Source organism: Streptomyces sparsogenes subsp. cuspidosporus (assembly GCF_039532705.1).
In the GTDB taxonomy this organism is placed as follows: Bacteria; Actinomycetota; Actinomycetes; order Streptomycetales; family Streptomycetaceae; genus Streptomyces; species Streptomyces sparsogenes.
The window spans coordinates 1-56,444 of the sequence record NZ_BAAASD010000022.1 but is presented as its reverse complement, the minus strand read 5'-3'; the positions used below and the strand labels follow the sequence as shown (position 1 = coordinate 56,444).

Genomic DNA, 56,444 nt, shown 5'->3' with positions numbered 1-56,444 from the left:
TGAGGGCGCGCGGCGCCCAGGCCGTGGTCTGGGCCTGCACCAGCGCCAGCTTCGTCTTCGGCTGGGAAGGCGCCGGCGAGCAGGTGCGCGAGCTGTCGGCGACGGCGGGGCTGCCCGCCTCCAGCACCTCCTTCGCCTTCGCCCACGCGGTGCGGGCGCTCGGCGCCGAGCGGGTCGCCATCGCCGCGACCTATCCGGAGGACGTCGCGGACCACTTCAGGGCCTTCCTCAAGGCGGCGGGCGCGGAGGTCGTCGCGATGCGCGGCAGCGGCATCATCACCGCCGCCGAGGTCGGCACCTGGGGCCGGGAAGAGGTGCTGCACCTGGCGCGCGCGGGCGACCATCCCGACGCCCAGGCAGTGCTGCTGCCGGACACCGCCCTGCACACCGCCGCCTGGATACCCGACCTGGAGGAGGCCCTGGGCAAGCCGGTGCTCACGGCCAACCAGGTCACCGTCTGGGAGGGGCTGCGGCTGCTCGGCCGGGAGGTGCCGTCCGACCGGCTCGGGGCGCTCTTCCGCCCGGCGGGAGCCCCACGGGAATAACGGGAGCCCCCGGGAACAAGCGGTCCCGGGAACAAGCGGTCCCGGGAACAAGCGGTCCCGGGAACAAGCGGTCCCGGGAACAAGCGGTCCCGGGAATAAAGCGGAGCCGTTCTCCGGTTGGCGTTCTGCGGTGCGGCGTGACATACGCGGCCGCGCAGACGGAGCGACCAGGGAGGCGGGCCACCGTGGCCGACCAGCAGGGCGAGCAGAACCGGCGGCAGGACGAGCAGGGCGAGCAAGCCGGGCGCCCCGACCGGGGCGGGCACCCCGGGCCGGACGGGGGCGGTGCCCGGCCCGGCGGGGGCGGGCCGGGGGACCACGGCCTGCATGCCGCGCCCAGGGGGAGCGCCCCCATCCCGCTGTCGGTGCTGGACCTGGCGACCGTCGGCAGCGGGCTGACCGCCGCGCAGGCCCTGCGGACCACGGTCGAGCTCGCCAGGCTCACCGAGCGGCGGGGCTTCCACCGGTTCTGGGTGGCCGAGCACCACTCCATGCCCGGCGTCGCCAGCTCCTCCCCGGCGGTGATCCTGGCCCACCTGGCCGCGCACACCGAGCGCATCCGGCTCGGCTCCGGCGGGGTCATGCTGCCCAACCACGCCCCGCTGGTGATCGCCGAGCAGTTCGGGACCCTGGAGGCGCTGGCCCCCGGGCGGGTGGACCTGGGGCTGGGGCGGGCGCCGGGGACCGACGGGGCCACGGCCGCCGCGCTGCGCCGCACCGACCGGCTGAACGAGGGGGCGGACGACTTCCCGCAGCAGCTCGCCGAGCTGCTCCGGTTCCTCGACGACGACTTCCCGGACAGCCACCGCTACGCGCGCATCCATGCCGTCCCCGGGCCGGTGCAGGGCACGGTGCCCGGCGGGGTGCAGTCCGCCGACCGGCCCTCGGTGTGGCTGCTGGGGTCCAGCGGCTTCAGCGCCAGGCTGGCCGGGGCGCTCGGCCTCCCGTTCTCCTTCGCCCACCACTTCTCGGCCGCCAACACCCTCCCCGCGCTCGACCTCTACCGCCAGTCCTTCCGCCCGTCCGCCGTCCTCGACCGGCCGTACGCCTCGATCGGCGTCTCGGCGTTCGCCGCCGAGGACGAGAAGGAGGCCCGGCGCCAGGTCCTCACCGGGGCGCTGGCCATGGTCCGGCTGCGCACCGGGCGGCCCGGCCTGGTGCCGACCCCCGAGGAGGCGGAGGCGCACCGGTTCAACGCGATCGAGGAGGACTTCGTGAGCGGCTGGCTGACGAACGTGGTGTACGGCACCCCGGACGAGGTGCGGGAGGGACTGGACGCGCTGATCAAGCGGACCGGCGTGGACGAGATCAAGATAACGTCGAACGCCCATGGCCCCGAGGCCAGGCTGCGTTCGTACGAGCTGATCGCCGACGCCTACGACCTGCCGACGGCGACAGCCTGACGCCGCCCCGTTGAGCCCCCGGGTGGGCCCCGGCGGGTCCCCCCTGCCTCCCTGGGGAGCGCCCGCCGGGGGCGCGCACTACGGGGCGCCGCTCGCCGCCGGGTGGCCGCCGATCATGGCGGAGACGCGGTCCGGCGGCACCGGGCGGGAGTAGAACCAGCCCTGCCCGGTGTCACAGCCGATCCGGGCCAGCCGCTCCGCCTGCTCGGCGCTCTCCACGCACTCGGCGGTCACCGTCAGGCCGAGCCGGTGCGCCAGCTCCACGAGGGCCTGGACGATCGTTTCATCGGCCGGGTTGGGGTGTTCCTCCGCGCGGAAGCCCTGGACGAACGACCCGTCCAGCTTCAGCGTGGAGACGGGGAGCCGGCTCAGATAGGCCAGGTTGGAGTAGCCGGTGCCGAAGTCGTCGATGGCGATGGCCACGCCCATCTCGCTGAGCCGCAGCAGCGCCTGCAGCGGCCGCCCCGCCGAGCCCATCACCGCGGACTCGGTCAGCTCCAACTGGAGCAGCTCCGGAGGCAGTCCGGTCTCGGCGAGGATCGCGGCCACGTCCGCGACCAGGTCGGAGTCCCAGACCTGGCGGACCGCCACATTGACGCTGACGATCAGCGGGGTGCGGGGGTGGGCGAGCTGCCAGGCGCGGGCCTGCCGGCAGGCCGTCCGCAGCACCCACCGCCCCAGCGGGACGATCGCGCCGTTCTCCTCCGCCAGTGAGATGAACCGATTCGGCGACAGTCTGCCGAATCTCGGGTGATCCCAGCGCACCAGCGCCTCGACGCCCTTCACCGCGCCGTCCACCAGCCCGACCAGCGGCTGGTAGTCGAGCACGAACTCCTCCCGCTCGACCGCCGGACGCAGCGTGCTGGACAGCGCCTGCCTGGTCATGCGGTGGGCGTTGCGCTCGGGGTCGAAGAGCGTCCAGCGCGCCTTGCCGTCCTCCTTGGCCCAGTACAGCGTGGTGTCGGCGGCCTGCATCAGCCAGGTGGTGTGGGTGCCCGCGGCGGGCCGCTCCACCACGCCGATGCTGGCCGACACCGACAGCCGCTGCCCGCCCACCTCGAACGGCCGCTGGAGCGCCGCGAGGACGGACCTGGCCAGCTCGCACAGCTGCTCGGTGCCGGTGGAGTCCCGCACCAGCAGGGCGAACTCGTCGCCGCCGAGCCGCGCCACCAGATGGCCCCCGGGCGCGGCGCACTCGGTGAGACGCTGGGCCACCGCCCCGAGGAGCCGGTCGCCGACGCGGTGGCCGAGCGTGTCGTTGATCGCCTTGAAGCCGTCGAGGTCCAGATAGCAGAGCCCGATCCGCCCGGTGCCGCCCTGGTCGTACGCGGCGGACTCCAGGGCGGCGGCCAGCCGCTCGAAGAAGAGGTTGCGGTTGGGCAGCCGGGTCACCGGGTCGTGCATCTGCAGATGGCGCAGCCGCACCTGCAGATCGCGCCGGTCGCTGATGTCGGCCATCGACAGCAGCATGCCGCAGCTGTCCGGCACCGGCTCGACGGTGACCTCGGCCCACAGGAAGTGGCCGTCACTGTGTCTCAGCCGCCGGGTGCAGCACAGCCGCTCGCGGTGGCCGTGCAGCACTTCGCGGTACTCGCTCCAGGCGCGCGGATCCTCCCTCAGGTCTGCGAGGTCCGCGGCGCTGCGCGCGATCAGCCCGGCCGGCTCGGCGCCCAGCAGCGAGCCGAGCGCCGGATTGGCGTCGAGCACCGTGCCCTCGCGGTCGATGACGGCCATGGCGAGCCGCGCCGCGTTGAACGCGGCCCGGTAGTCGCTCGGCACGGTGCCGGCCGGGCTGCCCGGCACCCCGGCCGACACTTCGCCCGCCACGTCGCCCGGCCCACCACTGGCCATCCCGTCACGTTCCGTGATCGTCGGCAGCGTCGCGCCGGGCGCGCGGCCCTGCCCGTCAGGGGATCCGCTCACCGCTCGCTCCCGCGTGGGGCTCGTCTCGTACAGGTCTGTCGTACACGTCTTGTGCATGTCTCACACCGGGTGCCGGACGGGCCGTGAATGCCCGCCTGAATAGGGAGTCCCCGCTGGAAATGTGCCGATCATAGAGGCTCGCGCTCCGACCGTTCCAACAATGCGACCGCGACCATCGGTGCCTTGAACATGTGTTTGGTCGTATCTGTTCGACTCTGCACGGACCCACTGCCCTCACGACCGACTGTGACCGTCTGTTACGTACCCGAATCCGGACCGGTTCACTCGACCGGCCCAATCCAACAGGGCGGAGGGCGCGCATCCGCCTCAGGGTGGGTGGGGTGGTCCGAGTATGTCCGGGAGGTCGACATGGCGCGTCCTCAGCTGTCCGAGGGGGTGGGCCGCCCGCCCCGGCTGCGCCGCGCCGGGGCGATGCTCACCTCCCTCAGCGCCATGATGGCGACCACCGTGGTGTCGGGCCCCGCGATCGCGGTCGGCGCGGGCGGCCCGTGCACCCTCGAACGCACCGGAGCCCACCACTCCGAGGGCCTGGACACCTGGAACACCGGCTACCCCCGCCCCGCCCGCACCGTCCACGCCGCGATGCTCTTCCTCTCCTTCCCCGACTCCACGCCCAAGGTCGCCCCCCGCCGGCTGGCCGCCGACCACGTCCCGGCCACCACGGCCTTCTTCCGGCGCGCCTCGTACGGGCAGTTCAGGCTGCGGGTGCACGCCGCGAAACGGTGGATCGCCATGCCCGAGGCCTCCACCTCGTACGCCATAGAGCGCGACTGGAACGCCGGGCGCCGCGCCGCGTATCTGCGCGACGCCATCGCCGCCGCCGACCCCTCGGTCGACTTCGGCCGCTATGACATCGTCTACCTGGTCGCCGACCCCGACGCCCCCGGCGTGGACGCCGATGCGACAAAGGTGGTCAACTTCGAGCAGCCGCTGCGCGCCGACGGCGTCGAGCTGCGCCGGCTCGTCACCGTGTTCGAGCACCACCCGCCGGACCGGAACGTGCTGGCCCATGAGACCGGCCATGTCTTCGACCTCCCCGACCTCTACCACCGGCCCAAGGGCGGCGACGGCGAGGGCGACTGGGACACCTACGTCGGCGACTGGGACCTGATGGGCAGCCAGTTCGGACTGTCCCCGGACCCCTTCGGGTGGCACAAGTGGAAGCTCGGCTGGCTGCGCCCCAGCCACATCCAGTGCGTGCGCGCCGCCGGCGCGACCCCGCACACCCTCGAACCCCTCGGCGCCCCCATGGAGGGCGGCAGCCCGGCCGCCGACCCCCGCACCCGCCTCCTCGTGGTCCGCACCGGCCCCACCACCGCGCTGGCCATCGAGGCGCGCGGCGCGTACGGCAACGACGCCGACACCTGCACCGAGGGAGTGCTGGTCTACCGCGTGCGCAACGACACCGCCTCGGGTGACGGCCCGGTCGAGGTGCTGGACGGCCACCCGGGCACCGGGGCGTGCTGGAACGAGTCGGTCTACCCCGAACTCGCCGACGCCCCGCTGGGCGTCGGCGAGACCCTCTCCGCGCGGGAGGACCGTGTGCGCGTGACCGTCACCGGCCGTACGGCGGACGGCGGCTGGGCTGTGGAGGTCGACCGCACACCGTCCCCGGCCTGAGGACGGGCCCCGACAGCTCACCGCGTGTGCGTGCTCTTCCGGTACGCCGCCGCCGCGTACCCGCCGAACACCGCGAACCAGCCCGCCAGCACCGCCACCGCCCCCACCGCGGGCAGCGCGCCCTCGGCCACGTCCCAGCCCAGCTGCGCGAAGCGGTTGGTGGGGGTCCACGAGGCGACCTCCCCGAACCAGTGCGGGAAGGCGCTCAGCGGAAACCACAGCCCGCCGATGATGGACAGGCCCATGCTGGCCGCCGTGTTGACCATCCCTGTGCTCTGCGCCGACAGGCGGTAGCCGTTGCCCAGGCCCAGCAGCGTGAACGGCAGGGTGCCCAGCCACAACACCGCCACCAGCGCGAGCGCCCGCAGCAGCGGCATCCGCACCCCGTTGACCAGGAACCCGGCGCCCAGCACCGCCACGATCGACGGCAGCACCACCAGCGAACCGGTCACCGCGCGCGCCCCCACCACCTGCAGCGGGGTGAGCGGGGTGATCCGCAGCTGGCGCAGCCAGCCGCGCCCCCGGTCCTCCGCCACGCCCGTGCCGTTCGCCAGGGCCGCGCCGAGGGCGCCGTACGCCGCCATGCCGATCATCGTCGAGGCGTCGTGGCCGGTCCCGTCGCCGTCCCCGCCGCCGATGTTGGTGAAGAGCAGATACATCACGACCGGCAGGGCGACCCCGAAGATCAGGAACGTGGTGTCCCGCGCCGTCCTGCGCAGCTCCAGCGCGATGGACGTCAGCATCAGACCACCGCCTCCTCTCGGTCCTCGCGCGCGGCCCTGGTGAGCGCCACGAAGGCGTCCTCCAGCCGGGACACGCGCACTTCCAGATTCCGTACGTCCCCGCGCCCGGCGAGCGCCAGCACCGTCGCGTCCGAGTCGGCGCTGCGCAGATACGCCCGGCCGCGCCGGATCTCCACACTCGTGACCCCCGGCAGCAGCTCCAGCCCCTCGGAGGAGCGGTCGCCCAGGTCGAAGGCGACCACATTGCCGCCCACCACCCGCTTGATCTCCTCGCCCGTGCCGTCCGCCACCTTGCGGCCCTTGTCGATGACCACGATCCGGTCGGCGTTCTCGTCCGCCTCCTCCAGATAGTGGGTGGAGAACAGGACGGTGTTGCCCCGCGCCGCGTACGACCGCATCGCCGACCAGAAGTCCCGGCGGGCCTCCACGTCCAGCGCCGCCGTCGGCTCGTCCAGCACCACCAGCTCCGGCCCGCCCGCCATGGCGAGCGCGAACCGCAGCCGCTGCGCCTGCCCGCCGGAGAGCCGGTCCGCCCGCCGCCCCGCCAGCCCGGTCAGCCCCGCCAGCTCCAGCGTCTCGGCGACCGGCAGCGGCCTGGGATAGGTGCCGGCCACGAAGGCCACCAGCTCACGGACCGTCACCCGGGTGATCAGCGCGCCCTCCTGGAGCATCGCGCCGAGCCGCCCCGAGCGGACCGCCGCCTCCGGCGAGCCGCCGAACAGCCGCACCCGGCCCTCGCTCGGCGGCAGCAGGCCGAGCAGCATGCCGATCGAGGTGGACTTGCCCGCGCCGTTGCGGCCGAGCAGGGCGATCGACTCGCCGCGCCGAATGGTCAGGTCGATGCCCCGCACCGCGCGGACCGCGCCGTAGTGCTTCGCGACACCGGCCAGCTCCACCACGGGCGGGTCCGCCGCCGATGTCGCTCTGCTTGTCGCGTCACCCGTCGCGTCACTCGTCGCTTCACTCGTCATGACAGCGACGCTACGGAAGGTGAGGGCGGCGGCGGCAGAGCCGACCGTCAGCGATCCGGCGGGACAAATGTCATGGCCCGAGGGATGAGCCGCACACGTTCTCGTCTTGTCCTATCAGCTGTTGTCCTATCACCTGCCCGAAATCGAGCCGCCTTCGAGCCGCCACCCCGAGACTCGGGCGCCGGTCCTGACCACTGGCCGGCGCTGGGGAGTTGTGGATGCATCGACATGCGAATCTGGCCGAGGCCCTGATGGACCGGGCCCTGCTGTGCGCCGCCGGCGAGGCGCTGGCGCACCCGGTCCCAGGCGGCGGCGAGCAGCGGATCAGCTACGCCGCGCTCGACGCCCGGGCCCGCGCCGTCGCCGCCTGGCTGCGGCTGCGCGACGCGCCCGGCCGCCGGGTGCTGCTCGCCCTCGACCCCGGCCCGCACGCGGCGGCCGCGCTGCTGGGCTGCCTGTACGCGGGGGCCGTCGCGGTCCCCGTCCCCGCGCCGACCGCCTCCCGCACGGAGGCCGAGCGCACCGCCGCCATCGCCAAGGACGCCGCCGTGGACCTCGTCCTGACCGAGACGGCGCACGCCACTGAGACCTCCCGCCGGCTCTCGCTCGTCGGCCGCACCGGCATCACCTGCCTGGCCGTGGACGGCCTCGCCCCGGACGCCACCTCACCCACCGCCACCGCCACCGCCCCGCCCACCGCCACCGCCCCGCCCGGCCTCCCCGACTCCGGGCCCGTCCGTACCACGGCCGACAGCCTCGCCCTCCTGGCGTACGAGGCGGGGCCGGCCACCGCGCCGCGCGCCGCGCCGATCACCCACGGCAACCTCCTCGCCGCCATGCCCGCCCTGCGCCAGGCCCTGGGCACCGGCCCCCGCTCCCGGATCGGCGGCTGGCTGCCCCGCCACCACACCCTCGGCCTCGTCGGCCAACTGCTGCACCCCCTGTGGCTGGGCGCCACCGCCGTCCCCCTGCCCGTACGGCCGTACCGCGCCGACCCCGTCGCCTGGCTGCGGGCCCTGGACCGCCACGGCGTCACCGAGACCGTCGCACCCGACACCTGCTACGCCCGCTGCGCCGCCGAGGTCACCGACGAGCAGCTCGCCGGGCTCGACCTCTCCCGCCTCCGTACGGCCCTCGACGCCGCCGAGCCGGTCTCGGCCGCCACCATGGCGGCCTTCCGCCGCCGCTGCGCGCCCGCCGGGCTGCGCCCCGGCGCCCTGCTCGCCGCATACGCCCCCGCGCAGGCCGCGCCGCTGCTCATCGCCGAGGGCCGGGGCCCGGTGCCCGGCCTCGACCTCCGCGTCCTCGACCCGGCCACCCGCCGCCGGGTGCCCGACGGCGTGGTCGGCGAGATCTGGGTGCGCGGCCCCGCCGTGTCCGCGCGTCACGGGGGCCGCCCGGCGGACACCGAGACGGCGGTGGGCGGCTTCCTGCGCACCGGCGACCTCGGCGTGGCCCGGGACGGCGAGATCCGGATGACCGGCCGGTGCCACGAGGACGACCCGGCCGACAGCTTCGTGGTGGCCGGCCTGGCCCTGCACCCCCAGGACGTGGAGCGGGAACTGCTGCGCTGCGGACGGCCGTTGGGCTCCGCCCGGGTGTTCTGCGCCGGTCCCGGCACCGGGCCGCTGGTCGTCGTCCAGGAGGTCGGGGCGGCGAGCGGCTCCCAGGCCGCGTTCGCCCGGCTGGCCGGGCGGACCCGGGACCGCGTGGCGGAGGAGTTCGGCGCCGCCACGGGCGCGGTGCTGCTCGTCCGCCCCGGCACGGTCCGCCGGGCCGGCTCCCACAAGGTGCCCCGCGCCACGCTCCGCGAGCAGTTCCTGCGCGGCGAGGTCCGGCCGCTCTACCAGGACGCCGAGCCCGGGCTGCGGACACCGGCCCAACCCGCCTCCGGCGGCGCCGCGTGACGGCGGACCTCCCACCGCCACCTGTGCCCATTCCCGTACCCGAAGGCCCCCGAGGCCCCTGGCACCCGGTGCGCGAGGCGTTCACCGCGCACGGCCGGGCCGTCGTCCACAGCCGGTGGCGGGAGTGGCTGCCCGCCGGCCCCGGCGGCCACGCCGTGGCGCTCGGCCCCGCCGGGCGCGGGATGCTCGACGACCACGACCGGCGGCGCCTGCGCACCCTGCCCCGCCCGGCGGCCCGCGCCCGCTTCCTGGCCTCCCGGCTGCTGCTGAAACACCTCGTCGCGGCGGTGACGGACACCCTCCCGGCGGCGGTGTGCCTCGCGTACGAGCCGGGCGGGCGGCCGTATGTGGCCCACCCGGCGGCGCCCGGACTGGAGGTGAGCCTCAGTCACACCGGAGACCTGCTCGTCGCGGCGGTCAGCCGGTACGGACGCATCGGGGTGGACGTCGAGCCTGCCGGGCGGCCGATGCGGTACGCCGACGTGGGCCGGCGGCTGTGCGCCCCCGCCGAGCACGCGGCCCTCGCCCCCCTCGCGGAGCCCGAGCGGGCGCGGGCGCTGCTGCGGCTGTGGACCTTGAAAGAGGCCTATACAAAAGCGCTCGGGCAGGGAATGCGACTGGCATTCGCCGAATTCGAGTTCGAGGCGGCGGTTTCGCGCGGTGGATGGCGATGCGCGGTTTCCGAAGTGCGCGGACCGTTTTCGCCCGGCGGCCATCTGGTGAGCGCGGTATGGCGGCAGCACGGGTGTTCGGTGGGCGGATTCGGCCGAGAATTGGTGGAGTGGCCGAGAAGATTTGGGAATAATCGTATGCGGGCAGACGGCGGGGGATGAGCAAGCAGGGGCAGGGGCGACGTGGTCAGAGTGCTGATAGCCGAAGACATGCATATGCTGCGCAAGGCACTGGTCGCCCTGCTGGAATTCGAACCGGATATCGAAGTCGTCGCCGAGTTCTCGAGCGGTGCCGACATCCTGCCGCGCGCCAAGGAGCTCCGCCCCGATGTCGCGGTCCTCGACATCGACCTCCCGGGCATGGACGGCCTGACCGCCGCCGCCGAGCTGCACACCGCCGTGCCCGAGTGCCGGACGATGATGCTCACCAGCCTCGGCCGCCCCGGCAATCTGCGCCGCGCCCTGGCCGCCCATGTCTCGGGCTTCCTGCTGAAGGACAGCACCCCCGACAAGCTGTGCGACGCCATCCGCGCGGTCGCCAAGGGCGAGCGGGTCATCGACCCGCAGCTCGTCCTCGCCGCCCTGGACGACAAGCCGCAGCCCTTGACGCCGCGCGAGCTGGAGGTGCTGCTGCTCGCCTCCCAGGGGGAGGGGTCCGCGCAGATCGCGGCCCGGCTCTATCTGTCCGTCGGCACGGTGCGCAACTACCTCACGTCCGTCGTCACCAAGCTGAACGCGCGCAACCGGGTGGACGCCATCCGCATCGCCCGCGAGGCCGGCTGGCTGTAGGCGCGCGCGTCCTTCACCCCGCGCCTGCACCCGGCCCCCGTCCCCGCCGCGCTCACCCCGCCGTCTGGGAGGTCGTCCGGGGGCCGACGCGCGGGCCGCGCCCCGTACCCCGCTCGGCCTCCTGGGCGGGTGAATCCACGGGCAGTTCCAGTTCGGCCCGCAGCTCGAACCAGCCGTCCTCCCGTACGCCCGCGCGCAGCCGCCCGCCCAGATTCTCGAGCCGGACATGGAGGTTGCCGATCCCGCTGCCGCCGTCCGACCTGGCGGCGCTGTCCGCGCCCAGGATGGTGGAGGGCTTGCCCACCCCGTCGTTGGCGAGGGTCAGCCGGACGGTGCGGTCGGTGCGCCGGGCCTCGATCGCGCAGTGCTCGGCCTTGCTGTGCCGCAGCACATTGGTCAGCCCCTCCCGCAACACGCTGGCCAGCACGGTGTCCACCAGGTCGGGCAGCTCCCCGCAGTCCACCTCCGCCGTGGTGCTGATGCCGACCGCGGCCAGCATGGACTTGGCCGTGCCGGCCTCCGCGGACAGCGACATCTTGCGGTATCCGCTGGCCACCGCCCGTACGTCCGCGAGCGCCTGACGCGAGGTCTGCAGGATCTCGGAGAGCTCCTGCTGGGCGCGGGAGTTCTGCGGGGGCACCAGGCGATGGACGAGTTCACACTTGAGGGTGATGGTGGACAGGCTGTAGCCGAGCAGGTCGTGCAGATCGCGGGCGAATCGCAGCCGCTCCTGGGCTACGGCCAGCCGGGCCAGCTCGGCCCGCGACCTGGACACCTCGGCGACCAGCCCGGACAGCCGGGAGAGGCCGAAGACCACCAGGCCGGTCAGGGCGGTGGAGACGGTCGTGTACGCGACCTCGCCCCAGCCGAACCCCACCTGGAACAGCAGCACATCGGTGCATCCCATGATCGCGGCGAAGGCCACCCAGGACAGCGGGGGAGGCAGCACCAGCAGGGAGGAGCCCGCCAGGAACCCGGGCATGCCGAGCCACGCGTGCTTGAAGATCGCGAAGGGGAGGAAGGTCAGCAGCGCCTGCAGCCCCAGCGTCCAGTGCCGGGCGCCGCTGAGCCTGGGCGCGAGCCCGGGGAAGGAGTGGGTGAGCTGGAGCCCCAGCAGGGCGGCCAGTACGGGGAGCAGCGCCAGCATCAACAGCGCCGCGTCCAGGGCCCGTCCGGACGGGCGCGCGTCGACCACATACGTCACCGCGACACAGAAGTAGCCCACGAGCACCACCGCCGTGATCACCACGGCCAGGCGCGGCGCGAGATCGTCGCGGTAACGAGCCGGGTCGTTCCCGGCGTCGTCGGGCAAGGGCGTCCCCTGCACTCGTCCTCCGGATGGTCGGACCGGATTGGGTGGCTTGCCCGAGAGTATCCGATCTTTTCCGGTGGCGGAGAGGCAACGGAGGAGGCTGAGGGTATGCACGACGTTACTGGAGGTCACATTCGATCACAGGGCATCACGGGAAGCGGGACATCGGGGAAGCGGGACATCGCGGAGGGCATCACAGAAAGAGGGGTATGGGGTTGAGGTCCTGGTACGGCGTCGGCTTTGCCAGCCGCCCCAGGGCCACCGGTGTGTGGAAGAGCCGGCCGGGCGCGAACCGGGCCCAGTGCGGGCGGAGCCCGGGGACCAGCACCTTCGCCACGGGCAGCCCCACGTCCGGCCGGGTCTGGTCCAGCGCCAGCAGCTCCATGCCGTGGCCGCGGACCAACTCGACCACGGCGTCCAGGGGATCGCCGGGGCAGGGGCGCAAGGCCCCGGCGTCCGGCGCCGCCACCCCGGACGGGGCCAGATAGGGCTGGTTGGCGAGGGTCGCGGTGCGGAACCAGCGCAGCGCCTCGGGGTCGGCCGTCGCGCCGTAGCCGCCGCCGTCGGCGCGGGCCTCGACCACGGGGGGCAGCATCTGGTTGAGCTCGGCCAGCGCGTGGCGCAGCGCGGTGTGCCGGTCGAAGTGGGCGCCGAAGCCCAGGGTGATGTCCTCGGCGGGCTTGTCCGTACGGCGCGAGACGGCCGCCACCACCGGGATGCCGAAGTCGGAGGTGAGGTCGAGCGCCCACACCTCGCGGCGCAGACCCGCGTGGACGCGCCGCAGTTCGGCGATCCAGGGGTCGTCGCGGGCGCCGAGGTCGAGCGCCGGCTGGCGGGTGCGGTTGTACCACCACAGGGCGACCGCGTCCCGCTCCACCAGCTCCAGGAAGCCGCGCACCACGGCGTCGGCCGGACTGCCCCCGGCCGCGGCGCCGTTGGAGTCGGCCCGGCAGTAACGCCGCCCGGGCGGCTGGGGGGTGCCGTAGTACAGCAGGGCGGTGGGCAGCAGCCGGTGGCGCCGCGCGGTGAGCGACCACACCGGCGTCCAGTCGATCTCCGCCTCCTCGTCGAAGGGATCGCACACCCGGTGCCGGGCGGAGGCGCTCCGGTCGTGGAACTGACGCGGGTCGAAGAGCTGCACCGCGTCCGGGTGCACGGCCTCCTCGGGGCCCAGGTCGCGGTAGCGGGCGCGGCGCCGCGGCTCGTCCCCCTGGAAGTGGCCGCTGTAGTGCTCCAGCGCCTCGCACAGCGCGCTCGCCTGGGCCTGCTCGGCGGTCATGCCCTTGCCGTGGGCCGCGGTGCGCAGCCCGGCGCGGACGGCGTCGAGCCCCGGGGCCGCGCCGGGCCCGGAGGGGCCTCCGGCGGCGATGTTGGCGTACGACGGGTGCCGGGCGTGGAAGCAGTTGAGGAAGGCCGGCCCGCGCGGGTCCCGGCGGATCTCGCTCACCAGCCCGGTGACGGGGCTGATCAGATGCGCGTACGTCTCCATGATCCGCCACGGCGAGCTGTCGGCGCTGCGCGGGGGCGCGCCGCCCTCGCGCGGGGTGGGTGTCAGGGGCGCCCGTATCCGCGCCGCGACCAGCCCGGGGTCGCCGCAGGAGGCGCACTGCGGGCGGCGGCTCACCGCGTGGTGGCCCAGGGCGGAGGTGAGGGTGTCCAGGGTGCACAGGGCCCGCTGGCCCGGCCGGCGGTGGCCGGCCAGCCAGCCGGCCGCCTCCAGCGCGGCCAGCTGGAGCGCGGCGGCCCGGCTGGCGGCCAGCGAGGCGGGCGGGCGCGGCACCGGGCCCTCGCGGCCGAGCCGGCGCTGGAGGTGGGCCTCGGCCGGGCGCCGCCGCCACAGCCGGTCGGCCAGGCAGGACCAGCACGGGTCGTCCGGGGCGCCGAGGAACGGGCCGATCCACGCCGTGGTGCCCACGGGCTTGACCGGCAGCCAGCGGCGGCCGGCCGCGCGGTGCCGGGCGTCGAGCTCCGACAGGCGCGGATCGAGGTAGTCCTCGCAGACCACCAGGGTGAGGTGGTCATCGCCGCGTTGACCCTTCCCGGTTTGACACGGCGGGTCCCCGTCCAGGACGCGCAGGCCCGCCGCGCGCAGCGCCTGGACGGCCTCGTCCCGGTTTGTGCGGCCGAGGGCCACGGGCGTCACGGCGGCGGCCCGGAGGGCCTCGGCGCGGCCCGCCCCCGGGAGGGCGACGGGGGCCGGGACGGGGCCGGTGGTCACGCCCGCCAGGCCCCAGTACGCGTCCTCGGGACGCGGGTGGCGGCCGCGCTCGCACACCAGGCCCGCCTCGCACAGCCGGGCGATGACCCGCGCGGCCTGGGCGGCCGCCTCGGCCCGCGCCTCCCGGGCGGCGTGCTCGGCCGCCTCCCGGGCGGCGTGGTCGGCCGCTTCCCGCGCGGCGTGCTCGGCCGCTTCCCGCGCGGCGTGGTCGGCCAGGATGCGCCCCAGGTCCCGGGAGCCGTCGAGCAGCGGGGCGAGCGTGAAGACCGTGCGCCCGTGCAGCGCCGTGACGCCGCGCTCCGAGACGAGGTAGACGGCCTCGCCCGGGACCTGCTCGACCCGGAGGTGCGGTGAGAAGCCCAATGTGCCCATCAGCCGGCGCTGATGGTGCAGATGCAGATTCCCAGGGCGGGCGCGGGCCAGGGGTCGGCGGAGAGGTCCTCGATGACCAGATCGTCGGCGTCGGGCCCGCCGGCGGGGAGCGGGTCGGCGACGCACAGGCCCTGGGCGCTCAGGGCCCGCGGACTCGCGGGGACGGGGGACGCATCGGTCATTGTGGGCTCTCCTCGGGGTGAGAGGCGGTCCGTGCAAGGAGTCTGCGATGACGGATCCATGGCATACCAGTGCTTTTGTCATAACCAGGGTGTGAACTTGTCATGGTTTCCGCCTCACAGGACTCATGCACGGTTCGGGAGTCCGGCACTGGTCGTGTCCACCACCCACACGCGAGGCTCATATGTGCCTCAATGGCAGGGCCGCGCGGCCAAAGAGGCACCTGACGGAGCGACTGACGGAGGTGTAGGGGACCATGGACATCAAGGTGTTGGGGCCGCTGAGCGTCGAGGCATGCGGTCAGTCGATCGTGCCCAGCGCGGGCAAGCCGCGGCAGATCCTCGCACTGCTTTCCGTGTACGCCAACCAGATGCTTCCGGTGCCCACCCTGATGGAGGAAATCTGGGGCGCGCAGATGCCGCGCAGCGCGCTGACCACTCTGCAGACCTACATCCTGCAGCTCCGGCGCAGACTCGCCGCGGCTTACGGTCCGCAGGCGCCCGAGGCGTCGAAGAGCGTGCTGGCCACCCGGTACGGCGGGTATGTGCTGGAGGCGCAGCCGGGCGCGGTGGACATCCATGAGTACGACCGGCTGGTGGCCGCCGGGCGGGACGCGCTCGACGCGGGCGACGATGTCGAGGCGTCCTTCCTGCTCCGCGAGGCGCTGGCGGTCTGGCGCGGCCCCGCCCTCGTGGATGTGCGCGTCGGCCCGATCCTGGAGATCGAGCTCGCACGGCTGGAGGAGAGCCGGCTCGGGGTGCTGGAGCGCCGTATCGAGGCCGACCTGCGGCTCGGCCGCCATGCCGAACTCCTCACCGAACTCACCGAGCTGACCGCCCGCCACCCGCTGCACGAGGGCCTGCACGCCCAGTGCATGGCCGCCCTGTACCGGGCGGGCCGCCCGTGGCAGGCGCTCGAGGTCTACCAGGGGCTGCGCGGCCGGCTGGTCGAGGACCTGGGGCTCGAACCCTCCCCGCGCCTGCAGAAGTTGCAGCAGGCGGTGCTCGCCTCCGACCCCGCGCTCGACCTGGAGCGGGGCGGCCGGTGGCGCCGCCCGGTGCTCGACCTGTTCGCCGCGTAGGGAGCCACCTCCCCGGGCCCATCGGCTCCACCCTCCCGGCCCCCGCCGCACCACCGCACCTGCCTCCCCGAAACGCCCGGCGCCGCCCTTCAGCCGGGCCCGCTACGGCTCCGCTCCCCGACACCCCCCGCGAGGGAGAGCGGAGCCGTAGCGCTGTCCGGAAACGGCCACCGGCCTTCCAGACGGACTCCAGCACCCCCTGTCACCGTCCCAGCGGCGACCGAGCACACGCCGGGAACACGAGCCAGAGGGGGCCGCTTTGCGCATCATCGACCTGTCGACACCGGTGGACGCCTCCGGCTGGGAGCCCGACCCGCTGGTCCACGAGATCATGACGCCGGCCGAGGCGGCCCACCACATGAGCGAGGAGATGCGCGAACACTTCGGCATCGACTTCGACCCGGCCGAACTGCCCGGCGGGGAGCTGCTCTCCCTGGACACCCTCACCCTGACCAGCCACACCGGCACCCATGTGGACGCCCCCGCACACTACGGCTCGACCGGCGCGTACGGGGTGCCCCGCACCATCGACCAGATGCCGCTCGAATGGTTTCTGCGCCCGGCCCACGTCCTGGACATCACCGCCGCCGACCCCGACACCCGCACCGTCGGGGTGGCGCACCTCGAGAAGGAGCTGGCCCGCATCGGCTGCCGGCCCGAGCCGCTGGACATCGTGCTGCTGCGCACCGGCGCCTCCCGCTGGGCCGGCACCCCCCGCTACTTCACGGAGTTCACCGGCCTCGACGGGCCCGCCACCGACCATCTGCTCGACCTCGGCGTCCGGGTCATCGGCACCGACGCGTTCAGCCTCGACGCCCCGTTCTGCGACATGATCCGCCGCTACCACGCCACCGGCGACCCCGCCGTGCTGTGGCCCGCCCACTTCGCCGGCCGGCGCCGCGAGTACTGCCAGATCGAGCGGCTGGCGCGGCTGGAGACCCTGCCGCCCACCGGGTTCCGGGTCGCCTGTTTCCCCGTGAAGATCGCCGGCGCGGGCGCGGGCTGGACCCGCGCGGTGGCCCTGCTGGACGAGTGACGGGCTTGCGGGACGAGTGACGGTCGCCGGCGAGTGACGGGCTTGCCGGACGAGGGGCGGGCGCCGGACGAGCGACGGGCGCCGGACGAGGGGCGGGCGCCGGATGAGCGACGGGCGCCGGCGAGTGACGCGGGCGCGCTCCGCCCCGAGTCGAGCGCGGGTTGAGAGCGGGGCGGCACTGTCCCGGCGGGGTCCCTCCCCGCGCCAGCCGGCGGAGAACCGAGCCCCACAGGCGGCTCCGAGCAGGAAGGTCGAACCGACGTGATGCATCAGCGCGTTATCGATCGACGAGGGAGGCGCCGGGTCGCCATCACCGGCATAGGCGTGGTGGCCCCCGGCGGCGTGGGGACCAAGGAGTTCTGGTCGCTGCTGACCGAGGGCCGCACCGCCACCCGGGCCATCTCCCTCTTCGACGCCACCGGCTTCCGCTCCCGGATCGCCGCCGAGGCCGACTTCGACCCGCACCACGAGGGCCTGACGCCGCAGGAGGTGCGCCGCATGGACCGCGCCGCGCAGTTCGCGGTGGTCGCGGCCCGGGAGGCGGTGTCCGACAGCGGTCTGGAAGCGGCCGGAGCGCTGTGCGCCGGCGGGCTCGACCCGTACCGCGTGGGTGTCACGGTCGGCAGCGCGGTGGGCGCCACCACCAGCCTGGACACCGAGTACCGGGTGGTCAGCGACGGCGGCGCGAAGTGGCTCGTCGACTACACGTACGCCGTGCCGCACCTCTTCGACCACTTCGTGCCCAGCTCCTTCGCCGCCGAGGTGGCCTGGGCCGTCGGCGCCCAGGGCCCGGTGTCCGTGATCTCCACCGGCTGCACCTCCGGCCTGGACGCCGTCGGCCACGCCGTGGAGCTCATCCGGGAAGGCAGCGCCGACGTCATGGTCGCCGGCGCCACCGACGCGCCCATCTCCCCGATCACGGTCGCCTGCTTCGACGCCATCAAGGCCACCTCGCCGCGTAACGACGACCCCGCACACGCCTCGCGCCCCTTCGACCGCACCCGCAACGGCTTCGTGCTGGGCGAGGGCTCCGCGCTCTTCGTCCTGGAGGAGCTCTCCCTGGCCCGCCGCCGGGGCGCCCATGTGTACGCGGAGATCGCCGGCTTCGCCTCCCGCTGCAACGCGTACCACATGACCGGGCTGCGCCCCGACGGCCGGGAGATGGCCGAGGCCATCCGCGTCGCCCTCGACGAGGCCCGGCTGCCGGCGACGGCCGTCGACTACATCAACGCCCACGGCTCCGGCACCAAGCAGAACGACCGCCACGAGACCGCCGCCTTCAAGCGCGCCCTCGGCGCACACGCCCGCGCCACGCCCATCAGCTCGATCAAGTCGATGGTCGGCCACTCGCTGGGCGCCATCGGCTCCCTGGAGATCGCCGCCAGCGCCCTGGCCATCGAGCACGGCGTCGTCCCGCCCACCGCCAACCTCCACGAGCCCGACCCCGAATGCGACCTCGACTACACCCCGCTGGTCGCCCGCGAGCGGGCCGTCGAGGTGGTGCTGAGCGTGGGGAGCGGATTCGGCGGCTTCCAGAGCGCGATGGTGCTGGCCGGCGCCGGGCGGGAGACGGACACGTGGTGAGCGCCGCCGTGTTCACCGGCATCGGCGTGGTCGCGCCCAACGGCCTGACCGCCCCGGTGTGGTGGAAGGCCACCGTGGGCGGGGAGAGCGGCATCCGCCCGGTCAGCCGCTTCGACGCCTCCGGCTACCCGGCCCGGCTCGCCGGCGAAGTGCCCGGCTTCGACCCCGCCGAGCACATCCCGGGCCGTCTGCTCCCGCAGACCGACCACATGACGCGCCTCGCGCTGGCCGCCGCCCAGGAGGCCTTCGACGACGCGGACACCGACCCGGCCCGGCTCCCCGAGTACGCCGCCGGGGTGGTCACCGCGAGCTCGGCCGGCGGCTTCGAGTTCGGCCAGCGCGAGCTGGAGGCGCTGTGGAGCAAGGGCGGGCAGTACGTCAGCGCGTACCAGTCCTTCGCCTGGTTCTACGCCGTCAACACCGGGCAGATCTCGATCCGCCACGGGCTGCGCGGGCCCAGCGGCGTCCTGGTCACCGAGCAGGCGGGCGGCCTGGACGCGGTGGCCCAGGCCCGCCGGCGGCTGCGCGGCGGCAGCCGGCTCATCGTCACCGGCGGCGTGGACGGGGCGATCTGCCCATGGGGCTGGACGGCGCAGCTCGCGGGCGGCCGGCTCAGCCTCGCCGACGATCCCGCCCACGCCTATCTGCCCTTCGACGCCGCCGCCCGCGGCTATGTGCCGGGCGAGGGCGGGGCGATCCTGATCCTGGAGGACGCCGCCGCGGCCCGCGCCCGCGGCGCCCGGGTCTACGGCGAACTGGCCGGCTATGCCGCCACCTTCGACGCCAAACCAGGCGGCGGGCGGCCCGGCGGCGCCCCCGCGCTGCGCCGCGCCGTCGAACTCGCCCTCGACGACGCCGGCCTCGCCCCCCGGGACATCGACGTGGTCTTCGCCGACGCCGCCGCAGTCCCCGACCTCGACCGGGCCGAGGCGGAGGCCATCACCTCCGTCTTCGGGCCGCGCCGGGTGCCGGTCACCGCGCCCAAGACCATGACCGGACGGCTGTACGCGGGAGGGGCCGCCCTCGACCTCGCGGCCGCGCTGCTCTCCCTGCGCGACGCGCTGATCCCGCCCACCGTGCACGTCACCCGGCTCGCCGACGGCCTCGAACTCGACCTGGTGACCGCTCGGCCGCGCCCCCACCCCGTACGCGCCGCCCTGGTGCTGGCCCGCGGCCGCGGCGGCTTCAACGCGGCGGCCGTCGTCGTCGCGGCCCGCCCCCACCGACCGGCCCACTGCCCCCGCTGACCGGCCCACTGTCCCCACCGACCGGCCCACTGTCCCCACCGACCGGCCACTGGCCGCAGCCCATGAGCAGCCCATGAAGGAAGGCACGACGACATGACACGGACGACCCGCATGACGCTGTCCGAGCTGACCACCCTGCTGCGCGAGTGCGCCGGCGAGGACGAGACCGTCGACCTGGACGGCGATGTGCTCGACACCCCCTTCACCGACCTCAACTACGACTCCCTCGCGGTCCTGCAGACCGTGGGCCGCATCGAGCGCGAGTACGGCGTGCTGCTGGCCGACGACACGGTCGCCGAGGCCGCCACGCCCCGGCTGCTGCTGCGGTACGTCAACGCGGGCCTGACCGAGGCGCGCACCCGGCCCGCCCAGGCGTAGGGGGCGCGTGGTGCGTGTACTGATCGTCGTCACCCCGGTCGGCAGCCATCTGCTGCCGCTCGTCCCCCTGGCCTGGGCGCTGGCCGGCGCGGGCCACGAGGTGCTGTGCGCCGGGGAGCCCGGGGCCGTGGCCACGGCCCGCTCCGCCGGTCTGCACACCTTCCCCGTCGAGGCGGGGCCGCTGCCCGCCGACGCCCCGCCCCCCGCCCCGGCCCGGCGCACGCCGGGGGCGCCCGCGGCGGTGTGGGAGCCCGACTGGGACGCGCTCGCGGTCCGCTGGCGGGCCCGGGTCGGCCGGGTGATCGACGGATATCTGAGGTTCGCCCGCGAGTGGCGCCCCCACCTGGTGCTGTCCGACCCGGTCGAGTTCTGCGGCCCGATCGTCGCCGGCGCGCTGGGCGTGCCGTCGGTCGTCCACCGCTGGGGCACCGACGTCCTGACCACCCTCGCCCGCGTCCCCGCCCGCGCCGCGCTGCGGTCCGTGTGCGAGCGCGCGGGGACCCCCGGGGGGCTGCTGCCCGACCCCGATCTGCTGCTCGACCCCTGCCCGCCGCTGCTGCGCCACCCCCGGGCCGCCCCGGCCCGCCCGGTGCGTTTCGTGCCGTACAACGGCCCCGGCAGCCACCCCGCGTGGGGCCCGGTGCGCTCGCCGGAGCGGCGGACCATATGCGTGTCCTTCAGCTCCCGGACGATCGAGAAGGCGGGGACGGCCGCCCTGGCGGCGACGGCCCGGGCGTTCGAGGGGCTCGAGGGGGTGCGGGGGGTGTTCACCCTGCCCCGGGGGCGCGCCGAGGAGCTGGGTCCGCTGCCGGCCAATGTGCGCGTCATCGAGCCCGCCCCGCTGTCGCAGCTCCTCACGCGCTGCACGGCCCTGGTCCACCACGGCGGCTCCGGCACCGGGCTGACGGCCCTGCACCACGGCCTGCCGCAGCTCGTCCTGGCCCCGCCGCTGCCCAGCCTCGGCGTCTACGGCGAGCGGATCGCGGCCTGCGGCGCCGGCCGCTCGCTCGACCCCGGCGGGCAGCGGGACCCCGAGGCGATCCGCACGGCGCTGCGCGAGCTGCTGGACGACCCGTCCTACGGGGCGGCGGCGGGCCGGGCGCGCGAGGAGATGGCCGCCATGCCGGCCCCGGCCATGGTGGTCCCCGAGCTGGAGGAACTCGCCGCCTCGCGCGCCGCCTCCCCCCGGGCCGCGGACGCGCGCGCCGCCTGACGCCGCGGCGTACGGGCGCGCGCCGCCGCCCGCTCCCGCCCTGGCCGGGCGGGGGCGGGTGGGGCCGGGCCGCTCAGCGCCGGGCGGCCGCCTGTTCCAGGACCGCGACCCGCTCGGCCGGGGACGGCATGCGCAGCAGGTCCGTACGGAGGCGGGCGGCGGCGTCGGCGTGGCGGGGGTCGTCCAGCAGGGCCTCGACCGCCTCGCCGACGGCGGCCGGGTCGGCCTGGAGCGCGGGGGGCAGCAGCAGCCCGGCGCCCTGGTGGTGGAGCCGTTCGCCGATCTCGGCGGTGACCGGGATCTGGGGCAGCACCAGCTGCGGGGTCCCGGCCGCGGCGGCGGTCAGGCCGGTGCCCGAGCCGCCGTGGTGGACGACGGCCGCGCAGGTGGGCAGCAGCTCGGACATGGGCAGGCGCACGGCCACGCGCGCCTTCTCCGGGGCCGCCTTCAGCGTCCGCGCCTGGTCGGCGCCGATCGCCAGCACCACGTCCAGGCCCCGGCCGGCCAGGGCGCGGGCGGTGTGGGCCAGCAGGGGCGGCAGGGCGCCGGGGCGCACCTTCTGCCCGGAGACCCCGGCCGTGACGCACACCCGCGGCCGGGCGCGCTCCTCCACCACCCAGCGCGGCACGTCCCCCGGGCCGTTGTACGGGACGTAGCGCACCCCGATCCGGGGGCGGGGCGCCGGGTCGGGGAGCCGCAGCGCGGGCGGGCAGGGGTCGAACCAGGCGGTGGGGCCGGTGCGCGGGGGCACGCCGTGGCGCTCGAACAGCCGGGGGTAGCCCGGCAGCGGGCGGGCGCCCAGCTCGTGGTGTTCCACCCGCATGACGGTGGCCGTGCCCCAGCCGTGCCCGTACGCGGGGACGCCGAGCGCGGCGGCGGCCACCGTGCCCGCGAAGCACAGCGCGTCGTGCACGACCACATCGGGCCGCCAGCGGCGGGCGAAGGCGAGGAGGTCGCCGGCCATCGCGTCCGCGACCGCGAACTGCTTGTCGGCCAGCGCACGGAGCACCGCGCGCCGGCCCTCGTCCAGCAGCCCGGGCCGCGAGGCCCAGCCCTCGGGCCAGCGGCCGGGCCGGCGCCAGGCCGCCAGGTCCGCGCGGTTCCTGATCTGCTCCACGGCCACGTCCCGGCCGACGGGCACTCCGGTCAGCCCGGCGCGGGCCGCCGAGGCCATGCAGGAGGGCGGCGCGGCGAGCCGCACCTCGTGCCCGGCGGCCCGGCAGGCCCAGGCCAGCGGCACCAGGCTGTACAGATGGCCCGGCTCGGCCCAGGTGGCGAACAGCACCCGCACGGGTTCAGCCCAGGTCGTCGCGGTGGATCCGGCGGTCGAGCACCAGCCACCGGCCGTCCCGCCGCACCAGCAGGTCCGCGCAGCCGGTGGACGCCCGCAGGACCGGCTGGCCCGCGCGCGGGGTCTCGATGACCTGGGCGTACGAGCGGACGAAGACGGTGTGCTCGTCCTTCGGTTCCAGCGAGAGCATGCCCAGCCAGTGGCGGCGCCGGATGCCGCGCGCGGCGAAGTCGTCGGTGGCCCGGCGGGCGCCGGCGGCGATGGCGGCCCGGCCGGTGAACGGCTCGGGGTGGGCGTTGGCGCCGAAGACGCCGTCCTCGGCGAAGGTCTCGGCCCAGGCCTCGGCCTCGCCGTCGTCGAGCAACCGCATCTGACGGGCGTAGAACTGCTGGATCTCCGCGTACAGCTCGGCGAGGCCGCCGGGGCCGGCCATGCAGGCAGGGCCGGCCGGGTCGGCCGGTGTGGTGGCGGGGTGTGCCGCGACGGTCATGGCGGTCCCTCTCTCGCTCGCGTGGGTGTCCTGCGGCAGCGTCGCCGCGCCCCCTCGTACGCCCCTTGACGGGCGGTCGAACGGACCGCTCGACCGCCGTGCGATCGAGGATCGAGAGCCCCCGGCCACTCTCGGTGCAGACGACGCACCGGAGGAGGACGCGCATGGCGAGCGATGAGCGGCGGGTCGCGCTGGTCACGGGGGGCACGAGCGGAATCGGTCTCGCGGTGGCGCGGGGCCTGGCGGCGGCCGGCTTCGCGGTCTTCGTCTGCGCCCGGACCGCCGAGGCCGTGGAGATGACCGTCAAGGAGCTGCGGGCCGCGGGCCACGAGGCCGGGGGCGTCGCCGCCGATGTGTCGAAGCGGAAGGACGTGCGCGCGCTGGTGGCGGCCGCCACCGGGCGGTTCGGCCGGGTCGACGTCCTGGTCAACAACGCGGGGCGCAGCGGCGGCGGGGAGACCGCCGGGCTGGCCGACGAGCTGTGGTACGACGTGATCGACACCAACCTCAACAGCGTCTTCCTCACCACCCGCGAGGTGCTCGCCGAGGGCGGGATGCGGGAGCGCGGCTGGGGCCGGATCGTCAACATCGCCTCCACCGGAGGCAAGCAGGGCGTCGTGCTCGGCGCCCCGTACTCGGCCTCCAAGCACGGCGTGGTCGGCTTCACCAAGGCGGTCGGCCTGGAGCTGGCCAAGACCGGCATCACGGTCAACGCGGTCTGCCCCGGATACGTCGAGACGCCGATGGCAGAGCGGGTCCGCCAGGGGTACGCGGCGGTGTACGACACCACCGAGCAGGCGATCCTCGAGCGCTTCCAGGCCAAGATCCCGCTCGGCCGCTACTCCACCCCCGACGAGGTGGCGGGCCTGGTCGGCTATCTGGTCACCGACACCGCCGCGTCCATCACCGCCCAGGCGCTCAACGTCTGCGGCGGACTGGGCAATTACTGAGGGAGCGCCCCCCGTGACCACCACCGACACCTACCTGACCACCCACGGCATCACCGTGCTGGCCCCGGCCCGCACGGTGTACGGCATCATCGCGGACGTCGCCGACTGGCCCCAGCGCTTCGCCCCCAATGTGCACGTCGAACACCTGGAGCGGACGCCCGGCGCCGAGCGGATCCGGATCTGGGCCACCGCCGGCGGCGAGGTCAAGAGCTGGACGTCGCGCCGCGAGCTGGACCCCCACGGGCTGCGCGTCACCTTCCGGCAGGAGCTCTCCGCGCCACCGGTGGCGGCCATGGGCGGTGAGTGGACCGTCACGTCCCACGGGGACCACGTCTCCCGGCTGGAGCTGCGCCACGACTTCCGGGCGGTCGACGACGACCCGGCGGGCGTCCGCTGGATCACCTCGGCGGTGGACCGCAACAGCGAGTCCGAGCTGGCGGCGGTCAAGGCCCTGGCGGAACTCGGCTACAGGCTCGGCGAGTTGGAGTTCTCCTTCGAGGACACGGTGTTCACCGCCGGGGATCCCGCGCTGGTGTACGACTACCTGTACCGCGCCGATCTGTGGCCCGAGCGGCTGCCCCATGTGTCCCGGCTCGACCTCAAGGAGGACCCGGCCGGTCAGAACACGGGCGGTCGGAACACGGCCGGTCGGGACCCGGCCGGTCGGGACACGGGCGGGGGCGGTGAGCCGCGCGTCCAGGTGATGGCGATGGACACCCGCACGGCCGACGGATCCGTGCACACCACCGAGTCCGTGCGGGTCTGCTTCGCCCCCGACCGCATCGTCTACAAGCAGACCACCGTGCCCGCCCTGATGACCGCGCACACCGGAAGCTGGACGATCACCCCGGCGGGCGACGGCGTGGCCGTCACCTCCCGGCACACCGTGATCCTCGACCCCGGGGCGGTGGAGCGGGTCCTCGGCCCGGGCCGGACGGTCGCCGACGCCCGGACGTATGTGCAGCGCGCGCTGAGCGCCAACAGCACCACGACGCTGCGCCACGCGCGGGAGTTCGCGGAGGCGACGGCCCGTGGGTGAGCGGAGCGGCACGGCCGTGCGGCTGGACGGGCTGCCGGCCGAGGCGGCCCGGGCCCACCCCGCGCGGACCGCGCTGGTGTGGGGCGGCCAGGCCCCGGGCCGCCGCCGGCGGACGCTGGACTTCGCCGGCTTCGACCTGCGGATCTCGCGCACCGCGTACGCGATCCACCGCGCGCTGCCGGGGCGGGAGAAGGCGGTGGTCGCGGTCGCCGCCGTGCTGCACCCCGACTTCGCCGTGGCCTACTACGCGGCCGCGCGCGGCGGACACGTGGTGGCGGTGGTCAACCCGCTGCTGGGCGAGGACGCGCTGGTGCACACCCTGTCGGTGAGCGGGGCGCGGCTGGCGTTCGTGGACGCCGGGCTGTACGCGCGGCTCGCGGCGGTGCGCGACCGGCTGCCCGCCCTGCGCGAGGCGGTGCTGATCGGCCCGGTCGCCCCGGACGAGCACCCCGGCGTGCCCCGCCTGGACGACGTCCTGGGCACCAGGACGCTCGTCCGGCCGCACCGTGCGGCAGGGCCCGACGACGTGGTGTGCGTCCAGTTCACCAGCGGTACGACGGGGCTGCCCAAGGCCGTCCGGCTCACCCATCGCAACCTGGTCGTCAACGCGGCGCAGATCGCCGAGGCACACCGCGTCGGCGGCCGCTCCGTCACCCTCAACCACCTGCCCACCTACCACCCCATGCACCTCAACTCGGCCGTGTGCGCGGGCGCCACCCAGGTGTTGTGCGCCGCGTCCGAGCCGCGCGACGCGGTCGCGGCGGCCAACCGGCACTCCGCCACCCACTTCTACAGCCTCCCGGTCCGCCTCGCCCGGCTCGCCACCGACCCCGCCCTGGACGGCATGACGCTGACGACCGTGCGCCAGATCGCGTCGGGCGGCTCGGCGCTGTCGGTGCGGGACGCGGCGCGGCTCGCCGAGCGGTTCGAGGTGCCGGTCTTCCAGGGGTACGGGCTCGCCGAGACCTCCCCGCTGACCCACAGCGACGACCCCGCCCGCCCGCTGCCCGGCTCGGTGGGCCGCCCGGTGGCCGGGACCGAGTGCCGGGTCGTGGACGTCGAGCGCCGCACGGTGGTGGCGCCCGGCGCGGTGGGGGAGGTGCAGGTGCGCGGCCCGCAGGTGATGAAGGGCTACCTCGGCGGCCCGGACGGCACCGGCCTCGAGGACGGCGGCTGGTTCTCCACCGGCGACGTGGGCCGGATCGACGAGGAGGGGCGGCTGTTCCTGATCGACCGGCTCGGCGACACGTTCAAATGCGACAACTTCCTCGTCGCGCCCACGGAGATCGAGCAGGTCCTGCTCGGCCAGGAGCCGGTCCGGGAGGCCGTGGTCCTCGGCCTGCCGGACCCGGCGCGGGGCGCGGTCCCCGCCGCGCTGGTGGTGCTCCGGCCGGGCGCGGGCGAGCGGGTCGCGGAGGCCGTGGCTGCCGCCGTGGCCCAGCGACTCCCGTACTACCAGCGGCTCCACCACATCGAGGTGGTGGACGCCATCCCGCGCAACGCGGGCGGCAAGGTGTCGCGCCGCGCCCTGCGCGACGACCTCGTCGCCCGCCTCGCGCCGCACGTCCCCGTCCCCACCCGAGCCCCTCAGGAAGGCCGTACCGCCATGTCGTCACCCGGCGCGCCGGACCACCCGACCGGCCTGTTCACCGTCATCAACACCTTCACGCTCAAGGACCCCGGCCTGGCCGCCGAGTTCGAGCGGCACTTCCTCGACCACGTGGCCTGGATGCGCGCCCAGGAGGGCTTCGACTCGCACCAGGCGGTGCGGCTGGTGGAGCGCCCCGGGGTGTACGTCAACCTCGGCCGGTGGCGCTCGCCCGAGGCGTTCCAGCGGGTGCGGGGCAGCGAGGTGTTCCAGTCGCACGCCAAGGAGTTCCACGAGCTGGTGGACGTGGCGGCCGACCCGTCCCGCAACGTGCTGCGGGCGGGCCGCGATGTCGCGGAGGGCGCGCCGGTGGTGGTGGTCGAGCGGCTCGGTGTGGAGGAGACGAGCCTGGACGCCTTCGACGCGTCCTACCGGGAGTACGCGCGCGCCCTGGCGGCGCGGCCGGGCTTTCGCCACGCCGACCTCAGCCGGTCGCTGACCAGGCCCGGCCACTACACCTTCGTCACCTGGTGGTCGGACGCGGACGCCTGGCGGGCCTCCCGCGCCGACGCCCCGGCCACCGGAACGGCCGAGCGCGCCGTACACCTCGCCGCCCAGGCGGCCGGCGTCGACGCCCCGAGCCCCGAGGCGGCGGACCATGTCGGTTGAGACGGCCGAGCAGGCCGAGCGGGGCGAACAAGCCGAGCGGGGCGAACAGGCCGAGCGGGCGGAGCCGGCCGGGGCGGCCGATCCGGCCGAGCCGGCGCGCCCCGACACCCTGGGGCTCGCCGGGAAGGTCGCGCTGGTGACGGGGGCGACGCGCGGGGTCGGCTTCGCGGTGGCCCGCAAGCTGGCCACCGCGGGCGCCCAGGTCATCCTCGACTACGCGCACAGCGACGCCGACGCCGCACGCGCGCTGCGCGACCTGTCAGGACTGGGGGGCGGCGCCGTCGCCCGGCGGGCCGACGTGACCCGTCCCGAGCAGCTCCACGCCCTGCTGGCCGCGGTGCGCGACCAGTACGGCAGGCTGGACATCTTCGTGCACAGCGTCGCCTCGTGGCACCCCATGCCGGCCGTCGGGGCCCGCCCCGACGACGTACGGGCCGACCTCTCGGCGGCCCTCGACCCGCTGCTGTACGGCGCCCCCGCGATCGCCGACCTCATGGCCGGCGGGCCCGGCCGGATCGTCGCCGTGTCCAGCAGCGGGGCCCACCGGGCCGTGCCGCGCTACGTCGGCCCCGGGATCGCCAAGGCGGCGCTGGAGAGCCTGGTGGGCTATCTCGCGGTGGAGCTGGCGGGCCGCCGGATCGCGGTCAACGCGGTCGCCACCGCCAAGCTCGACAAGGGCCCGGACACCCCCGACCCGGCCACCGCCGCGGCGCTCGCGGCGCGCACCCCCGGCGGCCGGCTCACCACGCCGCGCGACGTGGCCGATGTGGTGGCCCTGCTGTGCACGGCCGAGGCGGGCTGGATCCAGGGCCAGGTGATCACCGCCGACGGCGGTCTGAGCCTGCGCGCGTAAGGGCCCTGCGCTCGTAAGGGCCCTGCGCGCGTAAGGGCCCGCGCGCGTAAGGGGCCCCGCGCGCGTAAGGGGAACGTCGGCGACCGGGAGGGGAGCGAGGGTGGCGCAGGAGGAGTACGACACCGATGTGTGCGTGGTCGGCGGCGGACCGGCGGGGCTGGTCCTGGCGCTGCTGATGCTGCGGTCCGGGGCCCGGGTCACGGTGGTGGAGCGCACCCGCGCCCACCACCGGGAGTTCCGCGGCGAGATCCTGCAGCCCGGCGCCATGGCGCTGCTGGACCAGCTCGGCGTGCTGGCCGGGGCCCGGGCGCGCGGCGGACACGAGCACGACAGGTTCCGCCTGATCGAGGGCGACCGGGTGCTGCTGGAGGCCGACTACCGGCTGCTGCCCGCGCCGTACGACCACCTGCTGAGCCTCCCGCAGGCCCATGTGCTCGACGAACTGCTCCACCACTGCCGCCCCTTCGCCGGCTTCCGGTGGCTGGACGGGCGCCGGGTGGGCGGCCTGGTGCGCCGGGACGGGCGCGTCGCCGGTGTCACCGCCGCCGGGCCGGCGGGCCCGTGCACCGTACGCGCGCGGGTGGTCGTCGGCGCGGACGGCCGCTATTCGCGGGTCCGCCGGCTGGCGGGCATCGGGGCCGGGCGCACCGAGGCCTTCGACCACGACGTGCTGTGGTTCAAGCTCGCGGCGGGCGGGCCCGCCCGGGGAGGGCCGGGCGGCGAGCCACCGCGCGATGTACGGGTGTTCCGGGCCGGCGGCAGCCCCGTGCTCGCCTACGCCTCGTGGCCCGACCGCATCCAGATCGGCTGGACCCTGCCGCACCAGGGCTACCGCGAGATCGCCGGGCGGGGCCTGGACCACGTCAGGGAGCAGCTCTGCCGCGCCGTGCCGCCGTACGCCCACCTCATCCGCGAACAGATCCGCTCCCAGCGCGACCTCAGCCTGCTGGACGTCTTCTCCTCGCGGGCCGAGCGGTGGGCCGACGACGGGCTGGTCCTGATCGGCGACGCCGCCCACACCCACAGCCCGATCGGCGCCCAGGGCATCAACCTCGCCGTCCAGGACGCGGTGGTGCTGCATCCGGTGCTGACCCGGGCGCTGGCCGCGGGCGACACCGGCGCGGCGCGCCTCGCCGCCTTCGAGGAGCGGCGGGCCCCCGACATCGCGGCCGTCATGAGGCTGCAGACCCTGCAGAGCAAGGCCATGCTCTCGCAGGGCGCGCTCGCCACCCGGGTGCGCCCCCGGCTCGCGCGGGTGCTGCGCCACACCCCCCTGTACCGCAAGGTCCTTCACCGCATCGCGTACGGCAATCCGTCGATCCGTATCTCGGACGGCGCAGACCAGGCAGACGAAAGGGTCAACCCATGCCGGAGAAGCAGCACGGCCCCGCGCCCGTGACGGTGGTCGCCCGCTTCCAGCTCACCGACAGGCACAAGCAGGACACCGCGGCCTTCGAGGAGGCGTTCGACGGCTACCGCGAGTACATGACGACCCAGCACGGCTTTCTGCGCACCTCGCTGCTGCGCTCGCCCGACCACCCGGACCGGCATGTCATCGTCACCGAGTGGCGGGACAACTCCGCGTACAAGGCCGCCGTCATGGTCCCGGACTTCCTCCTGCTCACGGCCGCCGGGCTGATGGAGCTCGCCGACCTCGTCAACGACCACGGGCCGGTGCTCGCGGCCGCCTCGGGCCCGGAGCCGGGGGCGGGGGCCGGCGACGGGGTCGGGCAGTACTGCGTGGTGACGTCCCACGAGCCGGGCGAGGCGACGGAGGAGGAGCTGCTGGCGCGGCTCGACGCCGCCTCCCGCCGCGAGGGCTTCGTGTCCGGCTCGGTCATCGCCTCCGACCGCCGCGAGGGCGGCCGGGTGAGCCTGGTGCGGCTGCGGGACGCGGAGGCGGCGGAGGCCGGAGCCGGACCGGACGACGAGCTGTACGAGGTGATCGCGGAGGCCTCCATGGAGGGCGCGGCCAGCCGCGCGGCGTGAGCGGCGGACGGAGTGGCGTGAGCGTCGGGCAGAGTGGCGTGAGCGGTTGAGAGAAGTGGCGCACACGAGAGGGCCGACCCCCGGCGGGGCCGGCCCTCTTGCGTGCGCCCCTCGCACCTGGCCGCCCCTCACACCGGCTGCGCCGCCAGCCGCTCCAGGTCGGCGACGACCCGCGAGGGCGCGGGCATCCGCTCCATGTCCTCCCGCAGCTCCCCGGCCGCCTTGGCGTAGCCGGGCCCGGACAGCAGCGTGGTCAGGGCCTCGCGCAGCACCTCGGGGTCGTCCTGGCGGGCCGCGTCGTCAAGGGTGATGCCCGCGCCGGCCGCCGCCAGCCGGTCTCCGGTGGCGAACATGCAGGCCAGTTGCGGCAGGACGAGCTGCGGCAGGCCGAAGGCCGAGGAGGTGAGCGCGGTGCCCGCCCCGCCGTGGTGGATCACCGCCGCACAGCTGCCGAGGAGCAGGTGCAGCGGGGTGGGGTCGATGATCCGTACGTTGTCCGGGACCGGGCCAAGCTCCTCGCGGTACTCCGGCTCCACGGTCGCCACCGCCTCCAGGTCCGGCAGCCCCTCGAAGGCCCGCAACACCCGCCGCAGATGCGGGACACCGTTGAGGACGAGGGTGCGCAGCCCCATGGACACGGCCACCCGCCGGCGCCCGGAGCCCGCCCCCGCCCCGCCGTCGCCCTCCTCCCGCAGCCAGTCCGGCATGGGGCCGCCGACGCCCGCGGGCACGTACCGGATCGGGGTGCCCGGCTCCGCCGTCGGGAGCTGGAGCGCGGGCGGGCAGGGGTCGAGCAGCACGGTCGGGTCGGGCAGCCCGTCCAGGCCGAGCCGCTCGCACACGCCCTGGAGGGCCAGACGGGCCGCGGGGCGCGCGGGGCGGGTGTACGGATCGACGCCCCAGCGGTGGTGCGCCACCGGCACGCCCAGCACCGCGCCGAGGATCGGCGCGGTGTATTCCAGCAGGTCGGAGACGATGAGCTGGGGGCGGTAGGCGCGGGCGAAGTCGAGGTAGTCCGGCAGCAGGTACTTGGTGTGCACCATCCACATCCGGGCCGCGCCGGCCACCTGCTCCGACGCCGGGCGGCCCAGCGACTCGATGAGCCGCTTGCCCTCCGGGAGGCCGCCGAGCAGCAGGTCGTCCACGTGGAACCAGTCGCCGATGCTCACCGCGCTCAGCCCCGCCGCCCGGGCCGGGCCCATCACATCCGGCTGACCGGCCACCAGGACCTCGTGTCCCGCGCCGCGCAGCGCCCAGGCCAGCGGCACCAGCGGCGAGAAGTGGGAGGACACGGGGGTGGACATCATCATCACGCGCATCTGGTCTCCTCAGGTGGACGGTTGCGGGGCGTCTGCGGGGGAGGTGCGGGGGGTGGCCGTCCGCGGGCCGGCGGCGGTCAGCCGCACGTCCGGGATGAGGAGCGCGAGCACGAGGCCGGCCAGCATCACCCCGGCGGCGCAGCGGAACACGGTGTCGGTGGCCAGGACGTAGGCGTGCACCCCCTGGGCCGTCCCCGGGTCCTCGCCGGAGCGGTGGTCCAGGACGGCGCCGAGCACGGCGGCGCCGCACGCCTTGCCGAGCATCAGGAAGAAGCGGGTGCCGGTGGTGACGACGCCGAGGCTGCCGGGCGGCGCGGCGGCCTGGGCCGTCTGGAGCACGACCTGCACGACCCCGCCGAGCCCGACGCCGAGCAGCACCAGCAGCAGCCCCAGCGTCAGGTCCGGGGTGCGGGAGTCGACCGTGGAGAACAGGGCGAGGGCGAGCGCGGCGACGCCCGTGTTCACGACCAGCACCGGTTTGTAGCGGCCGAGGCGGGTGATCACCAGCCCGGACACGCCCATGACGACCATCACGCCCGCGGCCACCGGCGCCAGCCGCAGCCCCGCCTCGTCGGCCGGCACACCGCGGGCGATCTGCAGATAGGCGACGATGAACAGCGGCGCGGCCAGCACCGCGAAACCGCCGAGGAACTGCAGCGGGGCGGCGATCCGGAAGACCGGGTCGCGGAACAGCGCCATGGGCAGGATCGGCTCCGCCACCCGCGTCTCCCACCAGCAGAACAGGGCCAGCAGCGCGGCGCTCGCCACGCCCAGCGCGAGGACCGGCGCGGAGGACCAGGCGTAGCGCGACCCGCCCCACTCGGCCAGCAGCAGCGCCCCGGTGGCGCCCGCCGTGACCAGCGCGGCGCCCGTCACGTCCACGCGGTGGGCGGTGGTGCCGCGCGGCAGCCGCAGGGTGGCCAGGGTGATGGCGACGGACACGGCGCCCAGCGGCAGGTTGACGTAGAAGATCCAGCGCCAGGACAGGTGTTGGGTCAGGAAGCCGCCGAGCAGGGGACCGGCGAGGATGCCGAGCGCCACCAGGCCCCCGCCCATGCCCATGCCCCCGCCGCCGCTGCCCTGCCGGGGCGGGTGGACGGTGGCGAGGATGATCAGCGTCAGGCTCATCAGCCCGCCGCCGCCCAGCCCCTGCAGGGCCCGGAAGGCGATCAACTCGCCCATGTGGGAGGCGGTTCCGCACAGCGCCGAGCCGAGGAGGAAGAGCAGGACGGAGCAGAGGTAGACCCGGCGGGGGCCGAGCGTGTCGCTGAGCTTCCCGTACAGCGGCTGGGACGCGGTGGCGGCCAGCGCGTAGGCGGTGACCAGCCAGGGGATGGCGCCGACGCCGCCGCCCGGGTCCAGGTCCCGGGCGATCGGCCAGGCGGCGCTGGCCACGATGTTCTCGTCGAGCAGCGAGAGCAGCATGGTCAGCAGGGCGCCCAGCGAGAACAGCTGGATCTGCCCCTCGGACATGAGCGGCGGGTCGGGCATGGCGGGCATGGCGGGCGTGGCGGGCTGGCCGGGCTTTGCGGGCGGGCCGGGGTTGGCGGGCGGGTCGGGCTTCGCGGGCGGGTCGGGCTTCGCGGGCGGGTCGGGCTCCGGGCTCATGAGGCGGCGGCCAGGGCCGGGGCCCCGGCGGGGGACTGGCCGGTGGCGACGAGCTGTTCCAGGTCGGAGGCCACCCGCGCGGGCGAGGGCATGTCCCGTACGGCGTCGGCGAGACGGCCGGCGGCGCTGCGGTGTGCTTCGTCGGTGAGCAGGGCGGTCACCGCGGCGCGCACCTGCTCCGGGTCGTCCTGCGCCGCCGCGGTGTCGAGGCCGATCCCGGCCCCCGCGTCCGCCAGCGCGTCGCCGACGGTGAACTGGTCCAGGAGTTGGGGCAGGACGAGCTGGGGCAGGCCGGCCGCGGTCGCCGTCATCGCGCTGCCGCAGCCCCCGTGGTGGACGACCGCGTCACAGGTGTGGAGGAACAGGTTGAGCGGGGTGGGGTCGACGAGGCGTACGGCCGGGGGCACGGCGCCCACCTGGTCCCGGAAGCGGGAGTCGACGGTCACCACGGCCTCGACGTCCGCGCCGCCCCCGTCCCGCAGGCCGTCGAAGGCCTCGATCACATGGCGCAGCAGCGGCAGCCCGTTGGTCACCAGGGTCTGCCGGCCCAGGGTGACGCAGACCCGCCGGGCGGCGGGCCGCTCGGTGACCCAGTCCGGCCTGGCGCCGGCGCCGTTGAAGGGCACGAAGCGGATCGGGGTGCCGGGCGCGGCGTCCGGGGCCTGCAGCGCGGGCGGGCAGGGGTCGAGGACGGCGTGCGGCTCCGGCAGGCCGTCCATGCCGAGTCGGCGGCACAGCCCGTCCAGGAAGATGGCGGCGATCGGCCGGGCCGGGCCGGTCAGCGGGTCCACGCCCCAGCGGTGGTGCACGGCCGGCACGCCCAGGGCGCCGCCGATCATCAGCGAGGTGTAGTCGAACTGCTCGCCCACCACCAGATCCGGCCGCCACCCGCGGGCCACCTCAAGATAGGCGTGGATCATGTAGCGGGCGTGGGTGGCGTACACCTTGGCGGCGCCGGGCAGGACCTCCCGGTTGTTCCGGCCCAGGGCCTGCAGGGGCCGGACGCCCGGGGGCAGATAGGGCAGGACGGAGTCGTTGCCGTGGTACGGGGCGCCGACGCTGACGCTGTTCAGCCCGGCCGAGTGGGCCGTCCTCTGGATGTCGGGCTGGCCCATCACCAGCACGTCGTGGCCGGCGGCCCGCAGCGCCCAGGCGAGCGGGATCATCGGGGCGAGGTGGGACGGCGAGGGGGTGGTCGTCATCAGGACGCGCACGGGGTCTCCTCCTCGCCGGAAACGGGAGCGGCGGTGGCGCGCTGGGCGGTGAGGACGTGCCACAGCGCGGCGGGGGTGGCGAAGGTCTCCCCGCTCAGTACGGAGTCGGGGAAGTCCACGCCGTACGCCTCCTCCAGGCGGACCAGGAGTTCCACGGTGGCCATGGAGTCGAGCCCGGCCGTCTTCAGGTCGAGGGCGGGGTCGAGCGGCGCGTGGCGGGAGTGGCGCGGGAGGACACCGAGGACCAGCTCCTCGAACTGCCGCTCCCAGGGGGTGGAAGGGTCGGAGTGCATGGCTGTTCTCTCTTCTCTCTGCCTCTGGGGGGCGGGTCTCCACCGCTGGGGGCGAGTCCCTACCGCTGGGGGGTGTCGAGCATCCGCCGCAGCCGCTGTTTGTCGGTCTTGCCGTTGGGGGTGAGGGGGAGCGCGGGGACGACCCGGCAGACGGCCGGCACCTTGGACCTCTCGAGACGCTCGCCGAGCGAGCCGAGCACCCGCCCGGGCGTCAGCTCGGTGACGGCGAAGAGCGTGAGGTCCGCGTCCGGGCCGGGAGGGAGGACGGCGGCCGCGGTGACGCCGTCGATGTCCAGGGCCGCCGCCTCGATCTCCAGCGCCCCGGTCAGCACGCCACGGCGCTTGAACAGGTCGTCGCGGCGCCCGTGGAAGTACAGGTGGCCGTCCTCGTCGAGGTGGCCGAAGTCGCCGGTGTGCAAGGTCACCTCGCCGGTGGCCGGATCCGGGCGGAACCTGGCCGCCGTGAGCTGGGGCGCGCGCCAGTAGCCCCGCATGACGTGCGGGCCGCGGACCGCGATCTGTCCGGCGCGCCCCGGGGGCAGCGGCCGCCCCGCCTCGCCCAGGATCGCGACGTGTGTGCCCGGCAGGGCGGTCCCCACCGAACCCGGCTTGGCGAGGTCGCCGTCGGGCTCCAGCACGGTGATCCGCTTGCACTCGGTGAGGCCGAACATCGGCGCCACCGCCGCGCCCGGGAACGTCCGCCGCAGGCCCGCGACGAGCGGGGCGGTGAGCGCCGCGCCGGTGTTGGTGAACAGCCGGACGGGCGGCGGCGCGGCGGAGCGCTCCCGCCCGGCCAGCCGCAGCAGCATCTCGGCGAGCGAGGGCACCACCGGGACGACGGTGACGCCGTGTTCGCGCAGGACGGCGTGCAGCCCGACATGGCGGTCCGGCTCGGTCAGCACCACTTCGGCGCCCGCGAGGGCGGCCAGGAGGATCTGGTAGAGCCCGTAGTCGAAGGACAGCGGAAGGGCCGCGAGGACGACGTCGTCCGGGCGGTAGCGGAGCCGGGAGGCGATGGCCCGCGCGGCGAAGAGGACGGAGGAGTGCGGGCACATCACGGCCTTGGGCGCGGCGGTGGACCCGGAGGTGTAGAGCAGCAGCGCCAGGTCGTCGGGGGACACCCGCGGCGGCACGGCTCCGGTGTCCGGTGGTGGCCGTAGCGTTTCCACCCGTCGCCACACCGCGTCGAGTTCGTGGACGGGGCGGCCGGTGGCCTCCCGGAGCGCCGCGAGCGTCGCCGGGTCGTCGGTGAGGGAGACGACCAGCGCGGGGTCGCAGTCCGCCGCCACCTGGGTCAGATGGAACGGCCGCATGGCCGGGTCGACCGGGACGAAGACCGCCCCGTGGCGCGCCGTGCCGAACAGCATGGCGGCGAACTCCCGCCGGTTGCCGACCCGGGCCAGCACCCGCTCGCCGCGCCGTACGCCCCGCTCCGCCAGCCAGGCCGCGAACGCCCGCGCGTGTCCGTCGAGCCGGCGGTAGGTCCACGCGCCCGCGCGGTCCCGCACCGCCCGCGCGTCCGGGCGGGCGGCGGCGGCCCGCTCCAGCAGGGCGCCGAGGGTGCCGGGCGCGGCCGCCGGGGCGTGGACGGCGGCGGTCACGTCCACCGCGGGACCTCGGTGATCTCCAGCACCGCGGTGGTGCAGGTGAACCCCGACCCGCCGCCGAACAGCAGCACCCGGTCGCCGGGCCGGACACCGTCGGTCTCCACCAGGTGGGCGAGGCCGGCCGCCAGGTCCCCACCGCCGATGTGGCCCGTGGTGCGCCCGTACGCCCAGGTGGTCTGCCGCTCCTCCACGCCGAGCAGATGGTGCAGCTGGTAGTCGCCCTTGCGCCGCCCGGTCGCCGGGATCACCACCCGCGCCAGCCCCGAGGAGGGCGTCCGGGCGGCGGCCAGCGCCTTGACCTTGGCCTGCAGCATCACCCGGGCGTGCCGCAGCGCGGCCTCGTCCTCGTCGTGCCCGTCCTTGTACTGGCGGGACCTGCGGGTCAGGTCGAGCGGGGTGTGGGCGGCCGGGGACACCGGGTGGAACGGCTCGTCGCCGCGCGCCATCGCCTCCAGCGAGTTGTCGGCCACGGTGGCCGTGGACAGCAGCCGGGCGAACCCGCCGTGGCGGGACAGGACCATCGCGGTGGCGCCGTCCCCGTACACGTGGTCCTCGTGCAGGGACCACCGGTTGACCCCCGGGCCGTCCCAGCGGTCCGCGGTGGTCAGCATCACCGCGGAGCCGCGCGCCCCGGCGGCCAGATGGCTCGCGGCCAGCTCGATCCCGCCGACCCCGATGTTGCAGCGCTGCTGCACGTCCAGCGCGGGCACCGTACGGCCCACGGTGCGCTGCGCGATGTACGAGCCGACCGGCCACACGTCCAGGCCCTGGAACCACAGGCTGCCGTGCAGCAGCAGCCCGAACTCCTTGGGCGCGACGCCGGAGCGCTTGAGCGCGGTCTCCGCGGCGTGCACGGCCATGTCCGGCGGGGCGATCCCCTCGGGGGCGACGAGCACCGACCGGTAGCCGAAGACCTCGCACCGCTCGGGGGTCAGCTCCCCCGACCGTACGGCGGCCTCCACGGCCACCGGCTCGGGAAGCCAGGTGCCGACCGCGGCGATGTGGATGTTCTCCCAGCGCATGGACCCTCTCTCCGGTGACGCCGCACACGATGTGCGGGACCCGGGAGATGGTCGGCAAGGCGGCTCAAGTCGGCCTCGAAGCCCGGTACACGGCGCGACACGCCGGCACACCCGGGCACGCGGGGGTGGGTTCACCCGTCTTCGAGGGGTCCTCGACCGGGCGCTCACATGCTCCCGCTGTCCGCTAAGGGAGGACTTACATGAAGGCTCTCGTGCTGTCCGGCGGGTCGGGGACCCGCCTGCGCCCGTTCAGCTACTCGATGCCCAAACAGCTCATCCCCATCGCCAACAAGCCGGTCCTCGAACACGTCCTGACGGCGATCCGCGACATCGGGGTCACGGACGTCGGCATCGTCGTCGGCAACCAGCTCCGGGCGATCTCGGGGGCGCTGGGCGACGGTTCGGCCCTCGGCGTGCGCATCACCTACATCCCGCAGGCCGAGCCGCTCGGGCTGGCCCACTGCGTCGCCATCGCCCGCGACTTCCTGGGCGACGACGACTTCGTGATGTACCTCGGCGACAACATGCTCCCCGAAGGGGTGGCGGACCTCGCGGCCGAGTTCCGCGCCCGGCGGCCGGCCGCCCAGGTGGTGGTGCACAAGGTTCCCGACCCGCAGGAGTTCGGGGTCGCGGAGGTGGCGGCGGACGGCTCGGTGCTGCGGCTGGTCGAGAAGCCCGCCCGGCCGCGTACGGACCTGGCGCTGATCGGCGTCTATTTCCTCACCCCCGTCATCCACGAGGCGGTCGCCGCCATCAGCCCCAGCGCCCGCGGCGAACTGGAGATCACCGACGCCCTCCAGTGGCTGGTGGACCGGGGCGAGACGGTGCGGGCCGGCGAGTACGCGGGCTACTGGAAGGACACCGGCCGCGTCGAGGACGTCCTGGACTGCAACCGCGAGGTGCTGCGCGCCCTCACCCGCTCGGTCGCCGCGGACGTGGACGAGGCCAGCGAGATCACCGGCCCGGTCGTGGTCGAGCCCGGCGCCCGGGTGGTGCGCTCCCGGATCGAGGGGCCGGCCGTCATCGGCGCGGGCACGCTGGTGGAGGACAGCCACGTGGGGCCGTACACCTCGGTCGGCGGCGACTGCGTGCTGCGCGACACCCGGCTGGACGACTCGATCGTGCTGGACGGCGCCTCCCTGTGCCGGGTGCGCGGACTCTACGGCTCGGTCATCGGACGCTCCGCCGCCATCGGCACCTTCCCCCCGCCCCCCGCCACGTCCGCCCCCCACCTCCCCGCCGCCGGCCGCCACCGGCTCGTCGTCGGCGACCACACCCGCATCGAGGTGGCCGCGTGAGGATCCTGGTCACCGGCGGCGCCGGCTTCATCGGCTCGACCTATGTGCGCACCCTGCTCGCCGACGGCTACCCCGGCTGCGAGGACGCCCGGATCACCGTCCTGGACAAGCTGACCTACGCCGGACACCGGGACAGCCTCCCGGCCGCCGACCCGCGCCTGACCTTCGTACGCGGCGACATCTGCGACGCCGCGCTGCTCGGCGACCTGCTGCCCGGGCACGACGCGGTGGTGCACTTCGCCGCCGAGTCGCACGTCGACCGCTCCCTGGAGGCCGCCGCCGACTTCGTGACCACCAACGCGTGCGGCACCCAGATCCTCCTCGACGCCTGCCTGCGCGCCCGCGTGCCCCGCGTCGTCCACGTGTCCACCGACGAGGTCTACGGCTCCATCGAACACGGCTCGTGGACCGAGGAGTGGCCGCTCGCCCCCAACACCCCCTACGCGGCCTCCAAGGCGGCCTCCGACCTGATCGCCCGCGCCTGCTGGCGCACCCACGGTCTCAACGTGTCGATCACCAGGTGCTCCAACAACTACGGCCCCTACCAGCACCCCGAGAAGCTCATCCCGCTGTTCGTCACCAACCTGCTGGAGGGCAAGCGGGTCCCGCTCTACGGCGACGGCTCCCACATGCGCGAGTGGCTGCACGTCGAGGACCACTGCCGCGCCGTCCACCTCGTGCTCACCGGCGGCCGGGCGGGCGAGGTCTACAACGTGGGCGGGGGAAACGAGTACACCAACGCCGCCCTGACCCGGCGGCTGCTGGAGCTGTGCGGCGCCGAGCCGCGCATGGTGCGCCACGTCCCGGACCGCAAGGGACACGACCTGCGCTACTCCCTCGACGAGACCAAGATCCGCGAGGAGCTGGGCTACGCGCCGCGCGTGCCCTTCGAGACCGGCCTGGCCGCCACCGTCGCCTGGTACCGCGACAACCCCGGCTGGTGGAAGGCCGCCAAGTACCCGAAGGGGGCGACGCGCGGATGAGCCCCGGCGACGCGCGGATGAGCCCCGTGCGGCAGCACCGCCCCGCGGACGCCCCGCGGCCCCGGGAGGCCACCCACCCGCGGGACCACTTCGACACCCAGGTGCTGGTGGTCGGCGCCGGGCCCGTGGGGCTCACCACGGCCCACGAGCTGGCCCGGCACGGGGTGCGGGTGCGCCTGATCGACGCCGCCCCCGGCCCGGCCGCCACCAGCCGCGCCCTGGCCACCCACGCGCGCACCCTGGAGACGTACGACCAGATGGGCGTGGCCGCCGAACTGCTCGCCAGGGGACAGCGGGTCGAGCACTTCACCCTCCACCAGAACGGCCGCCGCCTCATCCGGCTCGACACCGACTACAGCCGGCTGCCCACCCGCTTCCCCTTCACCCTCATGGTCGACCAGGTGATCACCGAGGAGGTGCTGCGCCGGGCCTGCGCCCGGCACGGCGTCGAGGTGGAGTGGGGCGTGCGGCTGACCGGGTTCGAGGACCTGGGCACCGCCGTCCGCGCCCGGCTGCGCCACGCCGACGGCGGCGTGGCCGAGACGCGCGCCGGATGGCTGGTGGGCTGCGACGGGGGACACAGCACGGTGCGCAAGGGGCTCGGCCTGCCCCTGATCGGCGACTCCAGCGAGACCTGGCTGATCGCGGACGCGCAGGTCGACTGCGACCTGCCGCGCGACAGCATCCACTGGATGCGCACCCGCGCCGGGACCGTGATGATGGTGCCCTTCCCCGATCCCGGCAAGTGGCGGCTGCTGGACACCACCGACGTCGAGTACGGCGGTGGCGAGGCGGAGGACGCGGCGGTGGCGCGCCGGTTCGCCGCCAAGATCCGGGCGGGCACCGGCCGCGCCGCGCGGGTGCACGCCCCCACCTGGGTGTCGGTGTTCGCCATCCAGCAGCGCATGGTGCCGCGCATGGGCGCGGGCCGGGTGTTCGTCGCGGGCGACGCGGCCCATGTGCACAGCCCCGCCTCCGGACAGGGCATGAACACCGGCGTCCAGGACGCGGTCAACCTCGCCTGGAAACTCGCCGCCGTCATCCGCGGCGAGGCCGGCCCCCGGCTGCTGGACTCCTACGGCGCCGAGCGGGTGCCGGTCGGCGAGCGGCTGCTGCGCTCCACCCGGCTGGCCACCGCGCTGGTGCAACTCAGGAGCCGTACCGCCGCCGCGCTGCTGCGCGCGGCCTTCGGCCTGGTCGGCGCGGTGCCGCCGGTCAAGGCCCGTCTCCAGCGCCGGATCATGGGCGGGATGACCGCTCTCGACCTGACCTACCGGACCGGGCCCGCGGTCCTCGGGGAGACGGCGGGCACGCGCGTGGCCACCGTCGGGCCGCGCCGGGCCGCCGGCAGCCCCGGCTGGCGGGAGCTGACCGCCGAACTGGCCCGCCCCGGTTGGACCCTGCTCGCCTTCGCAACCCCCGACCAGCACCCGTCGCTCTGCGCGCTCGCCGAGGCGTACGGGGGCTACCTGAGCGTGCGCACCGTCGTGCCCGCGACCTCCGCGACCGGGGTGCCGGGGCCGCTGGCCGACCCGGGCGGGCGGCTGCGGGCCGATCTGGGCACCGAGCCCGGCGGCTGGCTGCTCATCCGCCCCGACGGCTACGCGGCGGCCCGCGGCACCGCCGCCGACCGCCCGCGCGACGCCCTCGCCGCGCTGGGGCTGCGCCCGGTGCTGCACGTCGTCGGACCCCCCGCTTCCGCCCGGCCCGAACAGCCCGCGCGGCCGCCACTGCCCACGCGGCCCCAACAGCCCGCGCGCCCACAACACCCAGCCCGGCCCGACGTCCTGGGAGGCGACTCCTGATGCGGCACCCCCACACCCCCCTGCGCGTGCTGTTCGTGGTGTCCAACTGGCCCGGCCACTGGTTCTCCATGGTGCCGCTGGGCTGGGCGCTCCAGGCCGCCGGACACGAGGTGCGGGTGGTGTGCGCGCCCAGCCAGGCGGAGCCGGTCGGCCGGGCCGGGCTCACCCCGCTCGCCCTCCTCGACGCGCCCGATCTGGCCTTCATGGCCCGGCTGCTCAACTACTCCGCCGCCCAGGGCGGGCGCTGGCCGTACCGGGAGCTTCCCCCGCACCCCGTCACCGGCCGGCCCGTCGCCTCCCTGGACGAGTTCGAACCCGGCGCCTGGCTGCGGGACCACCACGAGCGGCTGGTGGACATGGCGCACCGCTCCACCGACGCGGCGGTGGACTTCGGCCGCCAGTGGCGCCCCCACCTGGTGGCCCACGACCTGCTGAGCCTGGAAGGGCCGCTGGTGGGGCGGGTGCTGGGGGTGCCCGCGCTGCTCCACCTGTGGGGCCCGGTCGGCCCTGACGACCGGGTGCGCGGCGTGCCCCTGGTGCCGCTGGACACCAGCCGCGCCTTCCAGCGCTACGAGGTCGGGGCGCTGCGCCGCGAGACGTACGAGTACGCCATCGACCCCTGCCCGGCCGGCGCCGCCCCGCCCCTGGCCGCCGCCCGCCGACTCCCCGTGCGCCACGTGCCCTACAACGGGCCGGGGGCCATGCCCCCGTGGCTGCTGACGCTCCCCGGGGCGACCGAGCGCCGAACCGGGCGGCCCCGGGTGTGCGTGGTGTGGGGCACCTCGGTGAGCGTCACCTTCGGGCCCGGGTCGTTCGCCGTGCCCAAGGTGGTCGAGGCGCTCGCGGAGCTGGACGCCGAGGTGCTGCTCACCGTCACCGGCGCCGACCGGGCGCGGCTCGGCCCCCTTCCCCCCGGGGTGCGGCTGCTGGAGCACACCCCGCTCCATCTGCTGCTGCCCTCCTGCGACCTGGTGGTCCACCACGGCGGCGGGGGCTGCGCCATGACCGGTCTCGCCGCCGGCGTGCCGCACCTGATGCTGCCCTGCGGGCTCGACCAGGAGACCATCGCCGCCCGGATCGCGGCCGCCGGCGCGGGCATCGCCCTGCCCAACGCCACGGCGGACGTCCCGGCGATCCGCGCGGCCGCCCGGCGGCTGCTGGGCGACCCCTCCCACCGGGCGGCGGCCCTGCGGCTCCAGGACCAGATGGCCCGCGGCCCCCACCCCTCGGAGCTGGTGGCCCACCTGGAAGAGCTGGCCGTGAGTACGAGCCCCGGCCCGCTGCCGGTGCGCGGCTGAGCGGACCCCCACCCACCGACCGCACCGACTCTCACTCAGGACGTGGCATGGAGATTGTGGGAAACGGCTTCCTCGCCCGGAGCCTTCGGCCGATCGCCCATCAGCACCCGGACACGGTGGTCCTCGCGGCCGGCGTGTCCTGGGCGAGCGGCACCTCGGACGCGGACTTCGCCCGGGAGGCCGCGCTGCTGCGGGAGGTGGCGCGGGACTGCCGGGCCACCGGGCGGCGGCTGCTGTTCTTCTCCACCGCCGCCACCGGGATGTACGGCGCGGTGGACGGCCCCGGCCGGGAGGACAGCACGATCGTGCCCTGCACCCCGTACGGGGCGCACAAGCTGGCCCTGGAGCGGCAGTTGCACGCCTCGGGCGCCGACTGGCTGGTGCTGCGCCTCGGCCATCTGGTCGGCCCCGGGCAGCCGCCGCACCAGCTGCTGCCCGCGCTGGTGCGGCAGATGCGGGAGGGCCGGGTCCGGATCCACCGGGGCGCGGCCCGGGACCTGATCGACGTGGTGGACGTGGTGCGCGTCATCGACCTGCTGCTGGCCCGGGACCTGCGGGGCGAGACGGTCAACGTGGCCTCGGGGGAGGCGGTTCCGGTCGAGCGGATCGTCGACCACCTGGAGCGACGGCTGGGTCTGACGGCGCGGCGGGAGTACCGGGAGGCCGGGGCCCAGCACGTCATCTCCACCGAGAAGCTGCGGGCCCTGGTCCCGCAGACGGCCCGGATGGGCTTCGGCCCCGGCTACTACCGGCGGGTCCTCGACGCCTTCGCGAGGGCCTGCGCCGACGGCGCGGCGGGCGACGGGGGCGGGGCCGGCACCAGGGGCGGGGCGGACGACGGGGGCGCGGCGGGCCCGGTGGCGCCCGCGGCGCGCAGCTGCCGCTCGTAGAGCTCGCGGCAGGCGTCGTAGGTGGCCAGCAGTCCCTGGTCGGCGGCCTCGGCGAGGGACGGGGCGCGGGCGTCCTTCTCCGAGATCAGGGGCTCGTCGGTGAGCCCGAGGTGCCAGGGCAGCCCGAGGGCGGGGTCCAGCGGCTGGATGTCGATCTGGGTGCCGGGGACGAACCGCGTCGAGCACAGATAGCTGACGCAGGCGTCGTCGGTGAGCGCCACGAACCCGTGGCCGAGGCCCTCGGCGACGTAGACCGCGGTCCCCTCCCGCGCGTCGAGCCGATGGGTCGCGTACGCGCCGAAGGCCGGCGACCCCAGCCGCAGGTCCACCACCACGTCGAGCAGCGCCCCGCGCACACACGACACGAACTTGGCCTGGCCGGGCGGCAGCCGCGTCCCGTGCAGCCCGCGCAGCGTGTTGCGCGCCGACACCGAGTAGTTGACCTGCAGCGGGACGAACACATGGCCCGTGCGCCGGGCCAGCTCGTCGTACGCGTACGACTCGAAGAAGCTGCCGCGCGCGTCGGTGTGGTGGCGCGGCACCACACGGTAGGCGTCGGGCACGGCGGTCTCATGGATCTCCATGGCCGCCGGACGGTAGGCGGTGCGGGTCGAGGAGGACTCGAGTCACGGCGAGGACGATGGCGGGGCCGTGATCGGATGACGAAATGCCGTGAGGAGACGCCGATGGGGTCGTCACAGGCTGCCGGGCTGTCGGTCGTCGTACTCGGGGGCACCGGCTCGCTGGGTCGCCGGGTCGGCGAGGTCTTCGACGCCGAGGGCGCGCGGGTGCTCACCGTCTCCCGGGCCCCGGCCGCCGAGGTCCCCGGCGGCCGCCACATCCGCCTGGACCTGATCCGCGAGCCCTCCGCGCGCCTGGCCGGGGTGCTGGCCGGGGCGGGCGCGGACGTCGTGGTCAACGCGGCCGGCCTGGCCTGGGGCGGCGCCGAGGAGGACCTCGCGGCGGCCAACGCGGGGCTGGTGCGCGGCCTGGTGGAGGCCGTCGCCGTGCTGGAGCGGCGGCCGCGGCTGATCCAGCTCGGCACGGTCCACGAGTACGGGCCGGCGGCGCCCGGCACCGCGATCACCGAGGGTCTGCCCTGCGCCCCCCGCTCCGCCTACGGGCGCACCAAGCTGCTCGGCGCCGAGGCCGTGCTGCGCGCGGCGCGGGCCGGCGCGGTGGACGGCACGGTGCTGCGGATCGCCAACGTGCACGGGCCCGGCGCGCCCAGCGCCAGCCTGCTCGGCCGGGTCGCCCGCCACCTGGCCGAGGCGGCGCGCGGCGGGCCCGGGGCGGCCGCCCTGCGGCTGGCCCCCCTCGACGCGCGGCGGGACTTCGTGGACATCCGGGACGTCGGTCAGGCCGTGCTGGCGGCGGCCACCGCGCCGCGGCCGTCGGTGACCGGCGCCTGGATCGTCAACATCGGCTCGGGGCGCGCGGCGCCGGTACGCGAACTCGTCGAGCGGATGATCGCGCTCAGCGGGCTCGACGTCCCGCTGGTGGAGGAGGACCGCACCCGCCCGGAGAGCCGCCCGGAGAGCCGCCCGGGGGTCCCGGGCGGCGCCGACTGGCAGCTGATGGACATCTCCGCGGCGCGGCGGCTGCTGGGCTGGCGCCCGCGCTACCGCGCCGACCGGTCGCTGCGGGACCAACTGGTCGCCGCGGGGCTGCCGCCCGACCGGGTGTCGAGGACGGTTCGAGCCGGCGGCGGCAGGGTCCGGTCCGTTGGGAAGGGCCGGGCGGAGCGGTGACGGGCAGGAAGGACGTGGCGATGAGCGACCACAGGGCGCTTGTTCTCGATGAGGTCCGCAAATACCACCAGGAGCGGGAGGTGGAGCGGGAGCCCGGCCGGGCGTTCGTCCCCGGAGTCACCGAGATCTGGCCGTCCGGCGCGGTGCTGGACGAGGACGACCGGGTGGCGCTGGTGGAGGCCGCCCTGGAGATGCGGATCGCGGCTGGGCGCAGCTCCCGCAGGTTCGAGTCGGCCTTCGCCCGCGAACTGGGGCTGCGCAAGGCGCATCTGACGAACTCCGGCTCCTCGGCGAACCTGCTGGCCGTGGCCGCGCTGACCTCACCCCACCTGGAGGACCGGCGGCTGCGGCCCGGCGACGAGGTGATCACCGTCGCGGCCGGCTTCCCCACCACCGTCAACCCGATCCTGCAGAACGGGCTGGTGCCGGTCTTCGTCGATGTGGACCTGCGCACGTACAACACCACGGTCGAGCGGGTCGCCGACGCCATCGGCCCGCGCACCCGCGCCATCGCCCTGGCGCACGCGCTCGGCAATCCGTTCCCTGCCACGGAGCTGGCGGAACTCGCCGAGCGGCACGAGCTGTTCCTCATCGAGGACAACTGCGACGCGGTGGGCTCCCGCTACGACGGCCGGCTCACCGGCACCTTCGGCGACCTGACCACCGTGAGCTTCTACCCCGCGCACCACATCACGATGGGGGAGGGCGGCTGTGTGCTGACCTCCGACCTGGCGCTGGCGCGGATCGTGGAGTCGCTGCGCGACTGGGGCCGGGACTGCTGGTGCGAGCCGGGCGAGAGCAACAAGTGCCTCAAGCGCTTCGACTACCAGATGGGGACGCTGCCCGCCGGCTACGACCACAAGTACATCTTCTCCCACGTCGGTTACAACCTGAAGGCCACCGACCTCCAGGCGGCGCTCGGGCTGACCCAGCTGGCCAAGCTCGACGCCTTCGGCGCGGCGCGCCGCCGCAACTGGCGGCGGCTGCGCGAGGGCCTGGACGGCGTGCCGCACCTGCTGCTGCCCGAGGCCACCCCGCGCAGCGACCCCAGCTGGTTCGGGTTCGTGATCACGGTGGCGCCGGGCGCCCCGTTCGGCCGCGCGGAGCTGGTGGACTTCCTGGAGTCCCGGCGGATCGGCACCCGTCTGCTGTTCGCGGGCAACCTCACCCGCCACCCGGCCTACACCGGGCTGCCCCACCGGGTCTCCGGGGGCCTCACCAACAGCGACCTGATCACCGAGCGGACCTTCTGGGTCGGGGTCTATCCCGGCCTGACCGAGGAGATGCTGGACTACGTCATCGCGAGCATCACCGAGTTCGTGGCGGCCCGCGCGTGATGGACCTCGGCCTTGAGGGACGTACGGTCCTGGTCACCGGAGCCACCGGCGGTATCGGGCGGGCCGCGGCGCGCGCCTTCGCCGGGCAGGGCGCGCGGGTGGCGGTGGCCTACCGCCACCGGCGCGAGACGGCCGCGGAGTTCGCCGCCGAGCTGGCCGGGGAGGCCGGCGAGGAGCGCGCCTTCGCCGTGCCGTACGCGCTGGACGACCCGGCCTCGCCCCGCTGGGTGGTGGCCGCGGTGGAGCGGCGCTGGGGCGCGCTGGACGTGCTGGTGGCGAACGCGTGGCGGTGGGGGTCGCGGCGGGGGCCGCGCGAGCGTTTCGAGGACGTACGGGAAGAGGAGTGGCTGCCGGTCGTCTCGGACAACCTCGCCCCCGCGATCCGCACGGTCCAGTGCGCGGTCGCGGGGATGCGCGAGCGCGGCTGGGGCCGGATCGCCCTGGTTTCCTCGCACAACGCGCTGACCGGCGCCCGCGGCCAGGAGTTCTACGGCGCCGCGAAGGCCGGGCTGCACGGCCTGGCCCGGAGCCTGATGTGGGACCTGGGCGGCGACGGGGTGCTGGTCAACGTGGTGTGCCCGGGCCTGACCACGACGGACCGGGTGATCGCCGGGCTGCCGGGCGAGGTCCGGGAGCGGGAGCTGGCCGCCACGCCCACCGGGCGGCTGAGCACACCCCAGGACATCGCCCAGGCGCTGCTGTTCCTGTGCTCGGCCGCCAACGGCAACATCACCGGCGAGGTGCTGACGGTGTCCGGCGGGCGGTGAGCCACGATGCGCTCCTCCTCCCACGCTCCCCGCTCGCGTACTTCCGGCTGTTCTCGTACTTCCGGCTGTTCTCGCACGTCCGGCTCCCGAAACTCCCGGCCGTTCTCGAACTTCCGGCTCTCGCATCTCCGGAGGAGTCCCGTTGCGTGTTCTGTTCACCACCTGGTCCTCGGGCGGGCACCTCACCCCGATGGTGCCGCTCGCGCGGGCGTTCGAGGAGGCCGGCCACCAGGTGCGGGTCGCGGTGCCGTCCGGCTGTGCGGCGGCCGTGGCCCGCACCGGTCTGGTGCCCGTCCCGGTCGGCACCCTGCCCAAGGCGGCCCGGCCCGCCGGCGCGGCGCCCCGGCTGCGCGGACGGTGGCCCGCCGACTGGCCGCTGCGCCCCGCCGAGCTGGGCGCGGAGCAGCGCGGCCTGCTCCGCGCGCTCGGCGACAAACAGGTGCGGATCGCCGAGGCGATGGCCCAGGGCCTGGTGGCCTTCGCCCGCTGCTGGCGGCCCGCACTGGTGGTGCACGACGCGAGCGCGTACGCGGGCACGGTGGCGGCGGCGGTGCTCGGGGTGCCCGCGGTCGGCCAGATGTGGGGGAGCGCGGCTGTGCTCCGGCTGGACCGGCAGGACCTCCACGGCCCCCCGCTGCCCGGCTACGCCCGACTGATGCGGCGCTACGGCGTGGATCCGGCGCGGGAGCCGGACCTGTGGCTCGACCCCTGCCCGCCCAGTCTGGCCCTGCCCGCGCCGGTGCGCCGCACCCCGGTCCGCTTCGCCGCCGCCCCCGAGAGAACCGCCCCCGCCCGCCGGGACGACGAGCCGCCCGGTGCCGTGTCGCGGATCCGCCTGGCGTGGGACGACGCCGACGGCCCGCCGGAGGCCGTACGCGCCGCGCTGCGCCAGGTCGAGGCCCGGGGCGTACAGGTGGTGGCGGGGCCGGGCGCCGCGTGGCCGCCGCTCCGGCCCCCGGACGGCTGCCGGGCCGTGGTCCACCAGGGCGGCGGTGCGGCCGTGGTGGCCGCCGCCGCGGCGGGGGTGCCCCAGCTCGTCGTGGCGCCGCGCCCGGAACAGCAGCTCAACGGGGCGCGGCTGGCCCTCGCGGGCGCCGGGCGCCTCCTGACGGCGGACACCTCGGCCGCGCACGTCCTGGCCGCGCTGTCGGAGCTGCTGGAGCGGCCCTCGTACACCGCCGCCGCCCGCGGACTGCGCGCCGAGATCCTCGCGCTGCCGGGGCCGGAGGAGACGGTGGCCCGGCTGACGAACCCGGACCACCCGGGCCGGGCCGACCCGCCACCGGCCACACCACCGCCACCGGCCACACCACCGCGCCCGGCCACACCGCCCGCCCCCTCCCCGTACCGAGGAGCCGCCCCGTGCTGACCACCGGCCTGCCGACCCGCCCCGTACCGCGGCCCCGCGAGGACCCGGGCCTGACCGCCCGGCTGGCCCGGTCGGCCGCCGAGAGCCACGGCGCCCAGCTGCGGACCGAGGACTTCGGCCGCTGGCTCGCCGCCCGCGGGCGGGCCCACCACTTCGCGGTGGACCGCATCCCGTTCGCCGGCCTCGACGGCTGGTCGTTCCAGGAGGACACCGGCGACCTGGCGCACCGCAGCGGGCGTTTCTTCACGGTCGAGGGACTGTCGGCGGCCACGGACGAGGGCCCGTACCCCCGCTGGCAGCAGCCGGTCATCGTCCAGCCCGAGGTGGGCATCCTCGGGATCCTGGCCAAGGAGTTCGACGGGGTGCTGCACTTCCTGATGCAGGCCAAGATGGAGCCGGGCAACCCCAATCTGCTCCAGCTGTCGCCCACCGTGCAGGCGACCCGCAGCAACTACACCAAGGTGCACAACGGCCAGGACGTGAAGTACCTGGACTACTTCGTCCGGCCCGGGCGCGGCCGGATCGTCGCCGACACCCTCCAGTCGGAACACGGCTCGTGGTTCTACCGCAAGAGCAACCGCAACATGCTCGTCGAGGCGCTGGACGAGGTCCCGCTGGAGGACGACTTCTGCTGGCTGACCCTCGGTCAGATCAACGCGCTGCTCCACCGGGACCTGGTCGTCAACATGGACGCGCGCACGGTGCTGTCCTGTGTGCCGGACCACGACCCCGGCACCTCGGCGCTGCACACCGACGCCGAGCTGCGGTCCTGGTTCACCGGCGAGCGCTCGCGGCGCGCGCTGCGCACCGAGCGCGTCCCGCTCGCCTCCGTGCCCGGCTGGCGGCGCGGCGAGATGTCCATCGACCACGAGGACGGCAGGTACTTCAAGGTCGTGGCGGTGTCGGTGCGGGCGGACAGCCGGGAGGTGAGCAGCTGGACCCAGCCGCTGTTCGAGCCGGTGGGGGCCGGGATCACCGCCTTCGTGGCGCGACGGTTCGGCGGTGTCCTGCACGTGCTCGCGCACGCGCGCGTCGAGGGCGGCTTCCTGGACACGGTCGAGCTGGGCCCCACCGTCCAGTGCACCCCCGGCAACTGGGACCGGCTGCCGCCCGAGCACCGGCCGCCCTTCCTCGACCTCGTCCAGGACGCGGGCGGCCGGGTGCGCTACGAGGCGGTGCACTCGGAGGAGGGCGGGCGGTTCCTGAACGCGGAGAGCCGCACCCTGGTCGTGGAGACCGACCGGGCCCCGCTGGACCCACCGCCGGGCTACCGCTGGGCCACCCCGGCCCAGTTGCGCTCTCTGGTCCGGCACGGCCACTACGTCAACGTCCAGGCGCGTACGCTGCTGGCCTGTCTGGCGGCGATGGGAGAGGACGGCCGATGAGCGACGCCGAACTGCGCATAGGTGTGTTGGGCTGCTCCGCCTTCGCGCGGCGCCGGATGCTGCCGGCCATCTCGGCCGCGCCCGGCACCGAGCTGGTGGCGGTCGCCAGCCGGGACGGGGCCAGGGCCGTGGAGACGGCGCGGCAGTACGGTTGCCGCCCGGTGACCGGATACGCGGAGCTGCTGGCGCTGGAGGAGGTGGAGGCGGTGTACGTACCGCTGCCCGCCGCCCTGCACGCGCGGTGGGTGGAGGCGGCGCTGCGCGCGGGCAAGCACGTGCTGGCGGAGAAGCCGCTCACCACCGACCGGGCGCGCACCGCCGAACTGCTGGACCTCGCCCGCGGGCGCGGTCTGGTGCTGCGGGAGAACGTGATGTTCGTCCACCACCGCCAGCACGAGGCGGTGCGCGCCGCGCTCGCCGAGGGCGCGATCGGCGAACCGCGCGCCCTGCACGCCGCGTTCGCCATCCCCCGGCTCGACGACTCGGACATCCGCTACGACCCGGCTCTCGGCGGCGGCGCGCTGTGGGACGTCGGCGTGTATCCGGTGCGCGCGGCGCTGCACTTCCTGGGCCCGGACCTGCGGGTCGCGGGCGCGGTGCTCAGCCACGGCGCCGGGCGGCGGGTGGACACCTCCGGCGCCGCCGTGCTGCACACACCCCAGGGGGTCACCGCCCAGCTGACCTTCGGGCTCGACCACCCGTATGTGGCCAGGTACGAACTGTGGGGCACCGAGGGGCGGTTGACCGTCGAGCGGGCCTACACCCCGCCCGCCGACTTCCGCCCCCGGATCCGCCTGCGGCGCGCGGACCGCGACGAGGAGCTGCCGGTGGAGTGCGACGACCAGGTGACGAACACCCTGGCCGCCTTCGCCCGGGCCGTCACGGCGGTCACGGCCGTCAGGGACGGCGGGGATGCGCCGGAGGGGGAGGACGCGGTGGCCGGCCCGGCCGTCGTGCTGCGTCAGGCGGAGCTTCTGGACGAGATCCGGGAGGCGGCGGAGCGCACGCCGGCAGGCGCCTCGTAGAGTCTCGGCCGCCTCACGCCGACGGCGGTTCCCGCAGGACGCCGCCGACGACCGTGGTGACGGCCTTGCGGACGGCCCCGGCCCCGGGCGGGGCGCCGTGCCGGTCGGCGAACAGCAGGTGCCCGGCGCCGATCAGGGTGGGGGCGAGCGTGTCGACGTCGGCGTCGGCCGCGACGCGGCCCAGGTCGCGCTCGGCGGTCAGATACGCGGCGATCATCGCCGTGGCCTCGGCCAGCAGCGGGACGCCGGTCGGCCTGTCCTGCCGCAGCCGGGCGCGCAGGTCGTCCCGGAACGTGATCAGGCTGACAATCGCCACGGCGACCGATTCGAAGAGGTCGCTCAGCGCGCCGGTGAGGTTGTCGGCGACGGTGCCGGTCCCGGCGGCCTCGCGCAGCGCGGCGGCCTGGTCGTCGATCCGGGCGATCCGGTCCAGCACCAGCTCGGCGAGGAAGGCGTCGAAATCGGCGAAGTGGCGGTGCAGGACCCCCTTGGCGCAGCCCGCCTCGGTGGTCACCGCCCGGCTGGTCAGCGCGCTCGGCCCGTCCCGGAGCAGGACCCGCTCCGCGGCGTCGAACAGCTGCTCGCGGGCGTCGCGGAGGGCTACTCCCGTCGGCATCGCGCGTCTCCCGTTCCCCTCGGCCGTGGCGGTCCTCGCCACGCGAAAGGCCCCCTCGCCGTGACGAGGGGGCCTTCCACTGTCGGTGCGCCGCCAGGGACTCGAACCCCGGACCCGCTGATTAAGAGTCAGCTGCTCTAACCAACTGAGCTAGCGGCGCCTGCTGACGTAGAAGACCTTAGCACCCGGATCCGGCGGAGCGAAAATCCATACCCCTCAGCCCGGAAAAACGGCGGGTGCGCTGGTCACAGGCGTGCGGTCGAGGAGCTGGGAGGCCGCGCGGGCCGCCCGGACACACGCCCACAGCAGCGCCTCGGGGCCGGGCAGCCAGGGCCGCCGTACGTCAGGGGCGACCAGCCACCGGCCGGTGCTCGCGGGGGCGGGCGTCTCCTGCGGGTACGGGGGCGGGACGGTCACCGCGTCGCCCCAGCCGTAGCAGAGCAGCGGCGGCGCGGTCGCCGCCCACTCCTCCCAGCCGAGCAGCGCGCCGAGCCGCCGGGCCGCGCCCGGAGCGGCGAACAGCATGACGCGGTCGCGCTGCGTCGCCACCGGGCCGGTGCCCGGCCCGTCGGTCCATAACCGGCTCACCACCCGGCGGCCGAAGAGCGCGTCCATGCTGACCACGTCGAAGGCGGTGCCGCACGGCAGGGTGACCGGCACGGAGGGGGACTGGGCCCACAGCGTGTGCACGCTACGGGGGCAGGCGCTGGCCGAGGCCAGCCAGTCGGCTCCGGCGGGGGTGACGTAGGCGGCGGCGTGATGTGAGTCCCGAGGCCATCTGCTCATGTTTCTACACTTACCGGTGGAGGACACTACGGAGGGGAATGAGGTAAAACCGGTACGTGACGATGGGGGGTGCGGTATCTTCCGCCCGCATATGCCACCGGCCAGCGGCGGCCACGCGTCCGGCGAAAGACGCCGGGCTCACTCCTTCGCGTCGCCGCCCCGCATCAGCTCGCGGCCGAACTCGACCATCTTCTTGGCATAGTCCTCGGTCCACTCCGCGCGCTCCGCGATCACGGCCGGGGTCAGCCGGTCGAACCGGCGCGGATCGGCGAGCTGCGCCGCCGCCATCGCCTGGAACTCCATGGCGCGGTCGGTGGCGGCGCGGAAGGCGAGCACCAGCTCCGTGGAGCGGGACAGCAGCTCGCGCGGGTCCTCGATCGACTCCAGGTCGAAGAAGTGCGCCTCGTCCGCGACGGCCGCGGCGGGTTCGAACAGCAGCGGTGCGGGTTTCAGCCGCCGGGGCGCGGTGCCGTGCGGGCCTTGAGCCGGATGCGGCTCGGGCATGTGATCTCTCCTCATGAGTCGTCGGACCCCGATGGTCCTCGGGCCGTCCCGCGGCGGCGCCGCCGGACGGCCTTATCTGGCCGAGCTGTCTCGTTCTCTCCCCCCATTGTCGCGCGGGGGGCAAGAGCGCCTGGGACATACCCGACGGCCGCCGGCTGACACGGCGCTCCGCCAAGTGAGCCGGGGCAGGTGCCCGGGCGGGGGACACGGCCGCCTGCCGGGGGGCAGGGCCGCGTGCCCGGGGATCACGGCCGCCCGCCCGGCGGGGGTCACGGCCGCCAGCTGACGCGGTGTTCCGCGAGGTGGGCCAGGACCGCGTGGTTCGCCTCCCACCCGTCAGGGAACTTCACCGTCACCCCCAGCTGCACCGGCTCCGTCGAGGGGTGCTCGTCCAGCAGCTCGGCCACGCCCGCCCGGCACACCACGACGCACGCGTGCCGGTGCCGGGACGCCAGCACGCACAGCCGGCCGGTCTCCAGGTGGAACTCCGTCGCGTCCGGCCGCCCCGACAGCGGGTGCAGCACCACCGTCACATCGAACTCCCGCCCCTGGAGGCGGTTGGCGGTGTCGACCGTGACCCCCACCACCCCCAGGCCGGCCAGCGCCGCCCGGACGGCCGCCGCCTGGTCGCGGTGGGCCGTGCCCACCGCGATCCGGCCCGCCGTCAGCGGCACCGGATCGGCCGACCGCTCGCTGACCGCGGCCCCGCCCCGGTCCAGCAGCCGCCGCACCACCAGGGCCACGGCCCCCACCGCCTCCGGGTCCGTGCGCGGCGTCCGCCGGGCGGGCAGCTCCAGCAGCCCCCACCCCGACTCGGCCGCCTCGTCCAGCACCCGGTCCGGGCCCGAGCCGTCGGAGGGGACGCCGAAGCGCAGCCGCCGGTCGCCGTGGCCCGTACCGCTGCGGAACGGGGTGTACGGGTAGAAGGCGTCCGACACCAGCGGCGCGGCGGACGCGGGCAGCCGCCAGGACACCGGCAGCCGGTGCTGCGGCAGCTGCGGGTTGTGCGCGAGCAGCGTGCTCACCGCGCTCGCCGACGGGTCGTACGACAGGCCCGCCCACTGGTCGGCGCCCACCACGCTGAACGGGTCCAGCTGCCCCGGGTCGCCGACGAACAGCGCCCGCTCGAACAGCCCCGCGACGGCCAGCAGCGCGTCCGACCGCATCTGGTACGCCTCGTCCACGATGGCGTGCCGCCACGGCTCGACGCCCTTGATGTGCGCCCACTTCGCGGCCGTGGAGACCACCACGTCGAGCCCGGCGAGGTCGGCGACCTTGGCCGAGGCGCGCACCGAGGGGTGCTGGTCGAGGGCCGGGTCGTACGGGTGCGGCTCGCTGCTGTGCAGCCGCCCCACGGGCAGCTCCGGGTCCTCCCGGGCCAGCCGGTCCACCAGGTCGTCCACCTGCGCGTTGGTCTGCGCGACCACCATCAGCGGCCGCCCGGCCGCCGCCAGTTCCCGGGCCGCGCGCACCACCAGCGTCGACTTGCCCGCGCCGGGCGGGGAGTCCACGACCACGCCCCGGTGCGGGCCGTGGAGCGTGTCGTGCAGGATCGCCTCCGTCGCGCGGGCGGCGGCCGCCGCCGGGTCGAACGCCTCGCCGTCGGCGGCCGCGCCGGGCGCGCCTCCCGGGGCCGGGGCGCCTCCGGTGGCCGGATGGGGGGCGGTCAAAGGATGTCCTCCTCGGTCACCGGGTCGGGGGCTTGCGCCACGGCCGCCTCGGGCGGGCCGCCGTGGGTCCAGGGTGTGGCTTCCGGGTCGGGCAGCTCCGGGCCGCCGCGCGGGGCGTGCTCGAACAGGGTCCAGCACACGCGGTCGCCCGGCTCCGGGACCGACCCCTGCTCGGGCGTCTTGCCCCGCCCCATGCCGCCGGTCAGCCGCACCACCAGCGCGCCCTCGGCGCCCTCCGGTACGTCGCCCGGGCCGGCAGGGCCGTTCGCGTCGCCCGGAGCGTCGGCAGGGTCGGCAGGGCCGGCAGGGCTGTCCGGATCGGCGGGGTCGGCGGGGCCGTCCGGATCGGCGGGCTCGGCGTAGCCCGCGAACTCCCCGGTCTGCGTCCTGCCGTCGGGCAGCACGCGATACAGCTTCACGCCCTCGGCCAGGTGCGGACGGTCCCCGGTGCGGACCGTGACCAGCGGGCGCGGCCGGGGCACCTTCGTCTCCGACCAGGCCATGACCACCTCGGCCACCTCTCCCGCGAACGCCTCCCCGGCCAGCCGCCGCCCCGCCATCACCAGCGGGTCGTCCAGCGCCTCCTGCGCCTCCAGCTGCGCCTGCGCCGTCTCCCGGGCGGCCAGCTTCTGCGCGGCGGTCACCGCGTCGTCCAGCCTGGGCTGCGGCGGCTCCCCGGCGCGCACCCGGTCCCGGTGCCCGGTGTACGACCAGCGGTCCCGCTTCCACCGCTCGGCCACCCGCGCCCCCTCGGGGAGGGCGCGCAGCAGGTCGAGACCCCGCCACACCGCGTCCCAGGTGGGCCGCATCTGGGACGCGATCAGCTCGCGGATCTCGGCTTCCGCGCGGTGCAGCTCGGCGAGGTGGCGCTCGGCGCGGGCCCCGTCCTCGGCGCCCGCGACCGCCATCCGCGCCGCGTCGTACCGGGCCATCGCGGGGGCCAGCAGCTTGTTGTCGAAGGCCGGGTCGGTGGCGGGTCCGGCGGGCGGGCAGAGCAGCTGCCCGTCCGCGTCCCGCTCCGACTCGGCGCGCAGCGCCGCCGCGTCCCCCGGCATCCCGTCCGGCGGGTCGATCCAGGCCAGCAGCGCGCCCAGGTGCTGGTCCTCCAGATGGCTCTGCCCGGTCGCCCAGTGCCGGGTCAGCAGGTCGGTCATCGCCTGCAGCAGACACGAGCCGGGCACCCGGGACCGCTCCCCGTAGTGCGTCAGCCACCGCCCGAGCAGCGGCACCCGCGCGGGCGCGGGGAACGGCGTCTCGGGGTCCTGCTCCGCCGTCCGCCGGAACCGCATCGACCGGCCGAGCAGCCGGACGAACTCCACCCCCGCGCCGCTGGGCACCAGCAGCTGTGGGGCGTCCGCGCACAGCTCGACCTGGACCGGCACCTTCTTGCCGGTCTCCGGGTCGGTCTCCTTGCGCTCCTCGAGATCGACGTCCTCCGCGTACGAGTCGACGTACGGGAGCACCACCTCCGCCAGCTCGGCCAGGAACGCGAACCGCAGGTCCCGGTCGCGCGGCTGCGCCACGACCAGCAGGCGCGGGGCGTCCCGCTCGGTCCCCACCAGCGCGCCCAGCGGGGCACCGGCCTCGCCCGCGGTGGTCAGCGGCACGAAGACCAGCGGCCGGTCGGACAGATGGCGATGGCGGACCGTGGCGACCGGCCGCGCCCGCCGGTCCCGGACGGCCTCCATCCGGGCCAGGGTCGTGATCAGCGACATGCCGCCCCCTGGGCGGGCCCGGGGACAGCCGCGGGACCGGCCGCGGGTCCGGGAACAGCCGCGGGGGCGGGCTCAGGAGCGGGGGCCGGGGCGGGCGCG

Annotated in this window: 48 protein-coding genes, 1 tRNA gene and 1 pseudogene (1 of these 50 running past the window's edge); 29 read left to right on the top strand and 21 right to left on the bottom strand. The window is 75.4% G+C overall.

Annotated features, from left to right (window positions below):
* Positions 1–545: the 3' portion of a maleate cis-trans isomerase family protein gene (locus tag ABFY07_RS24300; RefSeq protein WP_346176519.1), read on the top strand. The gene continues 292 nt to the left of window position 1, outside the view; 545 of the gene's 837 nt are visible here — the last part of the coding sequence; its start codon lies beyond the left edge, outside the window; its stop codon occupies positions 543–545.
* 323 nt (positions 546–868) lie between these two features.
* Positions 869–1,948, top strand: coding sequence for an LLM class flavin-dependent oxidoreductase (locus ABFY07_RS24295; RefSeq protein WP_346176569.1), 1,080 nt, complete (start codon positions 869–871; stop codon positions 1,946–1,948).
* 78 nt (positions 1,949–2,026) lie between these two features.
* On the opposite strand, the gene ABFY07_RS24290 is transcribed toward ABFY07_RS24295, so the two are convergent.
* Complete coding sequence (locus ABFY07_RS24290; RefSeq protein ID WP_346176518.1) at positions 2,027–3,928, bottom strand: putative bifunctional diguanylate cyclase/phosphodiesterase; 1,902 nt, start codon at positions 3,926–3,928, stop codon at positions 2,027–2,029.
* Positions 3,929–4,240: 312 nt separating this feature from the next.
* Between ABFY07_RS24290 and ABFY07_RS24285 the strand changes: the two genes are divergently transcribed.
* A complete protein-coding gene (locus tag ABFY07_RS24285) occupies positions 4,241–5,512 on the top strand; it encodes a M6 family metalloprotease domain-containing protein (RefSeq protein WP_346176517.1) in 1,272 nt (423 codons plus the stop codon).
* Between the two features lie 17 nt (positions 5,513–5,529).
* Here ABFY07_RS24285 and ABFY07_RS24280 read toward each other — a convergent pair whose 3' ends face one another.
* Positions 5,530–6,255, bottom strand: a complete 726-nt coding sequence (locus ABFY07_RS24280; protein ID WP_346176516.1) for an ABC transporter permease — start codon at positions 6,253–6,255, stop codon at positions 5,530–5,532.
* A complete protein-coding gene (locus ABFY07_RS24275; RefSeq protein WP_346176515.1) occupies positions 6,255–7,226 on the bottom strand; it encodes an ABC transporter ATP-binding protein in 972 nt (323 codons plus the stop codon). Before ABFY07_RS24275 ends, ABFY07_RS24280 begins: the two co-directional genes overlap by 1 nt.
* A gap of 218 nt (positions 7,227–7,444) precedes the next feature.
* On the opposite strand from ABFY07_RS24275, the gene ABFY07_RS24270 reads away from it, so the two are divergent.
* Genes ABFY07_RS24270 through ABFY07_RS24260 form a run of 3 tightly spaced genes read left to right on the top strand, consistent with a single transcriptional unit; the run spans position 7,445 to position 10,593 of the window.
* The gene (locus tag ABFY07_RS24270) at positions 7,445–9,133 is read left to right on the top strand and encodes an AMP-binding protein (RefSeq protein WP_346176514.1); all 1,689 of its coding nucleotides are present in this window, start codon (positions 7,445–7,447) and stop codon (positions 9,131–9,133) included.
* A 23-nt stretch (positions 9,134–9,156) separates the two neighbouring features.
* Entirely contained in the window at positions 9,157–9,966 is an 810-nt protein-coding gene (locus ABFY07_RS24265) for a 4'-phosphopantetheinyl transferase family protein (protein ID WP_346176513.1), read from the top strand.
* A gap of 21 nt (positions 9,967–9,987) precedes the next feature.
* The gene (locus ABFY07_RS24260; RefSeq protein WP_065959764.1) at positions 9,988–10,593 is read left to right on the top strand and encodes a response regulator transcription factor; all 606 of its coding nucleotides are present in this window, start codon (positions 9,988–9,990) and stop codon (positions 10,591–10,593) included.
* 52 nt (positions 10,594–10,645) lie between these two features.
* Here the strand turns inward: ABFY07_RS24260 and ABFY07_RS24255 are convergent, their stop codons facing one another.
* From ABFY07_RS24255 to ABFY07_RS24245, 3 genes are all read right to left on the bottom strand, one after another.
* The gene (locus ABFY07_RS24255; protein WP_346176512.1) at positions 10,646–11,905 is read right to left on the bottom strand and encodes a sensor histidine kinase; all 1,260 of its coding nucleotides are present in this window, start codon (positions 11,903–11,905) and stop codon (positions 10,646–10,648) included.
* A 193-nt stretch (positions 11,906–12,098) separates the two neighbouring features.
* Positions 12,099–14,495, bottom strand: a complete 2,397-nt coding sequence (locus ABFY07_RS24250) for a TOMM precursor leader peptide-binding protein (protein WP_346176511.1) — start codon at positions 14,493–14,495, stop codon at positions 12,099–12,101.
* Positions 14,495–14,677, bottom strand: a complete 183-nt coding sequence (locus ABFY07_RS24245; RefSeq protein ID WP_346176510.1) for a hypothetical protein — start codon at positions 14,675–14,677, stop codon at positions 14,495–14,497. Before ABFY07_RS24245 ends, ABFY07_RS24250 begins: the two co-directional genes overlap by 1 nt.
* Before the next feature lie 254 nt (positions 14,678–14,931).
* Here ABFY07_RS24245 and ABFY07_RS24240 point away from each other — a divergent pair, with 254 nt between their 5' ends.
* The 6 genes from ABFY07_RS24240 (at position 14,932) to ABFY07_RS24215 (ending at position 21,214) form a co-directional block, all read left to right on the top strand.
* Entirely contained in the window at positions 14,932–15,756 is an 825-nt protein-coding gene (locus ABFY07_RS24240) for an AfsR/SARP family transcriptional regulator (RefSeq protein ID WP_346176509.1), read from the top strand.
* 259 nt (positions 15,757–16,015) lie between these two features.
* Positions 16,016–16,792 (top strand): cyclase family protein, encoded by a 777-nt coding sequence (locus tag ABFY07_RS24235; RefSeq protein WP_065959752.1) that lies wholly within the window; start codon positions 16,016–16,018, stop codon positions 16,790–16,792.
* 264 nt (positions 16,793–17,056) lie between these two features.
* Complete coding sequence (locus ABFY07_RS24230) at positions 17,057–18,376, top strand: beta-ketoacyl-[acyl-carrier-protein] synthase family protein (protein ID WP_346176508.1); 1,320 nt, start codon at positions 17,057–17,059, stop codon at positions 18,374–18,376.
* A complete protein-coding gene (locus ABFY07_RS24225; protein WP_346176507.1) occupies positions 18,370–19,623 on the top strand; it encodes a ketosynthase chain-length factor in 1,254 nt (417 codons plus the stop codon). Before ABFY07_RS24230 ends, ABFY07_RS24225 begins: the two co-directional genes overlap by 7 nt.
* 93 nt (positions 19,624–19,716) lie before the next feature.
* On the top strand, positions 19,717–20,001 hold the full coding sequence (locus ABFY07_RS24220) for an acyl carrier protein (protein WP_065959722.1): 285 nt from the start codon (positions 19,717–19,719) through the stop codon (positions 19,999–20,001).
* 10 nt (positions 20,002–20,011) lie between these two features.
* A complete protein-coding gene (locus ABFY07_RS24215; protein WP_346176506.1) occupies positions 20,012–21,214 on the top strand; it encodes a nucleotide disphospho-sugar-binding domain-containing protein in 1,203 nt (400 codons plus the stop codon).
* A 73-nt stretch (positions 21,215–21,287) separates the two neighbouring features.
* Here the strand turns inward: ABFY07_RS24215 and ABFY07_RS24210 are convergent, their stop codons facing one another.
* Together ABFY07_RS24210 and ABFY07_RS24205 are read right to left on the bottom strand one after the other, a co-directional pair.
* Entirely contained in the window at positions 21,288–22,505 is a 1,218-nt protein-coding gene (locus ABFY07_RS24210) for a nucleotide disphospho-sugar-binding domain-containing protein (protein ID WP_346176505.1), read from the bottom strand.
* A 4-nt stretch (positions 22,506–22,509) separates the two neighbouring features.
* Positions 22,510–22,995, bottom strand: a complete 486-nt coding sequence (locus ABFY07_RS24205; RefSeq protein WP_346176504.1) for a nuclear transport factor 2 family protein — start codon at positions 22,993–22,995, stop codon at positions 22,510–22,512.
* Positions 22,996–23,159: 164 nt separating this feature from the next.
* On the opposite strand from ABFY07_RS24205, the gene ABFY07_RS24200 reads away from it, so the two are divergent.
* From ABFY07_RS24200 to ABFY07_RS24175, 6 genes are all read left to right on the top strand, one after another.
* The gene (locus ABFY07_RS24200) at positions 23,160–23,945 is read left to right on the top strand and encodes an SDR family NAD(P)-dependent oxidoreductase (protein ID WP_346176503.1); all 786 of its coding nucleotides are present in this window, start codon (positions 23,160–23,162) and stop codon (positions 23,943–23,945) included.
* A gap of 13 nt (positions 23,946–23,958) precedes the next feature.
* On the top strand, positions 23,959–24,984 hold the full coding sequence (locus ABFY07_RS24195; protein WP_346176502.1) for an aromatase/cyclase: 1,026 nt from the start codon (positions 23,959–23,961) through the stop codon (positions 24,982–24,984).
* Entirely contained in the window at positions 24,977–27,241 is a 2,265-nt protein-coding gene (locus tag ABFY07_RS24190; protein WP_346176501.1) for an AMP-binding protein, read from the top strand. Before ABFY07_RS24195 ends, ABFY07_RS24190 begins: the two co-directional genes overlap by 8 nt.
* Positions 27,231–28,094 carry an SDR family oxidoreductase gene (locus ABFY07_RS24185; protein WP_346176500.1) on the top strand — a complete coding sequence of 288 codons (864 nt, stop codon included), beginning with the start codon at positions 27,231–27,233 and terminating at the stop codon, positions 28,092–28,094. Before ABFY07_RS24190 ends, ABFY07_RS24185 begins: the two co-directional genes overlap by 11 nt.
* A gap of 100 nt (positions 28,095–28,194) precedes the next feature.
* Positions 28,195–29,493 (top strand): FAD-dependent monooxygenase, encoded by a 1,299-nt coding sequence (locus tag ABFY07_RS24180; protein ID WP_346176499.1) that lies wholly within the window; start codon positions 28,195–28,197, stop codon positions 29,491–29,493.
* Positions 29,460–30,083, top strand: coding sequence for an antibiotic biosynthesis monooxygenase family protein (locus ABFY07_RS24175; RefSeq protein ID WP_346176498.1), 624 nt, complete (start codon positions 29,460–29,462; stop codon positions 30,081–30,083). The genes ABFY07_RS24180 and ABFY07_RS24175 overlap by 34 nt, the downstream gene beginning before the upstream one ends.
* 128 nt (positions 30,084–30,211) lie before the next feature.
* Here ABFY07_RS24175 and ABFY07_RS24170 read toward each other — a convergent pair whose 3' ends face one another.
* Genes ABFY07_RS24170 through ABFY07_RS24145 form a run of 6 tightly spaced genes read right to left on the bottom strand, consistent with a single transcriptional unit; the run spans position 30,212 to position 37,146 of the window.
* Entirely contained in the window at positions 30,212–31,402 is a 1,191-nt protein-coding gene (locus tag ABFY07_RS24170) for a nucleotide disphospho-sugar-binding domain-containing protein (RefSeq protein ID WP_346176497.1), read from the bottom strand.
* 9 nt (positions 31,403–31,411) lie between these two features.
* A complete protein-coding gene (locus ABFY07_RS24165) occupies positions 31,412–33,010 on the bottom strand; it encodes an MFS transporter (RefSeq protein WP_346176496.1) in 1,599 nt (532 codons plus the stop codon).
* Positions 33,007–34,224: a nucleotide disphospho-sugar-binding domain-containing protein gene (locus tag ABFY07_RS24160; protein WP_346176495.1), complete on the bottom strand. Its 1,218-nt coding sequence runs from the start codon at positions 34,222–34,224 to the stop codon at positions 33,007–33,009. Before ABFY07_RS24160 ends, ABFY07_RS24165 begins: the two co-directional genes overlap by 4 nt.
* Positions 34,212–34,517, bottom strand: coding sequence for a phosphopantetheine-binding protein (locus ABFY07_RS24155; protein WP_346176494.1), 306 nt, complete (start codon positions 34,515–34,517; stop codon positions 34,212–34,214). The genes ABFY07_RS24160 and ABFY07_RS24155 overlap by 13 nt, the downstream gene beginning before the upstream one ends.
* Positions 34,518–34,576: 59 nt before the next feature.
* A complete protein-coding gene (locus ABFY07_RS24150) occupies positions 34,577–36,124 on the bottom strand; it encodes a class I adenylate-forming enzyme family protein (RefSeq protein ID WP_346176493.1) in 1,548 nt (515 codons plus the stop codon).
* A complete protein-coding gene (locus tag ABFY07_RS24145; RefSeq protein ID WP_346176492.1) occupies positions 36,115–37,146 on the bottom strand; it encodes a ketoacyl-ACP synthase III family protein in 1,032 nt (343 codons plus the stop codon). The genes ABFY07_RS24150 and ABFY07_RS24145 overlap by 10 nt, the downstream gene beginning before the upstream one ends.
* Before the next feature lie 200 nt (positions 37,147–37,346).
* On the opposite strand from ABFY07_RS24145, the gene ABFY07_RS24140 reads away from it, so the two are divergent.
* The 5 genes from ABFY07_RS24140 to ABFY07_RS24120 are packed head-to-tail and all read left to right on the top strand — an operon-like array spanning position 37,347 to position 43,420.
* Positions 37,347–38,444, top strand: coding sequence for a glucose-1-phosphate thymidylyltransferase (locus tag ABFY07_RS24140; protein WP_346176491.1), 1,098 nt, complete (start codon positions 37,347–37,349; stop codon positions 38,442–38,444).
* Positions 38,441–39,427 carry a dTDP-glucose 4,6-dehydratase gene (gene rfbB, locus ABFY07_RS24135; protein ID WP_346176490.1) on the top strand — a complete coding sequence of 329 codons (987 nt, stop codon included), beginning with the start codon at positions 38,441–38,443 and terminating at the stop codon, positions 39,425–39,427. Before ABFY07_RS24140 ends, rfbB begins: the two co-directional genes overlap by 4 nt.
* Positions 39,424–41,232, top strand: a complete 1,809-nt coding sequence (locus ABFY07_RS24130; protein ID WP_346176489.1) for an FAD-dependent oxidoreductase — start codon at positions 39,424–39,426, stop codon at positions 41,230–41,232. The genes rfbB and ABFY07_RS24130 overlap by 4 nt, the downstream gene beginning before the upstream one ends.
* On the top strand, positions 41,232–42,530 hold the full coding sequence (locus ABFY07_RS24125; RefSeq protein WP_346176488.1) for a nucleotide disphospho-sugar-binding domain-containing protein: 1,299 nt from the start codon (positions 41,232–41,234) through the stop codon (positions 42,528–42,530). The genes ABFY07_RS24130 and ABFY07_RS24125 overlap by 1 nt, the downstream gene beginning before the upstream one ends.
* Positions 42,531–42,577: 47 nt before the next feature.
* Positions 42,578–43,420 carry an NAD-dependent epimerase/dehydratase family protein gene (locus tag ABFY07_RS24120; protein ID WP_346176487.1) on the top strand — a complete coding sequence of 281 codons (843 nt, stop codon included), beginning with the start codon at positions 42,578–42,580 and terminating at the stop codon, positions 43,418–43,420.
* Between the two features lie 59 nt (positions 43,421–43,479).
* Here the strand turns inward: ABFY07_RS24120 and ABFY07_RS24115 are convergent.
* Positions 43,480–44,004 (bottom strand): annotated as a pseudogene (locus ABFY07_RS24115) (dTDP-4-dehydrorhamnose 3,5-epimerase family protein); the annotation flags it as partial.
* 102 nt (positions 44,005–44,106) lie between these two features.
* Here ABFY07_RS24115 and ABFY07_RS24110 point away from each other — a divergent pair.
* From ABFY07_RS24110 to ABFY07_RS24085, 6 genes are all read left to right on the top strand, one after another.
* Complete coding sequence (locus ABFY07_RS24110) at positions 44,107–45,171, top strand: NAD-dependent epimerase/dehydratase family protein (RefSeq protein ID WP_346176486.1); 1,065 nt, start codon at positions 44,107–44,109, stop codon at positions 45,169–45,171.
* Between the two features lie 20 nt (positions 45,172–45,191).
* Entirely contained in the window at positions 45,192–46,508 is a 1,317-nt protein-coding gene (rfbH, locus tag ABFY07_RS24105; RefSeq protein WP_346176485.1) for a lipopolysaccharide biosynthesis protein RfbH, read from the top strand.
* Positions 46,508–47,275 carry an SDR family NAD(P)-dependent oxidoreductase gene (locus ABFY07_RS24100; RefSeq protein WP_346176484.1) on the top strand — a complete coding sequence of 256 codons (768 nt, stop codon included), beginning with the start codon at positions 46,508–46,510 and terminating at the stop codon, positions 47,273–47,275. The genes rfbH and ABFY07_RS24100 overlap by 1 nt, the downstream gene beginning before the upstream one ends.
* A 142-nt stretch (positions 47,276–47,417) precedes the next feature.
* On the top strand, positions 47,418–48,644 hold the full coding sequence (locus ABFY07_RS24095) for a nucleotide disphospho-sugar-binding domain-containing protein (RefSeq protein WP_346176483.1): 1,227 nt from the start codon (positions 47,418–47,420) through the stop codon (positions 48,642–48,644).
* Positions 48,638–50,029 carry an NDP-hexose 2,3-dehydratase family protein gene (locus ABFY07_RS24090; protein WP_346176482.1) on the top strand — a complete coding sequence of 464 codons (1,392 nt, stop codon included), beginning with the start codon at positions 48,638–48,640 and terminating at the stop codon, positions 50,027–50,029. Before ABFY07_RS24095 ends, ABFY07_RS24090 begins: the two co-directional genes overlap by 7 nt.
* The gene (locus tag ABFY07_RS24085) at positions 50,026–51,054 is read left to right on the top strand and encodes a Gfo/Idh/MocA family protein (protein ID WP_346176481.1); all 1,029 of its coding nucleotides are present in this window, start codon (positions 50,026–50,028) and stop codon (positions 51,052–51,054) included. The genes ABFY07_RS24090 and ABFY07_RS24085 overlap by 4 nt, the downstream gene beginning before the upstream one ends.
* A gap of 13 nt (positions 51,055–51,067) precedes the next feature.
* Here the strand turns inward: ABFY07_RS24085 and ABFY07_RS24080 are convergent, their stop codons facing one another.
* The 6 genes from ABFY07_RS24080 to ABFY07_RS24055 all read right to left on the bottom strand — a co-directional run bounded on the left by ABFY07_RS24080 (position 51,068) and on the right by ABFY07_RS24055 (position 56,345).
* Positions 51,068–51,670: a TetR/AcrR family transcriptional regulator gene (locus ABFY07_RS24080; RefSeq protein ID WP_346176480.1), complete on the bottom strand. Its 603-nt coding sequence runs from the start codon at positions 51,668–51,670 to the stop codon at positions 51,068–51,070.
* 86 nt (positions 51,671–51,756) lie between these two features.
* Positions 51,757–51,830 (bottom strand) — tRNA-Lys (locus ABFY07_RS24075).
* 56 nt (positions 51,831–51,886) lie between these two features.
* Entirely contained in the window at positions 51,887–52,456 is a 570-nt protein-coding gene (locus tag ABFY07_RS24070) for a bifunctional DNA primase/polymerase (protein WP_346176479.1), read from the bottom strand.
* 138 nt (positions 52,457–52,594) lie between these two features.
* Positions 52,595–52,960 (bottom strand): hypothetical protein, encoded by a 366-nt coding sequence (locus ABFY07_RS24065; RefSeq protein ID WP_065959670.1) that lies wholly within the window; start codon positions 52,958–52,960, stop codon positions 52,595–52,597.
* Positions 52,961–53,229: 269 nt separating this feature from the next.
* Positions 53,230–54,630, bottom strand: a complete 1,401-nt coding sequence (locus ABFY07_RS24060) for an AAA domain-containing protein (protein WP_428836997.1) — start codon at positions 54,628–54,630, stop codon at positions 53,230–53,232.
* Positions 54,627–56,345, bottom strand: coding sequence for a hypothetical protein (locus tag ABFY07_RS24055; RefSeq protein WP_346176478.1), 1,719 nt, complete (start codon positions 56,343–56,345; stop codon positions 54,627–54,629). The genes ABFY07_RS24060 and ABFY07_RS24055 overlap by 4 nt, the downstream gene beginning before the upstream one ends.
* Positions 56,346–56,444: the final 99 nt, after the last annotated feature.

What these genes read in the sequence shown, in the direction of transcription:
- ABFY07_RS24270 (WP_346176514.1), top strand. Translation starts at nt 7,445, where the DNA reads ATGCATCGACATGCGAATCTGGCCGAGGCCCTGATGGACCGGGCCCTG.
- ABFY07_RS24285 (WP_346176517.1), top strand. Translation starts at nt 4,241, where the DNA reads ATGGCGCGTCCTCAGCTGTCCGAGGGGGTGGGCCGCCCGCCCCGGCTG.
- ABFY07_RS24275 (WP_346176515.1), bottom strand. Translation starts at nt 7,226, where the DNA reads ATGACGAGTGAAGCGACGAGTGACGCGACGGGTGACGCGACAAGCAGA.
- ABFY07_RS24070 (WP_346176479.1), bottom strand. Translation starts at nt 52,456, where the DNA reads ATGAGCAGATGGCCTCGGGACTCACATCACGCCGCCGCCTACGTCACC.
- ABFY07_RS24240 (WP_346176509.1), top strand. Translation starts at nt 14,932, where the DNA reads ATGGACATCAAGGTGTTGGGGCCGCTGAGCGTCGAGGCATGCGGTCAG.
- ABFY07_RS24140 (WP_346176491.1), top strand. Translation starts at nt 37,347, where the DNA reads ATGAAGGCTCTCGTGCTGTCCGGCGGGTCGGGGACCCGCCTGCGCCCG.
- ABFY07_RS24200 (WP_346176503.1), top strand. Translation starts at nt 23,160, where the DNA reads ATGGCGAGCGATGAGCGGCGGGTCGCGCTGGTCACGGGGGGCACGAGC.
- ABFY07_RS24125 (WP_346176488.1), top strand. Translation starts at nt 41,232, where the DNA reads ATGCGGCACCCCCACACCCCCCTGCGCGTGCTGTTCGTGGTGTCCAAC.
- ABFY07_RS24165 (WP_346176496.1), bottom strand. Translation starts at nt 33,010, where the DNA reads ATGAGCCCGGAGCCCGACCCGCCCGCGAAGCCCGACCCGCCCGCGAAG.
- ABFY07_RS24085 (WP_346176481.1), top strand. Translation starts at nt 50,026, where the DNA reads ATGAGCGACGCCGAACTGCGCATAGGTGTGTTGGGCTGCTCCGCCTTC.
- ABFY07_RS24205 (WP_346176504.1), bottom strand. Translation starts at nt 22,995, where the DNA reads ATGACCGTCGCGGCACACCCCGCCACCACACCGGCCGACCCGGCCGGC.
- ABFY07_RS24230 (WP_346176508.1), top strand. Translation starts at nt 17,057, where the DNA reads ATGCATCAGCGCGTTATCGATCGACGAGGGAGGCGCCGGGTCGCCATC.
- ABFY07_RS24220 (WP_065959722.1), top strand. Translation starts at nt 19,717, where the DNA reads ATGACACGGACGACCCGCATGACGCTGTCCGAGCTGACCACCCTGCTG.
- ABFY07_RS24170 (WP_346176497.1), bottom strand. Translation starts at nt 31,402, where the DNA reads ATGCGCGTGATGATGATGTCCACCCCCGTGTCCTCCCACTTCTCGCCG.
- ABFY07_RS24280 (WP_346176516.1), bottom strand. Translation starts at nt 6,255, where the DNA reads ATGCTGACGTCCATCGCGCTGGAGCTGCGCAGGACGGCGCGGGACACC.
- ABFY07_RS24155 (WP_346176494.1), bottom strand. Translation starts at nt 34,517, where the DNA reads ATGCACTCCGACCCTTCCACCCCCTGGGAGCGGCAGTTCGAGGAGCTG.
- ABFY07_RS24245 (WP_346176510.1), bottom strand. Translation starts at nt 14,677, where the DNA reads ATGACCGATGCGTCCCCCGTCCCCGCGAGTCCGCGGGCCCTGAGCGCC.
- ABFY07_RS24290 (WP_346176518.1), bottom strand. Translation starts at nt 3,928, where the DNA reads ATGCACAAGACGTGTACGACAGACCTGTACGAGACGAGCCCCACGCGG.
- ABFY07_RS24055 (WP_346176478.1), bottom strand. Translation starts at nt 56,345, where the DNA reads ATGTCGCTGATCACGACCCTGGCCCGGATGGAGGCCGTCCGGGACCGG.
- ABFY07_RS24100 (WP_346176484.1), top strand. Translation starts at nt 46,508, where the DNA reads ATGGACCTCGGCCTTGAGGGACGTACGGTCCTGGTCACCGGAGCCACC.
- ABFY07_RS24065 (WP_065959670.1), bottom strand. Translation starts at nt 52,960, where the DNA reads ATGCCCGAGCCGCATCCGGCTCAAGGCCCGCACGGCACCGCGCCCCGG.
- ABFY07_RS24175 (WP_346176498.1), top strand. Translation starts at nt 29,460, where the DNA reads ATGCCGGAGAAGCAGCACGGCCCCGCGCCCGTGACGGTGGTCGCCCGC.
- ABFY07_RS24080 (WP_346176480.1), bottom strand. Translation starts at nt 51,670, where the DNA reads ATGCCGACGGGAGTAGCCCTCCGCGACGCCCGCGAGCAGCTGTTCGAC.
- ABFY07_RS24110 (WP_346176486.1), top strand. Translation starts at nt 44,107, where the DNA reads ATGGGGTCGTCACAGGCTGCCGGGCTGTCGGTCGTCGTACTCGGGGGC.
- ABFY07_RS24185 (WP_346176500.1), top strand. Translation starts at nt 27,231, where the DNA reads ATGTCGGTTGAGACGGCCGAGCAGGCCGAGCGGGGCGAACAAGCCGAG.
- ABFY07_RS24130 (WP_346176489.1), top strand. Translation starts at nt 39,424, where the DNA reads ATGAGCCCCGGCGACGCGCGGATGAGCCCCGTGCGGCAGCACCGCCCC.
- rfbH (WP_346176485.1), top strand. Translation starts at nt 45,192, where the DNA reads ATGAGCGACCACAGGGCGCTTGTTCTCGATGAGGTCCGCAAATACCAC.
- ABFY07_RS24250 (WP_346176511.1), bottom strand. Translation starts at nt 14,495, where the DNA reads ATGGGCACATTGGGCTTCTCACCGCACCTCCGGGTCGAGCAGGTCCCG.
- ABFY07_RS24145 (WP_346176492.1), bottom strand. Translation starts at nt 37,146, where the DNA reads ATGCGCTGGGAGAACATCCACATCGCCGCGGTCGGCACCTGGCTTCCC.
- ABFY07_RS24120 (WP_346176487.1), top strand. Translation starts at nt 42,578, where the DNA reads ATGGAGATTGTGGGAAACGGCTTCCTCGCCCGGAGCCTTCGGCCGATC.